The 57671-nt window shown below is 40.8% G+C and carries 51 protein-coding genes and 1 pseudogene (2 of these 52 cut by a window edge); 21 read left to right on the top strand and 31 right to left on the bottom strand.

From position 1 onward, the window contains the following. Positions 1 to 1352: the 3' portion of a Ppx/GppA phosphatase family protein gene (locus BP621_RS08450; protein WP_292389130.1), read on the top strand. It extends 298 nt beyond the left edge of the window; the window shows 1352 of its 1650 coding nt (coding positions 299-1650); its start codon lies off the left edge, out of view; the stop codon is at positions 1350 to 1352. Between the two features lie 146 nt (positions 1353 to 1498). Here BP621_RS08450 and BP621_RS08445 read toward each other — a convergent pair whose 3' ends face one another. Continuing rightward, a complete protein-coding gene (locus tag BP621_RS08445) occupies positions 1499 to 4090 on the bottom strand; it encodes a CHAD domain-containing protein (protein WP_292389129.1) in 2592 nt (863 codons plus the stop codon). Between the two features lie 831 nt (positions 4091 to 4921). On the opposite strand from BP621_RS08445, the gene BP621_RS08440 reads away from it, so the two are divergent. Then, positions 4922 to 6043 carry an ORC1-type DNA replication protein gene (locus BP621_RS08440; protein ID WP_292389127.1) on the top strand — a complete coding sequence of 374 codons (1122 nt, stop codon included), beginning with the start codon at positions 4922 to 4924 and terminating at the stop codon, positions 6041 to 6043. A gap of 278 nt (positions 6044 to 6321) precedes the next feature. On the opposite strand, the gene thsB is transcribed toward BP621_RS08440, so the two are convergent. The 5 genes from thsB to BP621_RS08415 all read right to left on the bottom strand — a co-directional run bounded on the left by thsB (position 6322) and on the right by BP621_RS08415 (position 12653). After that, entirely contained in the window at positions 6322 to 7992 is a 1671-nt protein-coding gene (gene thsB, locus BP621_RS08435) for a thermosome subunit beta (protein WP_292389126.1), read from the bottom strand. Between the two features lie 426 nt (positions 7993 to 8418). Next, positions 8419 to 9159 (bottom strand): DUF169 domain-containing protein, encoded by a 741-nt coding sequence (locus BP621_RS08430; protein ID WP_292389125.1) that lies wholly within the window; start codon positions 9157 to 9159, stop codon positions 8419 to 8421. 26 nt (positions 9160 to 9185) lie between these two features. Continuing rightward, positions 9186 to 10805 carry an O-phosphoserine--tRNA ligase gene (gene sepS, locus BP621_RS08425; protein ID WP_292389123.1) on the bottom strand — a complete coding sequence of 540 codons (1620 nt, stop codon included), beginning with the start codon at positions 10803 to 10805 and terminating at the stop codon, positions 9186 to 9188. A gap of 299 nt (positions 10806 to 11104) precedes the next feature. Beyond that, entirely contained in the window at positions 11105 to 11740 is a 636-nt protein-coding gene (locus BP621_RS08420) for a haloacid dehalogenase (protein ID WP_292389121.1), read from the bottom strand. Between the two features lie 640 nt (positions 11741 to 12380). Next, positions 12381 to 12653, bottom strand: coding sequence for a UPF0147 family protein (locus BP621_RS08415; protein ID WP_292389119.1), 273 nt, complete (start codon positions 12651 to 12653; stop codon positions 12381 to 12383). Between the two features lie 278 nt (positions 12654 to 12931). On the opposite strand from BP621_RS08415, the gene BP621_RS08410 reads away from it, so the two are divergent. Further along, positions 12932 to 13621: an Sjogren's syndrome/scleroderma autoantigen 1 family protein gene (locus BP621_RS08410; protein ID WP_292389118.1), complete on the top strand. Its 690-nt coding sequence runs from the start codon at positions 12932 to 12934 to the stop codon at positions 13619 to 13621. Positions 13622 to 13863: 242 nt separating this feature from the next. Here BP621_RS08410 and BP621_RS08405 read toward each other — a convergent pair whose 3' ends face one another. Both BP621_RS08405 and glyS read right to left on the bottom strand, forming a co-directional pair. Further along, positions 13864 to 16578, bottom strand: a complete 2715-nt coding sequence (locus BP621_RS08405) for a DEAD/DEAH box helicase (protein WP_292389117.1) — start codon at positions 16576 to 16578, stop codon at positions 13864 to 13866. A 152-nt stretch (positions 16579 to 16730) separates the two neighbouring features. Further along, positions 16731 to 18554: a glycine--tRNA ligase gene (glyS, locus tag BP621_RS08400; RefSeq protein WP_292389116.1), complete on the bottom strand. Its 1824-nt coding sequence runs from the start codon at positions 18552 to 18554 to the stop codon at positions 16731 to 16733. 1204 nt (positions 18555 to 19758) lie between these two features. On the opposite strand from glyS, the gene BP621_RS08395 reads away from it, so the two are divergent. From BP621_RS08395 to surE, 3 genes are all read left to right on the top strand, one after another. After that, entirely contained in the window at positions 19759 to 19947 is a 189-nt protein-coding gene (locus BP621_RS08395) for a hypothetical protein (protein ID WP_292389114.1), read from the top strand. A gap of 1018 nt (positions 19948 to 20965) precedes the next feature. Continuing rightward, positions 20966 to 21454, top strand: a complete 489-nt coding sequence (locus BP621_RS08390) for a DUF1269 domain-containing protein (protein ID WP_292389112.1) — start codon at positions 20966 to 20968, stop codon at positions 21452 to 21454. A gap of 424 nt (positions 21455 to 21878) precedes the next feature. Further along, a complete protein-coding gene (surE, locus tag BP621_RS08385) occupies positions 21879 to 22682 on the top strand; it encodes a 5'/3'-nucleotidase SurE (protein ID WP_292389111.1) in 804 nt (267 codons plus the stop codon). A gap of 204 nt (positions 22683 to 22886) precedes the next feature. Here surE and BP621_RS08380 read toward each other — a convergent pair whose 3' ends face one another. The 3 genes from BP621_RS08380 to BP621_RS08370 form a co-directional block, all read right to left on the bottom strand. Beyond that, a complete protein-coding gene (locus tag BP621_RS08380) occupies positions 22887 to 23051 on the bottom strand; it encodes a hypothetical protein (protein WP_292389109.1) in 165 nt (54 codons plus the stop codon). 51 nt (positions 23052 to 23102) lie between these two features. Beyond that, entirely contained in the window at positions 23103 to 24101 is a 999-nt protein-coding gene (gene moaA / locus BP621_RS08375) for a GTP 3',8-cyclase MoaA (RefSeq protein ID WP_292389108.1), read from the bottom strand. Positions 24102 to 25016: 915 nt separating this feature from the next. Beyond that, positions 25017 to 25610: a hypothetical protein gene (locus BP621_RS08370; protein ID WP_292389107.1), complete on the bottom strand. Its 594-nt coding sequence runs from the start codon at positions 25608 to 25610 to the stop codon at positions 25017 to 25019. Positions 25611 to 26049: 439 nt separating this feature from the next. Here BP621_RS08370 and BP621_RS08365 point away from each other — a divergent pair, with 439 nt between their 5' ends. Then, on the top strand, positions 26050 to 27369 hold the full coding sequence (locus tag BP621_RS08365; RefSeq protein ID WP_292389106.1) for a cobyrinate a,c-diamide synthase: 1320 nt from the start codon (positions 26050 to 26052) through the stop codon (positions 27367 to 27369). A 485-nt stretch (positions 27370 to 27854) separates the two neighbouring features. Here the strand turns inward: BP621_RS08365 and BP621_RS08360 are convergent, their stop codons facing one another. Further along, positions 27855 to 29636, bottom strand: a complete 1782-nt coding sequence (locus tag BP621_RS08360) for a PKD domain-containing protein (RefSeq protein WP_292389208.1) — start codon at positions 29634 to 29636, stop codon at positions 27855 to 27857. A gap of 942 nt (positions 29637 to 30578) precedes the next feature. Between BP621_RS08360 and BP621_RS08355 the strand changes: the two genes are divergently transcribed. Further along, entirely contained in the window at positions 30579 to 31043 is a 465-nt protein-coding gene (locus BP621_RS08355) for a VOC family protein (RefSeq protein WP_292389104.1), read from the top strand. Between the two features lie 423 nt (positions 31044 to 31466). Continuing rightward, the gene (locus BP621_RS08350) at positions 31467 to 32900 is read left to right on the top strand and encodes a methanogenesis marker 14 protein (protein WP_292389103.1); all 1434 of its coding nucleotides are present in this window, start codon (positions 31467 to 31469) and stop codon (positions 32898 to 32900) included. Positions 32901 to 33031: 131 nt separating this feature from the next. Here BP621_RS08350 and BP621_RS08345 read toward each other — a convergent pair whose 3' ends face one another. After that, positions 33032 to 33358: a DUF2098 domain-containing protein gene (locus BP621_RS08345; RefSeq protein WP_292389102.1), complete on the bottom strand. Its 327-nt coding sequence runs from the start codon at positions 33356 to 33358 to the stop codon at positions 33032 to 33034. A 284-nt stretch (positions 33359 to 33642) separates the two neighbouring features. Next, a complete protein-coding gene (gene mptA, locus BP621_RS08340; RefSeq protein WP_292389101.1) occupies positions 33643 to 34602 on the bottom strand; it encodes a GTP cyclohydrolase MptA in 960 nt (319 codons plus the stop codon). 404 nt (positions 34603 to 35006) lie between these two features. On the opposite strand from mptA, the gene BP621_RS08335 reads away from it, so the two are divergent. From BP621_RS08335 to BP621_RS08325, 3 genes are all read left to right on the top strand, one after another. Beyond that, positions 35007 to 35291 (top strand): non-histone chromosomal MC1 family protein, encoded by a 285-nt coding sequence (locus BP621_RS08335; protein ID WP_292389100.1) that lies wholly within the window; start codon positions 35007 to 35009, stop codon positions 35289 to 35291. Between the two features lie 236 nt (positions 35292 to 35527). Further along, entirely contained in the window at positions 35528 to 36427 is a 900-nt protein-coding gene (gene argB, locus BP621_RS08330) for an acetylglutamate kinase (protein ID WP_292389099.1), read from the top strand. A 124-nt stretch (positions 36428 to 36551) separates the two neighbouring features. Next, complete coding sequence (locus tag BP621_RS08325; RefSeq protein ID WP_292389098.1) at positions 36552 to 36812, top strand: GNAT family N-acetyltransferase; 261 nt, start codon at positions 36552 to 36554, stop codon at positions 36810 to 36812. A gap of 227 nt (positions 36813 to 37039) precedes the next feature. Here BP621_RS08325 and BP621_RS08320 read toward each other — a convergent pair whose 3' ends face one another. Both BP621_RS08320 and guaA read right to left on the bottom strand, forming a co-directional pair. Then, the gene (locus BP621_RS08320; RefSeq protein ID WP_292389096.1) at positions 37040 to 38080 is read right to left on the bottom strand and encodes an archaeosine biosynthesis radical SAM protein RaSEA; all 1041 of its coding nucleotides are present in this window, start codon (positions 38078 to 38080) and stop codon (positions 37040 to 37042) included. A gap of 174 nt (positions 38081 to 38254) precedes the next feature. Continuing rightward, positions 38255 to 39172: a glutamine-hydrolyzing GMP synthase gene (guaA, locus tag BP621_RS08315; RefSeq protein ID WP_292389095.1), complete on the bottom strand. Its 918-nt coding sequence runs from the start codon at positions 39170 to 39172 to the stop codon at positions 38255 to 38257. 497 nt (positions 39173 to 39669) lie between these two features. Between guaA and BP621_RS08310 the strand changes: the two genes are divergently transcribed. Together BP621_RS08310 and recQ are read left to right on the top strand one after the other, a co-directional pair. Next, positions 39670 to 39813 carry a hypothetical protein gene (locus BP621_RS08310; RefSeq protein ID WP_292389093.1) on the top strand — a complete coding sequence of 48 codons (144 nt, stop codon included), beginning with the start codon at positions 39670 to 39672 and terminating at the stop codon, positions 39811 to 39813. A 678-nt stretch (positions 39814 to 40491) separates the two neighbouring features. Then, positions 40492 to 43098 (top strand): DNA helicase RecQ, encoded by a 2607-nt coding sequence (gene recQ / locus BP621_RS08305; RefSeq protein WP_292389206.1) that lies wholly within the window; start codon positions 40492 to 40494, stop codon positions 43096 to 43098. Positions 43099 to 43228: 130 nt separating this feature from the next. Here recQ and hxlA read toward each other — a convergent pair whose 3' ends face one another. Beyond that, complete coding sequence (hxlA, locus tag BP621_RS08300; protein ID WP_292389205.1) at positions 43229 to 44509, bottom strand: 3-hexulose-6-phosphate synthase; 1281 nt, start codon at positions 44507 to 44509, stop codon at positions 43229 to 43231. Between the two features lie 295 nt (positions 44510 to 44804). On the opposite strand from hxlA, the gene BP621_RS08295 reads away from it, so the two are divergent. The 4 genes from BP621_RS08295 (at position 44805) to BP621_RS08280 (ending at position 47412) form a co-directional block, all read left to right on the top strand. Continuing rightward, positions 44805 to 45281 carry a DUF5788 family protein gene (locus BP621_RS08295; RefSeq protein WP_292389092.1) on the top strand — a complete coding sequence of 159 codons (477 nt, stop codon included), beginning with the start codon at positions 44805 to 44807 and terminating at the stop codon, positions 45279 to 45281. A 103-nt stretch (positions 45282 to 45384) separates the two neighbouring features. Next, positions 45385 to 46311 (top strand): aspartate carbamoyltransferase, encoded by a 927-nt coding sequence (gene pyrB / locus BP621_RS08290; RefSeq protein WP_292389091.1) that lies wholly within the window; start codon positions 45385 to 45387, stop codon positions 46309 to 46311. Then, positions 46308 to 46778 (top strand): aspartate carbamoyltransferase regulatory subunit, encoded by a 471-nt coding sequence (pyrI, locus tag BP621_RS08285; protein ID WP_292389090.1) that lies wholly within the window; start codon positions 46308 to 46310, stop codon positions 46776 to 46778. The genes pyrB and pyrI overlap by 4 nt, the downstream gene beginning before the upstream one ends. A gap of 160 nt (positions 46779 to 46938) precedes the next feature. Further along, positions 46939 to 47412, top strand: a complete 474-nt coding sequence (locus BP621_RS08280; protein WP_292389089.1) for a DUF5788 family protein — start codon at positions 46939 to 46941, stop codon at positions 47410 to 47412. Between the two features lie 51 nt (positions 47413 to 47463). Here BP621_RS08280 and BP621_RS08275 read toward each other — a convergent pair whose 3' ends face one another. After that, on the bottom strand, positions 47464 to 47718 hold the full coding sequence (locus tag BP621_RS08275; protein WP_292389088.1) for a hypothetical protein: 255 nt from the start codon (positions 47716 to 47718) through the stop codon (positions 47464 to 47466). Between the two features lie 37 nt (positions 47719 to 47755). Between BP621_RS08275 and BP621_RS08270 the strand changes: the two genes are divergently transcribed. Further along, a complete protein-coding gene (locus BP621_RS08270; RefSeq protein WP_292389087.1) occupies positions 47756 to 47878 on the top strand; it encodes a hypothetical protein in 123 nt (40 codons plus the stop codon). A 397-nt stretch (positions 47879 to 48275) separates the two neighbouring features. On the opposite strand, the gene BP621_RS08265 is transcribed toward BP621_RS08270, so the two are convergent. From BP621_RS08265 to BP621_RS08230, 8 genes and pseudogenes are all read right to left on the bottom strand, one after another. Then, positions 48276 to 49043: a DUF1673 family protein gene (locus BP621_RS08265; RefSeq protein ID WP_292389086.1), complete on the bottom strand. Its 768-nt coding sequence runs from the start codon at positions 49041 to 49043 to the stop codon at positions 48276 to 48278. Then, on the bottom strand, positions 49040 to 49669 hold the full coding sequence (locus BP621_RS08260; RefSeq protein ID WP_292389085.1) for a DUF1673 domain-containing protein: 630 nt from the start codon (positions 49667 to 49669) through the stop codon (positions 49040 to 49042). The genes BP621_RS08265 and BP621_RS08260 overlap by 4 nt, the downstream gene beginning before the upstream one ends. Before the next feature lie 17 nt (positions 49670 to 49686). Further along, a pseudogene (locus tag BP621_RS08255) lies at positions 49687 to 50237 on the bottom strand (DUF1673 domain-containing protein). A gap of 29 nt (positions 50238 to 50266) precedes the next feature. Then, the gene (locus tag BP621_RS08250) at positions 50267 to 50878 is read right to left on the bottom strand and encodes a DUF1673 domain-containing protein (RefSeq protein ID WP_292389083.1); all 612 of its coding nucleotides are present in this window, start codon (positions 50876 to 50878) and stop codon (positions 50267 to 50269) included. Positions 50879 to 50883: 5 nt separating this feature from the next. Beyond that, complete coding sequence (locus tag BP621_RS08245) at positions 50884 to 51612, bottom strand: DUF1673 domain-containing protein (RefSeq protein ID WP_292389082.1); 729 nt, start codon at positions 51610 to 51612, stop codon at positions 50884 to 50886. Between the two features lie 107 nt (positions 51613 to 51719). Then, complete coding sequence (locus BP621_RS08240) at positions 51720 to 52019, bottom strand: DUF1673 family protein (RefSeq protein WP_292389080.1); 300 nt, start codon at positions 52017 to 52019, stop codon at positions 51720 to 51722. Between the two features lie 5 nt (positions 52020 to 52024). Next, a complete protein-coding gene (locus BP621_RS08235) occupies positions 52025 to 52648 on the bottom strand; it encodes a DUF1673 family protein (RefSeq protein WP_394339293.1) in 624 nt (207 codons plus the stop codon). A gap of 30 nt (positions 52649 to 52678) precedes the next feature. After that, entirely contained in the window at positions 52679 to 53128 is a 450-nt protein-coding gene (locus BP621_RS08230; protein WP_292389078.1) for a hypothetical protein, read from the bottom strand. 292 nt (positions 53129 to 53420) lie between these two features. On the opposite strand from BP621_RS08230, the gene BP621_RS08225 reads away from it, so the two are divergent. Beyond that, positions 53421 to 53615: a hypothetical protein gene (locus BP621_RS08225; RefSeq protein ID WP_292389077.1), complete on the top strand. Its 195-nt coding sequence runs from the start codon at positions 53421 to 53423 to the stop codon at positions 53613 to 53615. 137 nt (positions 53616 to 53752) lie between these two features. Then, on the top strand, positions 53753 to 54277 hold the full coding sequence (locus tag BP621_RS08220) for a hypothetical protein (protein ID WP_292389076.1): 525 nt from the start codon (positions 53753 to 53755) through the stop codon (positions 54275 to 54277). Between the two features lie 462 nt (positions 54278 to 54739). Here BP621_RS08220 and dapB read toward each other — a convergent pair whose 3' ends face one another. From dapB to BP621_RS08195, 5 genes are all read right to left on the bottom strand, one after another. Beyond that, positions 54740 to 55531: a 4-hydroxy-tetrahydrodipicolinate reductase gene (gene dapB / locus BP621_RS08215; RefSeq protein WP_292389075.1), complete on the bottom strand. Its 792-nt coding sequence runs from the start codon at positions 55529 to 55531 to the stop codon at positions 54740 to 54742. After that, positions 55528 to 56403 (bottom strand): 4-hydroxy-tetrahydrodipicolinate synthase, encoded by an 876-nt coding sequence (dapA, locus tag BP621_RS08210; RefSeq protein ID WP_292389074.1) that lies wholly within the window; start codon positions 56401 to 56403, stop codon positions 55528 to 55530. The genes dapB and dapA overlap by 4 nt, the downstream gene beginning before the upstream one ends. A 40-nt stretch (positions 56404 to 56443) precedes the next feature. After that, entirely contained in the window at positions 56444 to 56638 is a 195-nt protein-coding gene (locus BP621_RS08205; RefSeq protein WP_292389073.1) for a 30S ribosomal protein S17e, read from the bottom strand. 442 nt (positions 56639 to 57080) lie between these two features. After that, positions 57081 to 57380, bottom strand: coding sequence for a hypothetical protein (locus tag BP621_RS08200; protein WP_292389204.1), 300 nt, complete (start codon positions 57378 to 57380; stop codon positions 57081 to 57083). Between the two features lie 290 nt (positions 57381 to 57670). Next, position 57671, bottom strand: a 1-nt sliver of a protein-coding gene (locus BP621_RS08195; protein ID WP_292389072.1) for a heparan-alpha-glucosaminide N-acetyltransferase. 764 nt of this gene lie beyond the right edge of the window; just 1 of its 765 coding nucleotides falls inside the window; its start codon lies off the right edge, out of view — the gene reads right to left on this strand; only part of the stop codon is in view: it crosses the right edge, with 1 base visible at position 57671.

Genomic DNA, 57671 nt, shown 5'->3' with positions numbered 1-57671 from the left:
AGCTTCTCGAGATGCTGAAAAGGGAGGCAAACCTGGAAGTTTGTACAATTTCCGGAACCGAAGAGGCTCGCCTCATTTACCTTGGGGTTTCAAGCGGGCTTAGGCTTGGGAATTTAAAAGCTCTGTTCATAGATATCGGGGGCGGAAGCACCGAAGTATCGGTAGGGGACCAGACTCAGTGTTATTTTCTTCACTCCCTTAACCTTGGAGCGGTCAGGCTGACAAACATGTTTCTACCGGACGAAACAGGGCCTGTTTCCGAGGAACAGTATGAGCAGATTAAAGCCCATATTCGGCACAAGCTTACGGATATAACAAAAGACCTTTCAGAGTACGATATAAGCTGTTCAATTGGAAGCTCAGGAACAATTGAAAATCTTGCCAGGATTGCTTTTGTCTATCTGCGCAAAACAGCTCGCGAGAGTTTTGAGAAACTAGAGTATGAAGACCTGAAGAAAATAGTCAGGGCAATGTGCTCCATATCCCTCGAAGAGAGGCGCAAGTTCCCAGGAATCAACGCACAAAGAGCAGATATTATCATCTCAGGGGCTGCAATTATTGAGACCTTTATGGAAGAACTGGGGCTTTCCGAAATCAGGATAAGTAAACGCGGGCTTCGAGAGGGGCTGCTTGTAGACTATATCTCAAAGAGTGAATTCTCCTACATGATTACGCAGATGTCGGTAAGAAAACGCAGCATCATGCAGCTTGGGCTTACCTGCAATTTCGATGAAGAACATGCCCATACCGTTACCAGACTTGCCCTTGAACTCTTTGACAGTATTCAGGCACTTGGGATTTATAAGTTCAGAGAAGGGGAAAGGGAACTTCTTGAGTATGGTTCCACCCTGCACGACATAGGGACATTTTTATCATATGATACTCATCAGGCCCACGCTTATCATCTGATACGAGAAAGCAGTCTTCCGGGCTTCCAGCCTGAAGAAATAGAGATCATAGCGAATCTTGCTTATTTCCACAGGAAAAACACGCCTAAAAAGAAACATCCCAATCTCGTCGGGCTTAATAAAGACATAGTAAAAAGTATAAAAGTTCTCAGTGCACTTATCCGCATTGCCGAAGGTCTGGACCGTTCTCACAATGGAATTATTTCTCATGTCCGGTTTTACATAGCTTCTACAGATAGCCTGGTGCTTGAAATGCATGCTCAACGTGAGTGCCAACTTGAAATCTGGGAGGTCGAGAAGCAGAAAAAATTCTTCAAGAAAATATTTGGATACGATCTTCAATCTAAAGTCCTTATAAAGCAGGATGCTGGGGTTCCCTTAGTCCTTGAAGGAGGTGCTGAGCTTGAGGAACTTCCAGAGGTCGAAATGTCCCCTAAAAATTAAGTTAACAATTTATTTATATGAAATAGATTTACAAAAAACTTGAAGGAAATTTGCTCAGAAAGCTTATTTAAATCCAATTAAAACTTATTTAGATTCTTTATTCATAATACGTGTCTCTAAAGAAATTTATAAAGCAGTTTACTGCATTAGTACAGTTTTTTCACTGCCTTTTCAATCTTTTCCCTGAAATTCCCATTGCATATCTTTCCCCAAGCATTGGGAAAGGCATTGAAGAGAGTCTGGAGTTCTTCTTCTCTGTATGCGAGATACGCTTCGATTCCTTCTGCACCCTCGGAAAATTTCTTTTTCCCGGAAGCCTTTTCACTCTCGGTAGAACCCCATTCCCCGGTTCTCAGGTAAGAACCCAGCAGGTCAAGTGCAATTACAGTATCGTGGAGGTTTCCAAGCAGGTCCTGGAAGGTTTTAAGTTCTTTGATCAGGGTTTCTGCATCTTCTCCAAGTACGTTCTCAAAGAATTCAAGGGTATAACGCAATCCTTTGGCTGCAATCCTGAGCCTGTGCAGGCGTTCAACAGGAAGATAAGGCCCTTCCACCCATTCGGAGTAAGCTCTGATATCTGCTAAACGTGCATAGAGGATTGAAGGAAGCACTTCCCTTACCCTATGGGGCAAAGCATCATGTTTTCTGTTAGTTGCAGGAAGAATCAGAGTTTCAGGAGAGGCAAGTGCGTCTGAAAAATTTCTTTTGAAAGCTCTGTATTTTTCACTGTCCAGATAATCAAGCATATTTTTCCTGGCTTTTTCTCGCTCTTCCGTAAGCACTGCAAAAAGTGGGTCCAGATCATGCTCATGTCCAGGAGGCAGGGCTTTCAGGTATTTTTCGGCTTTTTCGCGGAAAACGTCCAGATCCCTTATTTCCCCAAGTGAACCAAGCGTTCTCTTGAGACCTTTGAGGTAAGGCTCAAACTGTTCGGAATCAAGATAAGCCTCAAAAACCTTTGCTGCTGCTCTCATTCTGCTGACTGCAACCCTCATGTCATGGAGTTCTTCTATCTCTTTTCCTTTTAAGGTTCCTTCTTCATGGGAGAGCATACAGGAAAATTGATAGGAAAATATCCTGCAGGCAGCCCAGGTCATAGAGTCCGTCGGTTTGACAGCTACCTTTCCACGCAGCCTGCATTTCTTTTTTTCTGGTTTTTTCTCCTCTCCGGCCTGTTTCTTTGTTTCTGTTTCCTTTGTTTCGGATTTCTCCTCGATTAGAGCTTTTTCTTCCTCAGAAGCCTGAGAAAACAGGAGTTTGCTTCCGGAGAGATATTTCCAGAGTTTACTTTGTGCCTCAAACTTTTTTGCAGCTTTTTCAGTTACAGACCCTGTTATTTCTATCTCCAGAGAGTTTTCAAGTTGCTTTGCCTTTCTTGGTCGGATTTCGAGAGATTGGAAAAGGTCCGCAATTGACATAATGGCTGCAAGCATCAGGGCTTTGTTCTGTAGACCGGGAGGCAGCTTCGTATGGAAATCTTTCAAAGTTGAGATTAAATTTTTTTGGCTTACACAAGGGCTTACAAAAAGATCCTGAAGTTCAATGATAAGGGCGAGCGTTAAAATTTCGTGAAGCTTAAGTCCTTTCAAGGGATGAGTCAGAAGAATTTCCCTGCTCATACGTGCGCTTTCGACAGGAAAAATAGAGTTTCCGATATCCTTCACGAAGGCGGCAAGTTCAAGGAGTTTTCTCTCTTCCTGTCCCAATCCGTGGCATACAGACAGCTCATCAAAAAGCGTAAGAGCATATTCCCTGCTTTTTTCGGCCTGGTTTTTATTTGTTCCATAATACTCAAGCAGGCTTTCAAGGTCCCATTGCTTAAATTCTAACACTTTCTTTTCCTTTTTTAAAATACAGTTTTTTCCGAACTGAAGGTAGAATTTAGTATCTTTTTCTTTATAGGTTGTAAAAGGAAAAATCGAAAGCCTTTTCTCTTTAAATTCTGTGCGCAGGGCTCTTATCTCGGGTTGAGAAACTTTCAGAAATAGGCTAAGCTCTTCACAGCTCTTTCCTTTATCAATTTCCATCAATATCTGAGCCTGTTTTCCATATACGTTTTTCTGGTCTGCAAGCTGTGCACAAAAAGCTCTTTCTCTTAGGCTAAGGAAGGCTTTCTCAGGAAGATTTTCCATGAAGAGAAAGGCTCTTTCGAATTTGGAAAAAGGGCTTTCTGTTAGGTTGTAATGCTTGAGCAGGAAAAATCGGATAGTCTCCAGATCTTCCGAGCTTCCTTTGCTTTTAAGCTCAACTTCAAACTCATTATAGTGCTTTTCCCTGCCTTTACTTTTCAGGTTTACGCGGTCCAGGTAAGTCTCAGCTATAAGCTTTTCTCCCATCTTCACCTGGCGAATCACTCTTTTCTGTTTGAGGGATAGTAGCGGAAAGAGGTCAAGCCCTGCCGTAAATTCAAAAATCAGGTTTCTAATACGGGGATCAGGACATTCGATCACTGGGGTTTCCTCAGGAAGGAAACTTACATACTCTTCTCGCCTGTGAGTTCCGCCTTCGAAACCTCCCAGGCTTTTAATGGTTACCCAGCTCCCGTCTTCCCCATACGCTTTCCTGACCCTCAGGTAGTAGCCCGAAGCCATAATAGCCCGGTTTTCAGTATCAAAGAAAATATCCTCATTTAACTGGATTTTCGCTTCCGAAAGAGAGTATGAAGCAAGCTTTAAAAGGCTTTCAAGGGCCTGAAAATCCGTCTCTTCCATTACCAGAAATTTAGATTCTATTTCCATACTCTCTTTCCAGCCTATCGTTATTTCCTATAATTAAAGGATTACTATTGAATTAATGTGTAAATTTATGTTTAAAACTGCACTTAATTAATTAAGATGCTATAAATAATTGGATTTCGACAGAGTTATTTTTTTAAACTATTTTTCTTAGTTGCTTTTACATAATTACTGCTCAAATATTTATAAATAAATCTAATATTATTATTTTTATCTGTTATAATTAATCAATATGTGTTGTTTTCAAATTAATCATATTCGAATCTCCTTATTGAGTCATTTTTGATATTTATACTAAAAATGACTAATTCATTAAACAAAATATCTGGGAAACTAGCCTTTTCCATATTCCTGCTTGGTATAGTTGAATCGTATCACTGGTTCTTGTTACTGATTTTTGCCATTATTCTTATTATTAGATCGAATTATTAACTCGAATTAATAACTTGAATTAATATCTCTTTATTTTTGGCTGAAATAATTCTATTGAGTAACAATTCAAAAAAGCTAAATGCAGTAAAACATATCTACTAAAAATTTAGAAAAAACATTTGGGGATACTCAAATCCGGTTTATCAGAAATTTAGTTATTAATACTGGATCTGAATCTCTCTTACTAAGTAAAGTTTATTCATGTGAAATTTTGCTTGGTTGCTTAGATATTGCTTATTTCAGAATGTGGAAATGCCTTATTCCTATCTTTGTAGATCGGAAAGCTAGGTTCCAGCCAAAAACACTTTCATAGCCCCTAACTTTCATATTACTGAGCTTTCAATATTACTGAGCTTTCAATTATTAGTAATAACAGATTAATAACCTCTGGAGTAACTTCCTTTGACAGGTAATGACATACTACTTTGGGATGAGACCCTATTTAAGGACCCGTCGGTGCTTGAGCCTGATTATCTCCCTGAATATTTCCCCCATAGGGAGTCACAATTGAATGGGCTCAGATTTGCACTCAAGCCAGCCCTGCGCGGTATGCGGCCTTTGAATTGTTTGCTTGTAGGTCCTCCTGGAACAGGAAAGACCAGTGCAGTTATGAAGGTATTCGGGGAAGTTGAAGCCCATGCAACTGGTGTCGTTACCGTCAAAGTCAACTGCCAGATTGATTCTACACGCTTTGCGGTAATGTCCAGGATTTACAGAAAGCTTTTTGGAATTTCTCCTCCCAATTCGGGAATTGCGTTCAGGAAAATCTTTGAAACCGTTGTTAATTTTCTTGTCTCTTCCGAGAAGGTTCTGCTTGTTGCTCTGGATGACCTCAATTATCTCTGCTATGAAGGGCATGCCAATGAGGTAATGTACTCGCTTTTAAGGGCGCATGAGCAGTACCCCGGAACAAAGATAGGGGTAATCGGGATCGTAAATGATGCCTCGGACCTTTACTGCCTGGATTCCAGGGTGAATTCGGTCTTCCTCCCTGAAGATATTCCTTTCCCGATATACGGCAGTACCGAAATTCTTGATATTCTTAAAGACCGCGTAAAATACGGCTTTTATCCGAAGGTAATTTCTGACGAGTTACTTGAACTTGTGGTCTCGTATGTAGAAAGGACCGGAGATCTCAGGGTTGGAATTGACCTTCTAAAACGTTCCGGTTTTAACGCCGAACGCAGGGGCAGCCGTACAATATCTTCTGAAGATGTGGAAAAAGCTTACGAAGCATCCAAACTGCTTCATCTCTGTAGGGGTATAAGCCTCCTGCCAGGTCCTGAAAAACACCTGCTTGAGCTAATAGCAAAAAGAGGAGAAATCCAGGCAGGTGAACTTTACAAGTCCTTCCATGAATTAACCCAGCTTGGATATACTCGCTTTTATGGGATTGTCAACAAGCTCCAGGTGCTTAACTACGTAGATGCAGACTTTACCGGAAAGGGTCAGAGAGGCAGGACGAGAATTATAAAAACAAAATTCAGAGCTGAGGATATTCTTAATTGTCTTGAAAAGAAGTGAGTACAAAGTCTGTAAAGTGAGGTGAGTACAAAATCCTCTAAAAGCTAGGTAAGGAGCTCTGTGTTTCTGAATTCTAAAAACCTAAATAGCCTAAATAACCTTGAAAAAGCCTGAAAAAGTCTGAAAAAAGTAGATTTACGTGGAGATTCACATGGATTTCCGGTGAAAGACCGGAACAGAGTTTTTCAGACTTCAATTTTAAAGGCTAAAAGGAGGGCATGGTTTGAAAACCGTGCCTTTTCCTGTTTATCCCAAAATGGTTTTGTTACTTCTCCGGATTACATCATTCCTGGAGGCATTCCACCCATTCCTGGAGGCATTCCACCCATTCCTGGAGGCATTCCGCCTGGCATTCCGCCCATTTCTTCTGGGCCTGGGGCTGTACGGGTAGAAGCTATAATATCGTCGATCCTGAGGATCATAACTGCAGATTCTGTAGCTGCATTAATAACCTGGGTTTTGACTCTGAGAGGCTCAACTACGAAGTTTTCCCACATGTCAACAACTTTGCCTTCGAAAACATCGAGTCCTGCTGTCTTTACGCCCTTTTCATGCTGGGAACGAAGTTCCATGAGCATGTCAATGGGGTCAAGCCCTGCATTCTCTGCAAGAGTTCTCGGAATAACTTCGAGAGCTTCGGCATAGGCCTTGACTGCAAGCTGTTCTCTGCCTTCAAGGGTTGCTGCGTATTCCTGGAGCCTGAGTGCAACTTCAACTTCAGGGGAACCGCCGCCTGCAACAAGCTTTCCGTCCTCGATTGCAACTCCAACCACACGCAGGGCATCTTCAAGAGCACTGGTGATACTGTCAACTACATGCTCTGTGCCGCCGCGCAGCAGGATTGTTACAGCCTTCGGGTTGTTGCAGCCTGTGACAAAGGTCATGTTGTCGCCGCCAACCTTTTTCTCTTCCACGAGTCCTGCGTATCCGAGGTCTTCGGGAGCGATTTCGTCCATGTTGGTAATGAGTTTGCCGCCTGTTGCTCTTGCGAGTTTTTCCATGTCGCTCTTCTTAACTCTGCGGACAGCAAAGATACCTGCTTTTGCAAGGTAGTGCTGGGCAAGCTCTTCAATTCCCTTCTGGCAGAAGACAACATTTGCTCCACTGCCGATAACTTTCTGGACGATCTTCTTCAGCATCTGCTCTTCCTGGTCAAGGAAGGACTGGAGCTGGTCAGGAGAGGTTATAGAGATTTCTGCATCTACTTCGGTGTCCTTGAGTTCGATTGCACTGTTGAGAAGAATGATTTTTGCGTCCTTAACTTTTTCAGGCATGTTGGGGTGGATTCTTTCCTTATCAATGATCATGCCCCGAATAAGCTCGGAATCCTCTACCTTACCGCCGACTTTCTTAACAACGTTGATATTATCTCTGTCAACACTGTTTTTTCCGTTTGTGTCTACAACACTTGTTACAGCATCTACGGCAATTCCTGAGAGGAGCTTTTTGGAGGACTCTGCACCTTTTCCAGTCATTGCGGTTTCAGCAATGCTGACAAGCAGGTCACGGTTGGACAGTTCTACTGTCATTGCAAGGGAGTTCAGGACTTCTACGGCTTTTTCGGCTGCAAGCCTGTACCCTGATGCGATAATTGTCGGGTGGATCTCCTGCTCGATTAAGTCCTCTGCTTTCTTTAAGAGTTCCCCTGCGACTACAGCTGCACTGGTGGTTCCATCGCCGACTTCTTCATCCTGAGTCTTGGCTACTTCCACTACCATCTTTGCTGCAGGGTGTTCGATGTCCATTTCTTTGAGGATGGTTGCCCCGTCGTTTGTAATAACCACATCGCCCATGGAGTCCACGAGCATTTTGTCCATGCCCTTGGGACCAAGGGTTGTTCTGACTGCTTCAGCTACTGCTTTTGCAGCCATGATATTGTTACTCTGGGCATCCCTGCCTCTGGTTCGTTTACTTCCTTCTTTTAAAATGAATATTGGCTGTCCTGCCATGATTTAATCCTCCATTAGTGTAAGTTTGAAATAGCTCTGCAATTAAAATCGCATTTTACATGTTTGTACTTCTATATAAATTCATCCCACTGGTAGCTCTGGATAATAGGGATTTTACTTATTTGCTTCTCTTAAATAAGAGCCGGATAAATCAATTTCGTGCCGGTTTTTAATGGAGATAAACACATGCATCCTGTTGCAGATTTTTCAAAAAAATCGAACATGAAATTCTCCGAATAACGAGCACAAATAAGTGAAAGTACTTGAAAGCACTTTCATACTAAACGAGTTCTAAAAGAGTAGGTTGCTTATCCATTCTGGAATGCGGCTTCTTCCTAATTTCTGGAAGATTGGCCACTATAAAAGGAAATAATTTCAAGGTTCTTTACTCTTTCTCGGAAACCAGAAATACTTGCATTATGTTTCTTACTCCCGTGTTTCCGGAAGTGTTGAAAGCGCCTCTTCTATTTCGGCTGTTTTCTCAAAAGAAAGCCCAAGCGGAACTTCAAAATCTTCATATCCGCTATGCTTTCTCGATCCCTTGCACCCGAAAGATAGGCCCATACCTTGCTTGTATGCAAGTACGGTACAGTCTCCGCAGATTGAAGCTGCGCCCATTGTATCCAGTACTGTTCTTTTCCCTTTGGAATAAGCACTGGCCTGAACAATACGCATAGCCTTTTCGGGCTTCAGGAAAAGAATCAGCACATCAAAACTACCTTTATTCAGGGACAAGGGCTCTACTCTTATAACGCAAAACTTTTTTTTCAATCTCGGGAGCGATAATGCTGCATTTTCTGCAGCCTGCGAGTCTTTATATCTGCCGGAATTCTGGTAGTATGCAGCAGGGCTCTTTTCAGAAAAGCCAAGCACATAATCTCCCGGAGAGCAGCTCTGTCCCGAAATTAGGAACTCTTCTCCCATACGGGCTTTCTGCACAAGTTCACAAAAAAGAAAACGGGATTTTTCAGGAAACCTTTCGTCTCCTATATTAGCTACTCTTTCCTCAGCTTCTCCCTCGATATTCTTTTCAATTTCATGCCCGGCTTTACTCCCGACTTTACGCCCAATTTCGTGCTCTGTTTCGAAGGTCACACACACAGGCTCGCCGGTCTCCATCAGCCGGCTGAGTTCTGGATACTTTGAAAAAGGGCTTTGATCGTGCATATAGTGTGCTCCTGTTTTTCTGGTCTTCACACGAATTCCGCTTTTACAGATGTGAAAACTGGGCCCCTCATATCTATTTTTTTATTTTTGCCCGTAATATAACGCTGGGCAACAGAGCCTATTCTCAGGTTAACTTCCGAGGGAACTTTGGTAATTCTTACCCTGACTATATGCTCAGTTGCTCCTGACAGGGCAGCTTCTTCAATTTCCCTAGCAGCCTGGGCTGCAAATGCTTCTATAAAACGAATTCCTGCCCTTGCAGAATGGTTCTCAAAGGCTTTTTGCCATTTCTTGATGTTTGGAATTCCCATTATATCTCCCTGATAAGCTACAACCTCATTAAAAGCTGCAGGTCCGCAAAGCTTTGTATTTTCTTCAGGCTCGATTACGGAAACTTTTACTTTCCTCCCGCAAACTTCTCCTTCCCAGGCAGGAAATTCACAAGGACTTGGTTCTTCTCCATGCAACTCGCACTGGGAAACGATGGCGGCTGCAATTGCGAGCCCTTCTGGAGTCTCAGGCATCTTGTCTACGAAAACCTGTTTTGCAAGTTCACCATCTGACATTTCCCATTCGGTATACTGAGGAATCTGCGGGTAGGTAAGGGAGCGGACATCTGGAGCATCGTGAAGGATCATCGCCAGCCTTTCTACTCCAAGCCCGAGATTCATTACAGGATATGGAATATCGTACTGTGCCAGGGCTGTTGGAGAATAAATTCCAAAAGTTGCAACCTCGATCCAACCATCCGAATACTTTGAGTTAGAGCCCACAAGTTTCGGGTGGAAGGCAAATACCTCGGTCTGAGTGTCAGGAATGTAGTATTTGCTGCGTTTCTCATCTGGCCTGAAAATGAATTTTTCAAAGCCAAACTGGGAAAGGAGCCCTTCTGCAACGGCTTTACCGTGGTCAACAGTCACGTTTTCGTCCATAATTACGCAGGAAGCCGAATAATAGGTCATGAGTCTTGAGGCATCCTCCTGCTGTTCTCGCCTGAAGCAGCGGTCTACAGAGAAGAAGTGGAATGGAGGCTCTTGTCTTTCAAGGAGGGCACCGAGAGAAATGAACCATCCGCTGGTCATGTGGCTGCGGAGTGTCTTTGTGCTTGCCTGGGGTACAAGCTCTTTAAATTCCGGGAAAACCTTGTCAAGCATATCGGCAACAAGAGCGTCCGAAACGCCAAGCACTGCTGAAATCTCGGGTACAAGGTCGTCTCCTTCTATCTTTCCTTTTTTATACGAATGGAGAACCTGTCTTATCTTTTCTACCCCATCGTCGCCTATATCTCCGAGAATCTCTTTTACCTCTGCGGTGCGCTCATCGGAAATTCCAACGTTTGGCCTTGGCAGACCTGCAAGATAGAAACAGCGATCCAGGACTGCAAGAGCTTCGCTTCCGAACTGTTTGTGTACCTCTTTATCATCCACTATCAGAGGGTTCATCATCTCTTCAAAGCCCATTCTTAAATAGGCTTCTCTGAGTTTCTGGATAGTATCGTAAACGGGATGGGCTTTTCCATATCTCAGAGTAGTCCTGGGATAACGTTCGTTCAGGGTAGATGTCTTGACCAGCTTTTTGCCCTCGTTCCAGGTAAGGTCGAAGTTCTCTTTAGCGTCCCTTTTTATTTTTTCCGGATCAAATTTCATACGTATCCTCTTATAATAGATTATTGGAATTCTAAATCTGTCTTATTGGAATTCTAAATCTTAACTGTAATTATAAGCTGTCAACTGTAATCCTAAATTGATTAACTTGGAAATTCTAAATTACAAAGTTTAAACAGTTAATCTACCGGACGGCTAGATAATTGTTAAAATAATCAACGATTTAACAGTTATCGGGTGAGCTGTATATCAGTAGATTGCGTTTTAAGACTAACTTTAACTTTTGCGGTTCAAAAGCGCTGATTTGCTTGATGTTTAAGCATTCTTTTATCCAAGGCTATCTAAAGTTTGGACTCCAGATTTCGCATCGCAGTCTCAAGCTTTTTCTGACCAATTGCATTAACAACATCACCGCGCGTCTTTTCTATTAAGGAGCGGGATACGTCGGTTTTTCGCCTCAGTCCTCCGGTTATGGCATCAGGGTAGTCAAAGTCCATAAGCACTGCATGGATATTTTCCATGATACCTAAAAACACTTCGGCTTTCTCAAAGGATTCTTTCCTTATAAGGTCCAGAACATGCCTTCTAAGCTCTCCGACAACGTCCCCAAGCCCGTTAAGATAGGCTGCATATTCGACTCTTAACTCTTCAGGGGAAGGAATATTTTCTCCTTCTTCCTTCAGCAGGCTGCTGAGGACTGAAACCTCCGAATATTCCTGCTGGGCATGTTCTACAAAGCCTGCATAATAAATGTCAGCATGCCCTTCGAAAAGAACCTCAAGTTTCTCAAGCGCTTGTTTCGCGGTTTTGATACATCGATCTGCCTTTTTAAAGTCCTGGCTGTGCAGAGCAAATGATGCTGTCCTGCATTCCCTGACAACTTCCCGGGAAGTCTTCAATCCCTCTTCCCTTATACTGTCCTTGGCTTCAAAATTTTCTCCTATCCGGGCAGAAATTTCTTCAAGCACGATTTTCATACCCCCTTTAATGCTTCTCAGCCTTTACACGATTGACTTTTCTGCCTAAAAACTAATTTCTGGCTTAAAATTAAAATAATTATTAATTTTTATATATTTTCCAGAGTTCTAAAATTTCGTCTGAGAAATTCTCTTCAAATATCTGGTGTCTATAAATAAATTTTTTTTCCCTGTATAGACTGAATTTAGAATCCCTTAAATTTTCCTCTTTTATAGTCCGATTATAGTCCGAGTTACATCTAGGTTTGAAATTCTTTAAATTTTTACCTTTTCTCTATCATTTTTCCATTCTATCTTTTTCCACTCTTTTCTATTCATTTATCTTATATCTTGAGTCAACTTATAATCCGATTTTAAGATCCAGAGGTCTAGTCCAGTTCCTGAGAAAAGATATAAAAAAGAAGGAAAAAGGTTTTTTCCTTGTCGATATCCTCTAACTTCCTGAAGACAATTCCAAAATCAGCTAGAGGTAGCTAATAGAATAGTAAGGTTGTTACCTTTCGGTTCTTTTTTTAGAATTAGTCAGAGTTCGGGATTTTTTAACAGGATCATCTCAAGAGATGTTTTCTCGGAGCTTATCGATTATCAGCCTGTGCTCCCGCATAAATTTTGTTTTATATTTTAAGAATCTATGTCTGTATTATTCATCTACAGGAATGGTCTCGAGCTGGCTTGAGAGGTTCCATATCAAAGTTCTTGTGTGTAGAGGAAGGTTAGGATCATTGCTTACATCTTCGAGAATGGAAATACTTGATGCTGCTCTAAGAAAGAGAGGTTCGGACTCGTTGTTCAGTATGTCCATAATTTCATTCACGGAACGCCTGATATTTCTAGGAACTGAAGAATCACTGGTTATATTTTCTAGGACCTGAAGACATTGTTTTATAACTTCTGCTGATTCATTTGATGACATTCGAATCACCTTCGCAGTCAATTATGATATAAAAATTAGAGCTAATATAGATTAGTCTAAGACAGGCATGTTATATAAAATATTATCGGTGATTTTTAAAGTCGTCAGCTTTAGGGGTCTTCCCATTGTGATTCTGTGTTTGCTTCATTTTTCTGAGTTTCATTTTTCTGATTTACACAAGATAAATTAGTCTCATATAAAGCGAGCTACAGGAAAAATTTTATAAAATAAGTGAGAAGCAAATGCATAAGAAGCTGTGAACAAAGGAAGTCAGATCTATGGATTCTGAAAAAGATAAAAAAGTAAAGCGAATAGCACGTTTCCTTGAACTGGGGGGCACTATGCTTGCTGAACATTGTAAAGTCTGCGGGGCTCCAAAATTTCGTTATCAGGGTAGAGTAATCTGCCCTATATGTGATGTCCAGGAAGAGAGAGAAGCTCCGGAATCAGCCGCAGAAGTCCAGGCTCCTGAGCCTGGGCCGTCTACAGAAAAAGACAAGTCTTCTCTTGAGACTAAAAAGAGAGTACAGGCGCATAGACAAAAACCGAGATTCGGGTTGAGAACCTCTGAAACTGCCGACGAAGAGGAAAAAGTTATCGAGCCTATTGAAGAGGAAGTTCCCGTATCACCTTCTGAAGAGGCAGGAAGGAAAGCCTCTACAGTTCCCAGGGCTCCTGCAGTTCCTAGAGCCTCTACAGTTCCTAGAATTTCTGCAGTTTCTTCCCCTAGAGGTCCTGCAGTTCCTGTGACCCAGGCCGCACCTTCAGAGAGAGCAGAAAAACTAGCTGCAGTATCAAAGGTAGCCGGAGTCCATAGAGACCGGAAATTACTGGAAGACCTTCTCTTCAGAAAGATAGTCAATATTGCAGATTCCCTTCAGGATGAAACAGACCCGCGTAGGATTGCTGAAGATTTAGAACTAATTGGAAAAGGGCTTGGGCTTATAGAGCGCCTGAAGCAGTTATAAAAGTAAGTATAAAAAGAAAAGAAAGAGAAGAGGGAAAAAATCAAAAGGTAACGAAAAAAGAGGAAAAAAGGAACAAGGTGATGGAGAAAAAGGAGACAAAGAAAAAATGATGAAAAAGGGAAAAGAAGTCAAAAAATAACGAAAATAAGGAAAAACAAAAAATAAAGAGAGAAAAGAACAATCAAGGGAAGAAAAGGAGAAGTCTAGAGAATTTTGACTTTTTTCATTGCTTTTCCCATCACTTATCCTTTATAGGGAGCTTCGAGGAGCTCTCTAATTTTTGTTGCTCTTTTTGGCCCTATTAATTTTACCTCCTTGAGTTCTTTGGCATCAGCTTTCATAACAGCCTCTACTGAACCAAAGTGCAAAAGAAGGTTTCTTGCGGCTTTCGGCCCGATGTCTGCGATCGAAGAGACCAGATATTCTTGCTGTTCAATAAGGGTGCTGGTTGACTTTTTTCCGTGAGGATTGACTTCACGTTTATTTTCCATCTGCTCACGCTTTGCAAGCACTTTTAAAATTGCAGCGGTCTCTTCCTCGTCTCTTGAATATAGCAGTGAAACTCCAAAATCGATAGCAATGGATACCAGGGAGCCGTAAATGGCATTAGGATTAATTTGCCTGGAAGTGAAAAGTTCTGCTCCTTCAATGATAAGAACAGGCTTTGCATATACTCTTGTAAGATTCGATAATTGCGCAAAGAGATTACGCTTTCCATCAATAAGAGAATTTACAAAGTCGTCTGTGCGCTTTCTCTCCACTGCGAGGCGGTCGCTTACAACGTAATCACCAATTTCAAGCGTAGTAAAAATAACTTCTACTCCAAGCTTATCAAGAACATTTGCAACCCCGCTTTTTGCTTCCCTAAAATCAACTACCATTTTCAGGGAATCGGGTTTGATTCCTGTTTCGGATACCTCTGAGGCAGTTTCAGGTCCAAGTTCAGGTTTCTTTCCAGAAAGAGTTTCAAAATAAACAAAGGTTTTTTGTCTTTCTTTTAGGTTTTCTTCTCTTCTCTTCTCTTCATTCGTTTGTTCTTTCCCATCCTCACTTTCTTTCCCGCTTCTGTCTTCTTTCCTTCCTTCTTTCCCAATCCCACAGTTGTCTTCATTAATTTCTTCATTTGCCCTGTTGCAGTCTGAGCCTGCAGCCATATCCCTGCTGTCTACAGTTAAACCAGCGCTGTCTAAAGTTAAATCTTTGGTATTTGCAGCCTTATCTCTGCTATTTGAAAAATCGCTGAAATTTACAGCCCGATCACTGCTTTCCTGCATTACATCTGCATTTTCTAATCTGTTTCCTATTTTAATATCATTTTCAGCTTCATTTCCTATATAATTCGGAATAAAAGCTTTGGACTCAAAGTCTGAAAGTTTCAAACCCTGCTTTGAGTTTTTAGGGTCCAAAAGGGCTTCGAGCCCGTGCATGCTGTTTAGCATCCTTTTTTCCTTGCTCTTACTGCTCCAGTAATAGGCTTCGTCGCGTGTCCCCTTTGTCACCAATATAATGACTCTGCCTTTATGCTGTCTGCCTGTCCTGCCTTTACGCTGGATGCTCCGAATTTCCGAAGGAATGGGTTCGTAGAATAATACAAGGTCCGTAGAAGGGATATCAAGTCCTTCTTCAGCAACTGAGGTAGCTACAAGTACATTGTATTCGCCTGCCCTGAATTTGTCGAGAATTTCTACCTGTTGTTTTTGCGTAAGTCCTTTATCCTTACGGCGCGAAGCCTGTCCAACAAACCGGGTAGGGGCAATCCCTGGAACTTCTGAAAGGGCATTTACCACTATCTCTGCAGTGTCCCTGTAATTCGTAAAAACAATTACCCTGGAATCAGGACTTCCTTTTAGCTGTTCGGATACGAGTTTCCGCGCAAGCTCGAGTTTAGGATGTTCAACCTCGCATTCCTTTACTCTGTAAAGGGCTTTTCTCATGTAGAGATCGTCCATCAGTCTTTTTGAAGCCTTGCTTGCACTGCTTGAAGAGGCTTCAGCATCCAGTTTCTCCAGGTACTTCCTGAGAGGCTCAAGTCCCTGGGTCTCAACCATTTCCACAGCATGGTTCACCTTTAACATTTCGGCAAGTACAGACATGGCAGTAAAAACCGCAGGGTCACCTCCTACCCGGATTTCCCCCTGCAATTTCTTCTGGAGAAGCAAAAGATCTTTTTTGGAGACGTATTTCCCGCTGCCTGGAGAAAAACCCAGCTCTCTTATATTTCTGAGCCGATCATCAAAGATTTTTTCCAAATAGCCCCGGATTTCAGCCATTTCTAAAGGAAGCTGGACCTGAAACCATTCTATCTCTTTTTCCTGCACATAAGGGCGGACATCTCTGTCTTTTTCAGTTTTTACGGAGACATTTTCAACATGTAAAGCCTGGCAGACCTCAGAGATTTTTTCGTCCGAGCTTCCAGGACTTGCAGTAATTCCGAGCACATGGGGATTTTTTGCGCTCTCAAAGTACTTTTCCGCAATAAAAGTATAAGCGTAATTTCCGACTGCCCTGTGGGCTTCATCAAAGGTTATGTGGCTTACATTCTCAAGGTTGATTCTTTTTGTAAGAAGATCATTCTCAATCACCTGAGGTGTGGAGATTATGACCTTCCCCTGAGCCCAGAGCTTTTCCCGTTCTGCGGGCGCAATGCTGCCCGTAAAAGCCAGAATCTTTTCTTCGGGAAGAGCCATTACATTTTTGAAAAAAGCCGCATGCTGCTCTACAAGCGGTTTTGTTGGAGACAGAATCAGGGCTTTTCCTCCAAAGCGCTGAAGCCTGGAGACAATTACAAAAAGAGCTATAATGGTTTTTCCAAGCCCTGTAGGAAGCACAACGAGGCTTGAGCCTTCGAGGGCTTTTCCTGCAAGATTCAACTGATATAGCCTCTGCTCAACTGTATCGGGTTTTATCAGCGGGTGCTTCATGAACCCAGGTTTCTCAGGAAAAAGACTCTCGTTCATTCTGCTTCAGGATCGTTCATTTCAGATAAATCGATTTCAGATTTTCAGATTTATTTATCTAATATTTCAGGCAATTGTAATAAACATAAAAAACCAAAAACTTTGCTGCAGACTTTTTAGCCCACAGCTCAGGAACTACCATTTTTTAAATCTTAGAAGTTAAAGGGTTTGCCTGCGAATTCGAAAGCCCGGCCTCTGTAAATAAGTTCATAGAGCACGTTTTCGATCCCTTTGACCGGAGCCCGGATCTGGCGCATGGAGTCTCTGTCCCTGATAGTTACAGTCCCGTCTTCGAGGGTATCATAATCTACAGTAACGCAGTAAGGCGTTCCGATTTCATCGTTTCTCCTGTAGCGGCGCCCGATGGTTCCGGAATCATCATAATTGACAAGCAGGGTCTTTTCCCTGAGTTTTACAATAATATTCTTTGCAGGATCTGAAAGCTCTTTACGGGTCAGGAGCGGGAGGACTGCAACCTGTACCGGGGCAACCGCGCTTGCGAAGTGCATGACAAGGCGAGCTTCCTCTTCTCCCTCAGTTTCACCTTCGTTCTTTCCGGCCTCGGCTTCCTTTTCAGCTTCTTCTGAGCCTTTAAGCCCGGATTCGGCAACCTTCTGAGCTACATTTTCTTCATCATAGGCGTGCTCCATGATACCGTAGAAGATCCTGTCGATTCCATAGGAAGGTTCGATTACGTGAGGGATGACATTTTCTCCACTGACTTTAACAGTTTCTTCTGCAAAGCCAACTGCATCCGAACTGACTGTCAACTCTTCTCCGTCCACAGTAACTTTGATCTCGTCCTTTGAGAGCTCTTCTTCGGACAGATGTTTTAAGGCATCTGCAACGGCTTTTGCTTTGCCCTTAAAGACAGGGCCGAGCTTGCCCATGTTCGGCTTTACAACAAAGCGAGTTACCATTTTCGGCTCGTCGTATTCGACATACACGTAAAGTTCGGTCTTGCTAACCCGTGCGTGAGCTTTAAGGTCGTAGTCCGTTCTGTCGGCAATTCCCACGATCTCGACCCAGCCAAACCGATCGGTCTCGATCTCGGCATCCCAGCAGTCGATTGCGTAATGCGCCATCTCGTCTTTCAGATGCTGCCTAAACCTGAGTTTTGCAGGATCAATTCCAACCTTTGTCAGGAACTCGTTGGTAAGTGCAATATTGTAACCCAAGACTTCGTGTGCAATAACTCCAGCTTTTACAGCTTCCCGCACAGTCATCCTGAACGATTCGCCTTTCTCCTGTCCCTTCTGGGAATAGAGTACAAGTTCTTTGTCTGCAAAACGCTCGAAGTTGGGATGTTTCTTGTTGCGCGGGTCAACAAAAATCTCACACTCGGCCTGCGTGAATTCCCTGAGCCTTATTACACCTTGTCTGGGTGCGATTTCATTTCTGTAGGACTTTCCTATCTGCACTGCCCCAAAAGGCAGCTTATCCCTATAGAATCGAGACAGCCTCTGGAAATCTACAAACATACCCTGCGCCGTTTCCGGCCTGAGGTACCCCTGCCTTCCAGTACCGGGCCCGATTGTGGTTTTGAACATCAAGTTAAATTCGTAGGCGTCCCCGAATTCTCCACCACATTCCGGGCATCGGATATCGTTTTCCTTTATAACCTTGGTGAGGTCTTCTGCACTCAGGGTTCCTGCAGCTTCCATTACGTTTTCTACAAGGTGGTCGGCCCGGAATGCTTCTTTACAGTTCATACACTCGCACAGAGGATCAGAAAAGCCTCCCACGTGTCCAGATGCGATAAAGACATCTTCAATCCCAATTGTCGGGCACTCAATTTCCATAAACCCTTCCTGGATAACGTAAAACTCTCTCCAGGTCTGTTCAATTCGCCTCTTCAGCGTGCTCCCAAGAGGCCCATAATCATAAAATCCTCGGCTTCCGCCATACAGCTCAAAAGAGTTCCACAAGAACCCCCGGCGTTTAGCCAACTCGAATACTTTTTCGTATTTGTCCATATTATAAATCCTCGTGAAATTGATTGGGGGATATCAGATAATTGTAAAGCCTTGATTCATCCGAAATAATAGATGGATAACGGCATTCATTATATTAAATTTGCACTGCTCGAAGTCAGTTGAAGAGATTTTGGATTTATATATGTGATTGTAAAGTGTAGATGAAAAAATCAATAGAATAGTTGTGTTCTATGCCATGAGAGATTTGTTCGTTGTTTTCCAAGTTCTTCTTCAGATGGGTTCTAAACCGGAGTTAAAGCAGTCTGAGACTAACATTACATTCAAGTATTGAAAACCTTTAAATGAATAGTAGATAAGCAGTCTTTCTCCGATCTATCAAAAAAGCATTCAGGATCTGAAATCCCTCGTTTTTGAAACTTTAAAAGAAGAAAATGTCACTGTCATACTCTTTGGTTCTAGGGCAAGGGGGATTTTAATCGGGGTTCGGATATAGATGTTAGGATCCTTCCCGGATAAAATTTTGACCGGAGAAAATTGATTTTCTTAAAAGAAAAAATGAGGACCTTAATATTTCCTATACGGTTGATGTTGTAGACCTTTCCAGGGTTTCGGAAGTTTTTAAAGAAAAGGGTGAGGTTTGCAGTCGGACAGTTTAAAAAGTTGAATCGGATTTTCGGGGGCAGCAGGCAGAAAAATAAAAATGAAGTTGTAAAAACTGGCTGAAATCAGCTTCGGTTCTGAAAAGGTACCGCTGAGTTCTTTTTCCCTTTTTCAGGATTTCTATGCGTTTTTTGTCTTGCAGGGCACAGGAAACTAACTGACGAATACTTTTTATTGCCTTATTTTCTCAATCTCTGGCTTATATAATCTAGTCTGAATTTATAGCTTGTTTCTTTTTACTATCAATGTTCAAACTTTTTTTCGTACCCATAGACTAAGGCGTTAATCAGGGCATCTGACTATTATCTACGCACTCATATAAAATTATCTTATGCAATGTCAACAACTTTTAATATCACAAGCTTCTAAAGCTAGAGTCGGTGGGGTAAATAATGCATTTTCAATATGAAGATGCCTCTTTGAGATCACGTCGGATAGTGTATGCTATGCAAGGTACTTTCGAACATAAAGTGCCTGTTTGAGATCTCGTTGGATTTTATAGGGTACGTATTCAGAGCACTTTCTAACAGGGAATGCTTTGAGACAATACAAGATAGATACATTATGAGTGGGGTTTAACAAAATGCTATCAAATAATTTAAAAAAAATCGTAAGATTCGCAAAGGAAAAAAGAATTTTACATTCGGAAAAGCTTATAGAAACGACTCACTGGCTCCATAATCTGGAGTTTCTGGTCGTAAGACTGATGATGTTTACCATAGGTGTTCACCACCTCTATGTGTACACCATAAAAACTGTGTTCGGCGTTTGATATCTTAACTCAGCTGCACAGGTAGGCTAATTCCTTTCGGATAAGAAAAACTGCTTGCCACCAGAAAAACGATTTCCGGGTCAAAGTTGGGGAGACCCAGGTGGGGAGGTGGCAATGATTAGCTAAAATTAGGAGGAAGATTGCCATTGCCTAACATGATCGGGATTCATGCAACTCAACAAAGAAAGCGCAAGCCTGAAGCCCCAGATCTCAAAAGCGCAACACTTTTCCGAGTTTGGGTTATTAGGCTTTGCTTCTTATTGCATAAGATGTATCCTGAAAGAAGGAGGATTGGTATTAACCATCTAAATCCTCTAGCTACATTCAAACATCTGATGACTTACTCAGTGCCCTTATTTGATGCCTCACCGGTTCAAATGTCATCGGGTTAAAGAATTGCTTTCAGGTCAAAGAATCGCTATTAGGTCATAAAGAACCTATCAGGTCATAAAAACCCTTTAAAATATCGTCTCTGGACTAATAACACTTCTCTGAACCAGTAATCTGGTTTGAAGAGTAGCGAAAACTAATAATTCCCTCTCCAGAAGATTTTAAAGGTGATTCTCCTCAATAAAAGATGGGGCTTGATTATACCAGAGTATAGCCCCTAAATTAACTCTCCTTTTTTGTGGCATTTTTTCTTTATTTTTTGCCATTTTATTTTAGCCTTTTCCTAAATTATTTATTAAGTGCATAAAACATATATAATATAGTGGAATTGTTATATTCTAACTTCTGTGATAACCAAACAGGGGAAACCACACTTTCAGAACGAAGGATATGTGTCTGTGAACCTAGGGTTATCCAGGGTTGTAAGTAGAAATGACAAAGTCCTTAGATCTGAGTTTATGTTATCATTAGCGGATTCAAAACTTCATAGAACGTGATCGAGGCTTTTGTTTCCCTCGGTGAGTTGTTTTCTGTTGGATCTAAGAATGATAATATATTGCTCTTAAACTAAGGCTATCGAGCTCATATTTTTTGCATAAATTGAAAATTAAAAGGAGATTCTCGAATTATGAGTGAGCTAATAGTTTTTGCATTTCCGAACGAGAAAGGTGCATCTGAGATGGATGAAGCCATTAAACGGCTTAAAAAAGAGCAACTAATCACCCTCGATGATGCCGCAGTTGTCGTTCGCAGCCATGACGGCAAGGTCAAAGTAAAGCAAGCTGTAAATCTTGTAGGTACAGGTACCGTAGGTGGAGCCTTCTGGGGTATGTTGATCGGACTGCTTTTCTGGATGCCCTGGCTTGGAATGGCAGTTGGCGCCATCACAGGGGCAATTACAGGGAAATTGTCAGATTACGGAATAAACGATGACTTCATCCATGAAGTTGCTCAAACCATAGAACCAGGAGGATCTGCTCTCTTCCTGTTGATTTCAAAGTGGACTGAAGACAAGGTTCTTGATCAGCTAACTGCGTTCAATCCAAAGGTCGTGCGCACTTCCCTTTCCAAAGAAGAAGAACACAAACTTAAAGCTGCCTTTGGTGCTGGAGAATAATTGAAAATTGTATCCAAAAAATGATCTGTTAATATTATAGGCGGTCTGAAATAAAATATTCTAATCTCTTTAGTGGAAGTTTCTGTGGGAATTGGTTGCTGAAATTACAAGTAAAATAGTATCTTTTAAATTTGATAAGATAAACTGAATATATATGCTTTATCAGGTTTAATTGGCAAATTCCCACAATCCATTTTTCCGTTTAGTATTCATTTATTCCCGCAATCCATTTTTCCATTCAGTATTTGTTTAGTTCTTTACTCTTTCTTCATATTGGAGCAGCCGCCTTTCTGTATGCATAACTCAGTACTCTCCCAAGTATACATGGCTGAAAGGCACGATGATGTCAGCATAGCCGGCAATGAAGAGCCTGGCGCACGAAAATTCCTAGTTTTCCCATTAATTTTAAATTATCCGGCAACTTATGGGAAAACTCATGGTTCCAAAAATTCTTGTTACTAATGATGATGGTGTATACTCCACAGGTCTGAAAGCCGCTTTTGATAGCGTTTCGGACCTCGGGGAAGTTACGATTTCGGCTCCTGCTGTCCAGCAGAGCGGAGTCGGGCGTTCGATTTCTATCTTTGAGCCCCTTCGAATCACGAAAACGAATGCCGGAGGTATACCTGCTTACTCAGTTGGAGGAACTCCTACGGATGCTGTAATTCTGGGCATCTTTACGATCCTCAAGGAAATGCCTGATCTGGTGCTTTCCGGCTTTAACATTGGAGAGAATATAAGCACAGATACTATCACTACCTCAGGGACAATAGGAGGAGCCCTTGAAGCTGCAAGCTACGGCGTGCCTGCCATTGCTGCCTCCATGCAGGTGCTTGATGAAGGACAGAAATTCGATGATCCCAGGAACTATCATAGAGACCGTTTCGAAGTCGGAATAAAAGTAGTAAACGGAGTTGCTCGAAAGGTCCTGAAGTACGGCATGCCTGAAAACGTGGATCTTCTGAACATCAATATTCCTTATCATGCTGAAGAGGGTACTCCCATAGAGATAACCCGCCTTGCACGAAAAATCTTTAAAACGGATGTCGAGGAGAGGCGTGACCCAAGGGGCAGGCCCTATTACTGGATTGCAGGCGACCTTATCCGGGAAGAAGAAGAAGGGACGGATGTGCACGCCATCATGCAGAAGGGACACATCTCAATAACCCCGATTTCCCTGGATTCGACTGCCAGGATAGAGTTTTCGGAAATAGAAAAGTACCTCTAAGTATCTCCAGATATCTCTTGGTTGCAAATCACTCCTATTTGGAGAATTGCTTTGAATTTCAAGGCTACTGAAAATTTCAAAAGTCAATCGTAATTGCAAAATGACAGAGAACTAAAAAATTACCTGAAACAAAAAATGAAAAGAGGAAATTTCGTGTCTGAGAGATGCCGACTCTCTTTTTTTGTCCAAAAAGCTCTTTTGTTTTTATTCTTTCAAATCATCTTTTTTGATATGAATAGAAATCTCCTTCCATCCACTGTCGACATCATGTAAAGTTTCTACCATTGCTTTTATAACATTTAATACAATTTTCTGGACGAAATCATTCATCGGGATTTTTCTCTCATCTATTAAAAGTTCAATCTTCATTTTTTTCTCTCTTTGTTGTTATATTCGTTTCTGGATCTGCTGATTTTCTCTTTAAGCCTTTTCTCTTTGTTCAAGAATGCTGACAGGCATGCAATATGGTTTCCTTCGGCTTACTGCAAGCTTGAGCAGCTTTTCGATCTCTTCAGAGCTTTTTGCTTCCCTGACATCCACAAGGTTGTCATTTACCAGCAAGCAGGGTTTGAGCTTCCCATCTGCTGTGACCCTGAGCCTGCTACAGTAGGCACAAAATTCCGAGTTGTCCATAGGACGAACGAATTCAACCTCTACCCCATCGATAACATACTTTCTTCGATGATGCAAGTGCCGCACTTTGACTTCACTTGCCCTTTCAGCCAGACTTTTTTCGAGAGCTTTCGAGTCAATCATATACTTCGAAAGCCTGGGGTCAATGTCCATAAGCTCGATGAGTTGCAGGATAACCATTCCTTTATATGGCCGGATAAAGTCCATCATAGAATCGATTTCGTTATCGTTCACACCTTTCAGGAGTACCATATTCAGCTTCACAGGAGTCAGCCCAGCTTCAACTGCACTGTCAATTCCTCTAATAACTTTTTCAAGCGAGCCAGGAGGCGCTCCGGTAATCTTTTCATATTTTTCAGGAACTAGAGAGTCCAGGCTTACGTTTACTCTATCAAGGCCCGCAGCTTTAAGGGCTCTTGCGCGTTTTTCAAGCAGGATGCCGTTAGTGGTCGCAGAGACCTCTTTTAACGAAGGAAGGCAGGAAAGGATTTCTTCAAAATCCTTTCGGAAAAGCGGTTCGCCTCCAGAAAATTTTACTTTATTGACCCCGAATTTTGCAGCCTCCCTGACAATCCCGCAGATTAACTCGGGTTTCATTTCGTGCCCTACCGGGCTGCAGGTACAGCAATCTGCACCTTCATTATGGCAGTACATGCATGAAAGGTTACACTTATCAGTTATTGATATCCTGAGCCCTGTTACCCTTCGCCCGTAAGGATCCTCAAGAATCTTTTTTGAATCTTCTTCTGCAACATCAGGTGCTTTTCCTAGATTTTTCTTCTTCATGGCTGGTTAAAATCCCCTCTTAAATATTTGGCATGTAATTCTTTATCAACTGACTGCCGGTCCTAGTTATTTTGCGTTGCTTGCGGGACAAAAATTTCATCTTAGAAACGATCTATGAAACGATCTATGAACTGGTCTGTTCATAGTAACCTTGATTTTAAATAAATTGGCATTTTTGAGAAAGGACCCGGAATGTCTTACTGATTTTAAATTGAATAAAGACACTACATTGATTGAATAAGTATACTGATACGGACTGGATGCCTATGGTTAGTATGAAATGAATATACACTGATATGAGTATGTGATAACTGGAATCAGGAACTAATTATTTAATTTTATCTATATAAATGAATACTATAATTATATAATGAGCTTATTCAACTTATAAAGTCAAAGCCTCCTTTCTCGATATTTTCCGGAATCGAACTGTTCTTACCTTAGAGTAGATATAACCTTTTACTTAAGACTGATGTGCACAACTAATGTACACGGATGCAAATATAAGGACTTCCGGATTTCCAAAAAAGTAATCATTCAGCGTGAATGATATTACTCGCCTAGACTGCTTGATTTTTTTACGTAACTCGTTTTTCCTGAAAACAACTTTAAAGTGCTTAAAGTAGCTGGATAGCAAGTTTAATATATTTTATCGGTAGCAGTACTCCTTAGACTATAAAAGGAATACTTGTTACAAAAATTAACGTTATTGCGGGAAATAAAACAGGAACAAGAAATTGGTTTGTGTATAAACATATTTGGGATATTTACAAGAACAAATAAGGATTAGCAAAGATTAAAAATCCATCTGATGGATATCTGATGGATAGTTGCATTAACATTTCATTCTAACACTTTGTGTAGAGAGTTGGGTATACTCTCCATCACACATGGTTATATTTTCCTGGCCTTAGTTTATTTACATTCTTCTGCTGAGTTATCTACAGCTTTCTCACATGTCTTTTCTTTTGCTGGAGTCTCTACAGCTTTCTCACATGTCTTTTCTTTTGCTGGAGTCTCTATAGCTTTCTCACATGTCTTTTCTTTTGCTGAGTTCTCTACAGCTTTCTCACATGTTTTTTCTTCTGCCTTGGAGTTATCTTCTTCACAGTCTACAATGGATTCGCAGTTGCATGATTTACAGTCACATTTTGCCTTGTCGCATTCCACAATAGATTTGCAGTTGCATGAATCACATTTTCCTCCATTGCAGTTTGCAAGATCTTTAGAACTCTCCTGTTTAGAATTGTCCTGTTCACCATTTACAATAGAAGCGCAGTCGCATAATCCACAGTTACAATTTGCTTGCTCACAGTCTGTAACAGATTCGCAAGTACATGAGGTACACTCCTTGTTACAATTTGCATGGGTATCACAGGAAGTTGCAGGGTCTTCTGCAGACTTTACAATATTATCACAGGCAACTGCCCCTGCAGTAATTAAAGTTGAGATCATTAATATAACAAAAAAAGATCCCAATATTTTTGCAATTGATTTTCTATTATTCATTTTTATTCCTCTAATTCCTCTAATTCATTTGATCTTACTCATCTAATTTGAGAAGACCTGAAAAACTAAAAATCATCCATTCAATTATCTGTATAACAATACTTACATTAAGAAATTTAAATAAAAATATTAAAAATGTTTCTAACACTTTATAACCCCTATTAACCCAGTAAAAATAAATTTAAAGCTTTATAATGCTTTATTCGTCTTTATAATTATTTATAAAGTACTAAAACAAATATTAATTAATTTGTATTAGTTTTAATATTATTCATTCTGTTTTAACCATGCTCGCTCTTAAAATTCTAACATTTTATTATTTGTTTTAATTTTTTAAAATTTTTCTTTTACATCCCTTTTTCTTGAAAACAGCTATAACCTGCTTAAAATAGCTGGATTAATAGCTTTAATATATTTTAACGGCAACAATATCCAGCAGATGACAAAAGGAATACTTATTGCAGGAACCCATAGTGGGGTCGGAAAAACGACAGTCTCCATGGGTATCATGGCCGCCCTTAAACACAGGCAGCTAAAGGTTCAGCCTTACAAGGTAGGGCCTGACTATATCGATCCTTCTCATCACACTGCAATTTGCGGGCGCCCCTCAAGGAATCTGGACACATACATAATGGGCACTGATGGAGTTGGGCAGACTGTATCCCGGACTGCTGCAGATGCGGATATTGTGGTAGTAGAAGGAGTTATGGGACTCTTTGATGGAATTGACTCTACAGAAATTGCAAGTTCCGCACATATTGCAAAAACCCTTAACATCCCGGTAATTCTGGTAATCAATGTTCATGGGATGTCCAGAAGCACTGCTGCCCTCCTTAAAGGGTATTCTGAGTTCGATCCTGAGGTCAGGGTTTCAGGCGTTATCCTGAATCAGGTAGGCAGCCCAAGGCATGCGGAACTTGTAAAAAACTCTCTTCCGGGTAACATTCCTATTGTAGGTATGATCCCAAGAAGGAAAGATATCGAGGTTCCTTCCAGACATCTCGGGCTGTACATGGCCCATGAAAAGGACTACAATACTGAGGAAATGGCAGCTTTTATTGAGGAAAACGTTGACCTTGACGCAGTGCTCGAACTTGCCGAGCCCATTTCAGTTCCTGAAGTCAGGGATATCCAGAGACCCGAAGCAGATCTCAGGATAGGAATTGCCAGGGACCCGGCTTTTTGTTTCTATTATCAGGATATGTTCGACGCCTTCAGGGATTATGGAGCTGATGTCGAATTTTTCAGCCCGATGGCAGGAGAGCTTCCGGACGTGGACGGGATTTACCTTGGAGGCGGTTACCCTGAACTTTACGCAGAAACCCTTGAGAAGTCAGAAACGACCCGAAAACTTAAGGGCCTTACAGCTGACGGTTTGCCTATTTATGCAGAATGCGGGGGCCTGCTTTATCTCTGTGGGACCTATGAGATAGATAACAGAACATATAAACTCGCAGATGTCGTGCCTGCAAACACACGCATGACAAACCGGCTTAAAGCCCTCGGGTATACCGAAGCCCGCCCTCTGGACAAAAACTTCTCTTCTCACAATATCAGAGGCCACGAATTCCACTACTCTGTCACAGAATGCGATCGCGATGCAAAGTTCGCATATGAAATGCTGCGGGGAAAAGGTATACAGGATGGTTTTGACGGCCTTGTCGAGCACAATACTCTGGCAGGCTATATGCATTCTCACCCTGCTACCTTCCCGGTAGAAAAATTTGTGGAAAAATGCAGGGAATACAGAAGAAAGTAAATAATTTTTGAAGTGAATATTTTTTTAGAATAAGGTCTCGATTCAGGATCAGTGTAGTTGCTTGCTTTGCGAGCAACTTTTAATTTTCATATTTTTACCAGGGTATGTTCTGGAGTTTTAACTTCGTCTGGACTTCTTTTAAAGCCTGTGCTATTGTGTGATAGGTTGACTTCTTGGAAATTTCTTAAATCTCTCTTTTAATGTGCGGGAGTTGCCCAGCTATGTCAAAGGCGATAGGTTGAGGGCCTATTTTCGTAGGTATTCGGGGGTTCGAATCCATCCATCGCACTAATTTTCAACAACAAATATTTCTAAATTTTAGATATACTTTACCATCTAGGAGATGAATAGAAGTTATCCACTCGAAACAGCGAAGAGCCACATTTATATTTATAAATGAGTCGGGAGTCAGGAAACAACTGAAAAATCATAAATAAGATGAGAGGATTAACTTTTTTCCACATCGGACTTCGAATTTTGCCGTTTTACTCTAATTTATATAGTAACAGTGCCAAATATAGGAGCAGTGCAAACAGGCTAACTATTCCGTAATATCTTGCAAAGCCTGGTTTACCCTGAATGTTTTTTTGTTCAGTTTGTGGTTCTTCAGGTTCTTTATTTACTGTATTGTTTTTATTAATTGTTCCAGTATTTGATTTAGTCTGTATTTCTGTTACAGTTTCTTCAGATGATTTTTCCACTGTGCCCGTTACTGCAAATGAAGAGAATCCTGAAATTTTGGCTGTAAAATACAGGAATTTGTCATCTTCTCCTGACAGGCTTATTGGTAATTGCTTCCATTTCTTGTCGCTATACCTTTTGAGAGTGATTGAAGCCTGATTAATTTTTTTATCCTGCACCCAGGCTTTTTCAACCTTGAAACAAATGACTGGGTTTTCTATGTTCTTTGAGGTTACAATCCCGCCGTTTCCGACCCAGATGTTGAAGGATTTGTATACCTCTCCAGAAGGCAGTTCGGAAACCAGAGAGGATTTTCCTTTTAGCATCTCGGCAATGGTTGTGGTTTTGCCGAAAGTCCTCTTTGCATCAAAGCTCACATATACGACGCAGGTTGCGTTCTTTGTGAAATCAAACTGTACATTTTTTCCGCTTGTAATGAACGCCTGTGAAAGTTCCTTTACTTCAACGTTTTTTGCAGGCTCGGGAGAACCTCCTCCACCTCCACCACTGCTTCCGCTGCGGTGGCTGCTTCCTCCACTACTGCCACCATTTGAGCTGCTTTGTTGTGTAACAGTTATTGTAGTAGTTTTTGTTGGGGAAGTGCCGTTTTCATTTATCGCGGTTAAGCTAACCGTATAAGTTCCTGTTGCAGAGTAAATATACGTTGGATTCTGCTCGGTTGAAGTACTTCCATCTCCAAAGTCCCAGTTCCATTTTGTTGCGTATTGCGACATGTCAGTAAACTGGACAGCAAGAGGAGCATAGCCGCTCGTAGGATTGGCGTTAAAATTTGCAACCGGGGGGATTACTGTTGGTACAGGTAGTACTGGATCTAATACTGTTATTGTAGCAGGTTTTGAATCTGTACCATTTGCATTGATTGCTGTCAGGTTAACAGTGTAGTTTCCTGCTGCAGAATATGTATGTTTTGGATTCTGATCATTTGAAGTATTTCCATCTCCAAAGTCCCATTTCCATTTTGTTGCGTATTGCGACATGTCAGTAAACTGGACGGAAAGAGGAGCATAGCCGCTCTTAGGATTGGCGTTAAAGTTTGCAACCGGGATTACTGTTGGTACAGGTAGTACTGGATCTAATACTGTTATTGTAGCAAGTTTTGAATCTGTATCATTTGCATTGATCGCTGTCAGGTTAATAGTGTAGTTTCCTGCTGCATAGTAAGTATACTTTGGATTCTGATCAGTTGAAGTATTTCCATCTCCAAAGTCCCAGTTCCATTTTGTTGCATTTTGCGACATGTCAGTAAACTGGACGGAAAGAGGAGCATAGCCGCTCGTAGGATTGGCGTTAAAATTTGCAACCGGGATTACTGTTGGTACAGGTAGTACTGGATCTAATACTGTTATTGTAGCAGGTTTTGAATCTGTACCATTTGCATTGATCGCTGTCAGGTTAACAGTATAGTTTCCTGCTGTATAGTAAGTATGCTTTGGATTCTGATCATTTGAAGTATTTTCATCTCCAAAGTCCCAGTTCCATTCTGTTGCATTTTGCGACATGTCAGTAAACTGGACAGCAAGAGGCGCATAGCCGCTCGTAGGATTGGCGTTAAAGTTTGCAACAATATCAGCCGCTGCCCCGATTCCGGAGCTTAATGTAAATATTAAAAAAGTTAATAATAAACGTTTTATTCTGTTTATGTCTTATTCCTCCGTACATAAAGAATTTACAGTCGCACTGCCTAAGATAATTTATAAATTCTAAGCGAATCTTTATAAATTTATTGATCCAGTAACAGTTATACAAAAGAAGCTCTTAAAACAGCAAATCAAAATCCAGTTAATAATACCTCTAAAAATCAAACTTATGTTCTAAAATAGGAATTACGCGATTGAACTGAGAAATCAATAGCATTAAGCCTTCAACTGTCTAAAACACCAATCCAATCACAAAGCCGATTGTATTCGATTTTGTGCCTCAAGTGCTCAAATCCTAAATATTTTAAAAAATCAATTTTTTATACACTATGTTATCGATTTTGGAATAAATTTAGTCCCAAATTTCAAACAGTAAAATTAAAAACGATACCTTGTTCCAACTCACATCAATGAGTATCATGGTGCTTTTTTTCTTAACTCTCAGACAAGCGTTTTAACCCCCTTTTATCATTAATTGGGATAAGCGGAGGTTTAATAGATAAACACCAGAGGAGGATTTTCTGTCGTCCTAAATAAATTTTGTGCTTTTTAATTGAGTAAAATTAGTTTTTAGACAAAAATGTGGTGTATTTCTAATGGGGGAATTAAAATTAATCCTTTTTTCCAAGAATAAAGCGTTTAAATAACTAGTTATCTCAAACAATTTTTAAGGTCCCTAGAGAAAAATACTTTCAGCCTATTAGGCTATGATTAATAACGGTCGAAGTAGTTTACAAGTTCCAGAGTAATTTTTGGAATGAAGGAAATAAACTAGAGGAGGATATACCAGAAGAGAATACACTTAAAGAGAACCCAGTACAAGAGAATGCCCTATAGAGATATCATATTATTTACAAAAGGAGAACTAAAATGAGATTTATATGTCCACTTATTGTTGTAAATGATATAGAGACTTCCAGAAGTTTTTATGAAAACGTCCTTAATCAAAAGGTACAGTGCGATTTCGGTGAGAACGTCTCATTCGAGGGCGGCTTTGCTATACACTTGAAATCACATTTTTCAAATTTAGTAAATATAAACAAAAATGATATCGTTCAAAAATCAAATAATTCTGAGCTCTATTTTGAAGAAGACGATTTAGATAGTTTCCTTAAAAAGCTGAAAGGTGTGGATTCCATTGAGTACGTACACGAATTAAGAGAGCAGCCCTGGGGACAGCGGGTTATCAGATTTTACGATCCTGATATGCACATCATTGAGGTTGGTGAACCCATGGAAAGAGTAGTAAAAAGATTCTTAAATGAAGGCTTATCAATTGAAGAAACCGTAAAACGCACCTTAATGCCAGAGGAATTTGTCAGACAATATTTATAGACAAGATGAGATTCTATAGAGACTTAATTCTATAGAGACTTAATAGAGACTCAATAAATACTTGGTTTAATCTAACTTTCCATCATCTTCTCGGAGTTCAGGCGACAGATAACTCTATTGGAAGCTATTATTCAAACAGCCTAAATTTAGCAAAAGTTATTATAGGTTTTGATGAATACCTTCTTTAAACCTTTAATAATCCATTCCTGTTAATCTTTTTACAATATTGGAGAAGTAGTACTTTTCCCGGTTAATCTGAATTCAAATACTAGCTTTCGAAATATTAAAAACATAAGTTTATCCTGACTGACTTTAATTAGGTTTGAATAATCTTCAAATAAGTCTGTATTGTTTTCAGATTAAGTTCGCACAATAATTTGTACTAATTGAGTTTATTCACAGGTTTTTAGGAAGGAATTAAAAATGGCTCTGAAACCCAGAATTACAGAATCCCCTCAGGTTCGTTTGATTGACCTTAAGTCAAAGCCTTTCTTTATTGTAGCTTCTGTAGAGGTCGGAAATACCACAACCAAATGTATTCTTACAGCTACCAGTATGGAGACTGGAAGGACCCACATTATAAATAAAGTCGTGCGGATGACAAGAGATGTCCGCCCTCCTAAACCCGGAGAAGAAGTATTTGGAAAGACCCTTACGGGTGTGGAACTTACTCGTGAATCCGTTGCAGACCTGGTACGTGGCACCCTGACCGAATCAATGGAAAAAGCAAATCTAAACATAAAAACCGATCTGGACTTCGTGGTTCGTTCCACTGGTGTTGTTGCAGGTTTTGAATCTCCGGAAGAAGTGGGTGAATTTATCAAAGCTCTCGCAGATGGCTGCCTTATGGCAGGAGTTCCCCCAAAGAATATGACGCCCCCTATGTCTATTTCAAATATACCCCAAAAATTCCAGAAGTACAGTAAACTTGAAAAGGTAATTTTTGATGGGGCTGTAGCCGGAGTATTGCCTCCTATAGGTTCTTCTGGCGTTGAGGTCGTTGCAAACGAAATGGAAGGGGAGCTTGCAACCGCAGGGATTAAGGAAGCAGCCAAATTTACAGATGTTGATTTCAGAAATCCCTGTATTTCAATTGATTTCGGGACAACCCTTGATGGCAGGATAACAAATTCAGATCAGCCGTATGCAAAAACAGTGGGTAACTTCTGCGGCTATGCTGGGGCAATTCCTGATGCAATTATCCGGGGTTCGAAAATCGTAGACCCAAAAGTAGGAACTGCCCTTGAAGTTTTTGAAAAAGAGAAACCTCCTTCTTTTCTTACTTTAAAGATGAAGGCTAAAGCGATTGAGGCGTATAAAAAACGCATTCATGAACTTATTATTATAGAACAGGTTCCAAGGGACAGAAAGAGATACGGAAGCGTGCCTGTAAGACCTGATGCAGCTGAGCAGATAGGCGTAACACTTATAGGTTGCGACGTAGGAGTAAACGGTTCCGATATGGGCAAGCTTAGTGCTATAGGCATGGAAATCTGTAAGACTCACGGACTTCAGGTTGTTTATGCTGTCATTGATGAGGTTATGGCGGGTGTGGTTTGCAGGTTAATCAAGGTTGCAACAGAATCGGGGCTCGTTTTTGAGGATACAACTATAGGAATCACTGGAAGGGCAGGAATTACAGGGAACAAACCTAAATTGATCCTGAAATGCTTGGAAGAGCTGAATCTTGCTCCAAAAATCGATGAAAGAGTAGTCTTTGTAGATGATGGACTTGCCAGAGGCGCAGCCGTGATGGCTCGGTGTATGAATTCTCTGGGCTCGCCGCAAAACCCTCTAGGCGGCAGGCACGGTGGAAAATGTATTCTTGCACACAGGATAAAATTACAGGAAAAGTGACCTCAATAGAGGGAAATGATCTCAAATTACGGGAAAAATGATCTCAAAATGCCGGTAATTCCAAAAATATCTATAACGTGGAAAAAATCGAAATATTAAAAGAGAAGGCTTTTAAAATGCAGGAAGAGGAATTAACCTCCTGCTCCTCCTCCACCGGCTTTTTCTAGGTTGAAGCCCTGCATCGTTTCTCTCTCTTTTCTGAATCTTTCTTCCAGTTCCTCGGCTGTGAATTCCCTTTCTTCTTTCTTTTCTTTAGCTTTAAGCTCAGTTGGTTCCAGGGTTTCTTCCCTGTACCAGAGCTCTGTACTTTCGAGCAGAACCCATATCTTTCCTTGCTCGTCCTTTTTGATCTCAGTTACGCGGCTGACCGTATCACTGTTTACGTATTTGACGGTATCTCCCGCTTTGATGGGTTTCTTATTTCGTCCTACTGCTGTGATTACTTCAGCATCAGCCATGCTCTCACCTCGAAGGCTTCCAGGACGCTGGCACTTCAGGCCCTGCAAAAGTCCCTTTTATATTTAACTACTTATAGGTTGTTCAGGCCCTCTAATAAAGTTTATGTGGGTTGAGCTTTTTGGAGGCTCTGGTATAATTTTTTAGAAAAAGATTTTTATTAAAAAGCGACGTGGAAACTGTTTTGGATTGAACCTTTGGAGGCCTCTGTGGAGCAGAATTTTTTCCAGAGACTTCCAGAGTTCGAAAAAGTATAAAATTAGTCTATTTATATTCTTCTAGCTATTTAACTATGATTAATTTCCGACCTGAGATCTCCCATCAGGGCAACTCTTTCGGCATAAGCATTGTGCCTGTGAATGCTTTCCTCATTGGTTTGCTTGATGGTGATCACTGCATTATCAGGGAGGTTCGGAAACTCTTTTACTATATTATCTGCCATGGTTCTTACACAGTCTTCCACAAATTTCGGATTTCTATGCGCAGTTTCCACAACTACTTTTTCGTCTGAGCGTTTCAGGACCTCATATACGCTGGAACTCATGGAGTGATCAATAATGCTGATGATGCTTTCGAGGGAAACATCAAAATCATGTGCTACCTTGATTGATATAACTCCTCTTCCTCGCTGGTTATGGGTAGCCATGGGAACTCTTTCTAGGAATTTTATTATCGTGTCCCTCTCAACTCCAAGTTCGGCAAGCTCATTTGCAGCTTTATCTCGCATAATTTCCTGAGCACATGGGCAGGCTGTCATTCCTACAACTTCGGCACCTATTAGTTTCTTTACATCAAAATAGTCATCATTGCCCTGTCCCCTTACAGCCGATGCTTCAGCAAATATATTTACGACCTCCTGGCATTTGATTCCGGTGGCAGGGGAAGCACGCCTGATCATATATTCGCTTGTCATCCGGACTTCTGCCTGGTTGGCATATTCATGTCTGCCAAGCAAGTTATGTGCAATATCGCTGCAAAGCTGCTCAATCTCGTATACGGGCATACTGAGTATTTTTTCCAGCACCTCGTCTACAGCTTCAAAATTTCGGGAGAGGTTCGCTCCCTTCCGATCGGAGGGTAAGTCAACAAAAACGTCAAAAGTTGATATCAGCACGATAGGACGTTTGTCTTTTCGCTTGATTTCAACAAGTTTTTTCACATTTGTTACCCCGACACGGGTAAGGTTTATAGCTATGCTTGGTTTGCTGGCCTGGACGTCCGGGAGGTTGAAAGTGCAATGTTCCATAATTAACCAGATCCGTGAAAAGATGAGTGTTTGATTTTGTGAAATGAGTCCTGATAAATAAGTAATTTTATTCCATTTGGAAAAATATAATGATCATAAGGAGTTATAGCATGTAAAGTTTGTGCTTTTCAGCTTCTTTTTCCAAAAGTACAACAAGACTCACGTTTCCAAAATTGTCCAAAACCCATTTCCTGAAACTTATTTTGGACTACATTTTTAACAAGATATAATTATTTAAATATTTCCCAATTTACTAACAAGATGGAAAAATTTAGTTTATATATCCTTTGCAAATTGAGGCTAATTTTTCATAAACCAATAACTATAGGCAACATCCTGAAGAAAGATTTTATATACTTTAAAACGTAATCAGTGTCTAGCAATACATTTGCGAGGTGACCTTTATGTCCAACACAAGAAATTTTGTTTTACGAGACGAAGAAGGCAATGAGCACGGAGTTTTCACTGGAAAACAGCCTCGGCAGGCTGCCCTGAAAGCTGCAAACCGGGGCGCCGGGACTAAATCCAAACCGGATATCATCCGCCTCAGAGAACGCGGGACAAAGAAGGTGCACGTTTTCAAGGCATGGAAGGAGCTTGTCGAAGCCCCTAAAAACAGGCCTAACTGGATGCCTGAGAAAATCAGCAAGCCCTTTGTCAAGAAAGAAAAAATAGAAAAAATTGAATAAACCTGATAAACTAATTTCTCTCACATGCCCTGAAAATAGGGTTCTTTCTTTTTCTTTAATATCCAGATAAGGAATTAGCCTGGGTTGGTCTTTGATTTTTATTACTATCCGGGCTGGCTTATTTCCAACACTTTCTCAAAATTAATAATTTCATCTTTATTTTTTATATGCCTCCTCTATTTTTCAACAGAGTCTTTAACGATAAGTTTAAAAATAGATTCTCTGATTCCTACATCATGGAACTGAAGAGAGAGAACGTGCTCATTGAAGCCCTGCCCTATATGCAGGAGTTCTATGACTCAATTATGGTTATAAAAGTGGGCGGAAATGCAATGGTTAGCGCCCAGATCATGGAGGATATTATAAAAGATGTTGTGCTCCTGCGCTATGTGGGAATCAAACCCGTTATTGTACACGGGGGTGGACCTGAGATTACGGAAAAAATGGAGCGGATGGGCAAGAAAGCTGAGTTTTTCCAGGGCTTACGTATTACAGACGACGAGACAATGGAGATTGCCAGGATGGTGCTTGTCGGGAATATCAATACCAAAATTGTATCCCTTATCGGAGTTTGTGGAGGAAAAGGTATTGGACTTACCGGTCACGACGGAAGAATGATCCTTGGTCATAAGCAGGCTGCAAAGAAGGTAGTAGTTAACGGTATTGAGACTGAAGTTGATATTGGCTGGGTTGGGGAGTGTGAGGTAATTAATCCTGATGTTCTCCATATCGTGCTTGAAAATGGATACATTCCGGTCATTTCCCCTATTGCTGTAGATGCGAAAGGCAATGCCCTGAATATTAATGCCGATATAGTGGCAGGCGACATTGCTTCAGCTGTGCATGCTAAAAAGCTTATTCTGATGACTGATGTATCAGGGTTGCTTAGAGATATAAATGATCCCGGTAGCCATATATCCCGTGTAACTCTGGACGAAATGGATAATCTTATCGATGAAGGCGTTATACAGGGAGGTATGATCCCAAAACTCAAAGGCGCAGCAGTTGCAGTAAAAAACGGGGTTGAAAGGGCTCATATAATAAATGGAAGCGTTTCTCACTCCATGCTTCTTGAACTCTTTACTGATCAAGGAATCGGAACCATGGTCTGCAAGCTGGAAAAATCAAAAGATTAATAATAAACGGCCCTGGAGCTTTATAACTAACCCTAATTTTTGGTTAATTTTTATTAAGATGGTTTAAGAGGTATTTATGAATCTATTTATCAGGCCTGTTAGGTAAGTGATGCTCAGGACATCAATGAGATGCGAAGGCAAAAAGAGTGGGCACACCCTTTCCCTTCCTACCGAAAAGATTGACTTTACAGAAGGATTCCTGGGGAGTATGGGCGGCGATGACCATGTACTTGTGTCTGAACTGGAAGGAAAAGTTGTCGGAATGGTAGAGTTACATTTTTTAAAGAGCGCCAGGCAGAAACATTCAGCATTCCTTGGAATTATGGTAAGGACTGAATATCAGGGCCAGGGTATTGGGAAGAACTTAATGAAAAAAACATTCTAGACCCTGCAGATAACTGGCTTATGCTGGTAAGAATTGAGCTTGATGTTACTGCAGGCAATAAAAAAGCTATCAAGTCTTTACCAGTCTTTTGGTTTTGAGATCGAAGGGACGAAGAGGTACGCAATAATGGAAGGATTGGGAATATGCCGACCTTCTCATGATGGCCAGGTACAACATCCCACTTAGTTCAAATAAAAAGTTCAAATAAAAAGAGTTTTTTACGGTTTTCAATCTAAAATAGGTGTTCCGTAGGTAAAGTCTTCAAGTTCCAGGACTTTCCTCCAGAGTTCTTTGCATTCACAGTCTATTCTACTGAGATCTTCCGGGTTCTGAGTGAGTGAAAAAGTCCTGAGAGAGTCTGCAACGTCTGAGCTGCAGATTTTACAATTGTGAGGGCCGCGTTTTGAGCCTGCACCGACCGGGTCTGACATAAGAGGGAGGTCTGGATGAGCAGCTTTTGCCCTTTGCAGGATTTCTACAATACTCCAGAGCCATGGAGGGCGGTATTGTCCTTTTTCCCAGAGAGCTTCGACAAGAGTACCTTTCTGGACATTACAGAGATTGATCGAGATTGTATCAGCGTAAGGGGCTGCATCATCTATGGAACGGATGATATCCTCAAGGGCCTGGCGTTCGGAGAGAAAGAGAGGTTTTAGCATCAGGTAGGCTTTAACAGTTGTCCCGTTTTTTCTTGCGATTTCTGAAGCACGGACAAAATCTCTGAAGGTAAAACCTTTATTAATAGAGTCCCTACGGATCCTGTCCGAGCTTGTTTCCAGCCCGAAAGCCAGCTCAAAGGGCTTATTTTTCAGGATCTTGAGACACTCCTGCACATTCTCTTCGGTTACGAAGTTAGGGCGGGTTTCTGCAAGTACCTTAACTACCCTGGGATCGTCTGCGAGAGTTTTAAGGATTACATCTCTTGCCTCAGAAGGGACTTCCAGCTCGTCAAGAAAACTGCCTGAGGTGAAAATTTTTACCATAAACTCAGGGAATTTTTCAGCTTTCTTCATTGCTCTTGCAAGCTGGGCCTTGTAATCCTCCAGAGTTGGGGGTTCACTTGCGCAGTCATATACATAACCGCACATAGTACACCCTCCGGCTTTTCCCCAGCGGCACCCTGCGCTCTTGAAGATTACAGTTAAAGTCTTTACCTGATTTCCATTTACTAGATCAACTCCTGTCCAGCTTGCTGCAGGTTCATTGGTAGGAGAAGGTCTAACTTTAATCCGCTGCCGGATTTCCATTACTGCTTTATTCAGGGTCATGGGCGTAAAAACTCGCTTTGTGGCTTACTTCATAATTTGTAAAAAAGATTTGAAGCTGGAAAACAGCTTCTTATTCGTTCCTTATGTGCTGTACTTTTTCTTGTATTCGTGCTTTATTTCTCTACTCTTTCTTATTATAGTCTATAAACCTTAATTTATTTAAGTGGCCTGTATTCACTCAAACTCGATTGTTGCAGGCGGCTTGGGTGTGATATCATAAACTACCCTAGCTACTTTCGGAATTTCAGAGGTGATTCTGGATTCCAGTTTTTTGAGTACATCCCAGGGAAGCTCGAGCGCTTCTGCAGTCATTCCATCTCTGGAGCCTACAGCCCTTACAGCTATGATCCAGCCGTAAGCCCGGATATCTCCCTTTACGCCTGTCCCCTTGCCAAGCACAGCAGCAAAGGTCTGCCAGGGGCAGAACCTCTCAAGAAGCTCTTCTTCTACTATAAAGTTTGCTTCCCGTACAACCTCAAGTTTCTCCTCTGTAACTTCTCCAAGAATCCGCACAGCCAGGCCAGGTCCGGGGAAAGGCATCCTTTCACAGATTTCGTCAGGTAGCTGGAGCGCCCAGGCAATTTCCCGAACTTCGTCTTTGTAAAGATCCTCAATAGGTTCAACGATCTTCTTAAAGTCCATTACGCTGGGAAGCCCTCCAACATTGTGGTGGGATTTGATTCCGCCTTCGGATTCGATCCTGTCAGGATAAATCGTGCCCTGGATAAGATAATCGGCTGTAAGTTTCCTTGCCTCTTCCTCAAAGACCCGGATGAAAGTCTCACCTATAGCCTTCCTTTTCTCTTCAGGGTCAGTTATACCTTTCAGGGCTGCAAGGAACCTGTCTTTTGCATAAACAATGTCAAGGTTCATGTGGGCGAAAATATGCTTTATTCTCTCGGTTTCTCCTTTTCTCATGAGCCCTGTGTCAATATAGATCGGCTGCAGCCTGTCCCCTATCGCCCTATGAGCCAGCTCCGCACAAACAGAACTGTCCACGCCGCCAGAAAGTGCAATAATTGCTCTTCCGTCTTTTATTTCCTTCCTAATTTTTTCAATTGCTTTTGGAATGAATTTTTCGGTTTTTACCATTGAAATGCTCCTTAAATGATGCTAAACTGAAATCCTTTGAAAAAATGATCGTGATCAGTGAACGCTATCATAATTATCTGAATTTGATTATTTTAGTGCGATATATGAGTTTGTGCATGGGGGTTTTGATATTTAAAGGTATCATAAAAGAAGTCTTCAGATAAATGAAAGTAATTAGTTGTATTAAGATGGGACGAAATATTGAATTTATTTTTTTGCATGTGGAAGCTACAAAAGTGGAAAACAATATTTCTTTAACTTCCCATTCTAAATTTCAATTTCGTATCGTACTGCCCAGTAAACCATTGGCTGGTAAGATCACTTAAACAAAAGCTGAAACTCGCTTAGTAAAGATTTATTGAAAACCAGGTTTGGTAAGAAAAGCGAGGAAACTACACAAATAGAATTTACATACACTTTTTCTAGAAAATTAAAAATTAGAATTATATACAAAGCTTTTCCAAAAATATTCCTAATAAAATCCCGCAGGGGAATTGGTGATAGGAATGGGTAGTGAGAACTATGAGATAATCGATACGCTTGAAAACATTGCAAAGTCCCTGGAAAGCCTGGCAGAATCACAGCAAAAAATAGCTGACACTCTGGAGCGGATGGCAAAAGACAAGAAAGTTGTAGACTGAAACGGGCGAAATTTTTGGAATAAGGAAGGATATGCCCCAGGAATGGGAAAAATGCGGAAAACTGAAAACATAATTGGCTGGCAAAGCAGCATAACTGAAGAGGAAGATAAGAAGTGTCTGGGTGTAGCCACACTCCTTATCTCCCTATCTTTACCTCAAATCGAACATTAATAATGCTGACGCTACAAACCAGTAAACCACTTACTTATTGCCACTCTTCAATCCTTTTCCGACTTTTTTCCTAGTTTAGTGATTTAATCTTCCTTTCTGAATCTTTTTTTAAACTCTACTATTTGGAGAAATCTCTGATTGTATTCAGATCTTACAGCTAATACATCTGAATACTTTCACCTTGCACACCTGCAACTTAAATATGATGAGCTTAAAACATCACAGCATCAGGATTCCATACCTTATACATTTTATACTGATATCTAATTTCTCACTACACGGGAATAATCTACCATAGAGGAATAGTTTTCATAAACATAGAAAAAGTCTATTATAAAAATTGTAATATTGAGGATATGTCTGTGCATGAAATCATATTCATATCCTGATTTCCCTGGATCTTCCGGGGCTTATATTCTGGCGTGAAATTGATTCTACAGGTTAGGGGATTCGAAAACGAGTACTGAGTATGACTTCTTGAGGGCGAGTAAACGTGAGCTTGAGCCTATGCCTTCCCTGTCTGCCAGAATGCATTCAGCCCTGCACCAGTATTTTGGATACACTTCCTTTCGCCCGTTGCAGGAGGAAATTATCAGGGATGTTCTGGAGAGAAAAGACGTTTTTGTGCTCATGCCTACCGGCGGGGGTAAGTCGATATGCTACCAGCTGCCTGCCCTCCTCATGGAAGGGGTTACAATTGTTGTTTCTCCCCTGATTTCCCTGATGAAAGACCAGGTTGACGGGCTTGAAGCAAACGGGATTGCTGCAGCCTGCATGAACAGTGCCCAGAGTGCCAGAGAAAACCGGGATGTGAAGACAGCTTTTCTAGATAATCAGTTAAAAGTCCTTTATATCGCTCCAGAAAGACTAATGATGCCTGGAACCTTTGCCTTTTTAAAAAAGGGGAAGGTCAGTCTCTTTGCAATTGACGAAGCACACTGTATTTCCGAGTGGGGACATGATTTCCGGCCTGAGTACAGGAAACTAAAACTTTTGAGAGATCCTAAAACAGGCTTTCCTGATATCCCAATCATTGCGCTTACGGCAACAGCCACAGAAAGGGTTCGAGAAGACATCGTATCGCAACTCAATCTTCATCTCTCTCCGGAAAAAGGTCCTTACGTAGCCAGTTTTAACCGGAAAAACCTTTATTATGAGGTCAGGCCAAAAAAAGAAACCTTTTCCGAGATTACTGACTACCTGCGCAGGCATAGAGGTGAAGCAGGAATTATCTACTGCCAGAGTAGAAATAGTGTCGAAGCCCTTACAAAAAAGCTGAACCTTGCAGGTTTCAGGGCCCTTCCATACCATGCAGGACTTTCGGATTCAGAGAGAAATCGAAATCAGGAGATGTTCATTAAAGATGACGTGGACATCATAGTAGCTACAATTGCTTTTGGGATGGGGATTGATAAGTCCAATGTACGTTTTGTAATACACTATGACCTTCCCAGAAATCTTGAAAGTTACTATCAGGAGACCGGCAGAGGAGGAAGGGATGGAAGCCCATGCGAATGTATTCTTTTTTTCAGCAGAGGGGACCGCTTTAAGATTGAGTACTTTATTTCACAGAAGACAAATGAGAAAGAGAAGGACATTTCTCTTGTGCAATTAAGGCAAATGGTAGCTTATTGTGAGGGAAATAAATGCAGGCGCCAGACCTTGATGGAGTACTTTGGGGAGGAACTCTCAGAACCCTGCGGGAACTGTGACTGCTGCCTTACTCCGAAAGATACCTTTGACGGCACTGAAGCTACAAAAAAATTGATGACCTGCATCCAGGAACTGAACCAGCGATTTGGCACTAACTATGTTATTGATGTTCTCACAGGCTCAAAGAATAAAAAGATCCGGCAAAACCGTCATGAAAGGTTGAAAAGTCACGGCAGTGGTCGGGAATTTACAAAAGAACAATGGAGGTCATTAGCTTCCGAAATGATAAATACTGGTCTTCTGGACGTAAGCGGGGCACAGTATCCGGTATTGAAGCTGAACGCCATGAGCAGGAAGATACTGAAAGGCCTGGAACAAATAGAGCTTGTCTGCCCTGAAGGTTTTGCTCCTGAAGCTGAAGAAAGCTTGATGCCTTCTACAGCGACCAGTACAAAAGGCAAAAAAGCCGATGATCTAAGTTTCTCTGAGGAAGAGGCTTTTCCAGAAAAATTTTCAGTTGCTTCTGACATCTTGAAAGCTTCAGAGGCGAGAAAAACCGTAAAATCTGGAAAAGAGCCTGATCCGATCCTTTTTGAGCGGTTAAAAGCTCTGAGAAAGGAAATTTCTATAAAGAAAAATCTTCCTCCTTACATTGTTTTCTCTGATACCTCCCTTAAGGAAATGGCTACAAAATTCCCGCATAACTTTGAAGAGTTTCATTCCATTACAGGGGTTGGAGAACATAAACTAAAAAAATACGGGGAAGTTTTTCTCAAGGAGATTGAAAATTATTGCAGAGATTACAGTTTGGTACCCGCTGAAAAATCTGCTGAAAAACCTGAAAAATCAGAGGTTGCTTGTAAAGGCCCAGAACAAGAGGGAATAAGTTCACAAGAAATTTCTCAAACTGATGAGAGTCCAGAAGCCGAGATCGAGATGGCTGGGACTAAAATGCCCGATCCTGAGTCTGACAGCATGAACAGCTTAGAAGCTTGCGGCCTACCTACAAAAAGGGCAAAGTATCTGGATACGAGCATTCAGGACTGGTCAGAGACAACTTCTTCGGCAGAGATCTCGCCTGAGTCAAAGGCCGTAAACGTCACTAAAGCAGATCCTTTTAAATCCGATTCTTTTGAAACGGACTCTCTACAAAGAACTTTTTCCCTTTTTACGAAAGGGCTCGGAATCGATGAGATTGCTGACATCCAGGGTATGAGTATTAGAAGCATTTTCAGGCAACTTGAACAGCTCACTCTTTCTGGAAACGTCAGGGGTATTGAAGGACTTTTATCTCCCAAAAGACAACAGCAGATAAAAGATGCCCTAGAAAGCTTAGAAGTTGAGCTGGATTCCCTGCTTCGGGCAAGGTTGGGTGAGAACTGCCAGGAAGAAGAAATGAAGTTTGTCAGGGCCCTCCTTCTGTCCAGAATCTGCTTTTCCCAGTCTGAAGACGGCGAGTAAAACCATCTACTGCAAATTTAGCTGTTTTTCTTCAATTTTTATGATTTCCTGGCCTTTTTTCTCACTGCTTTTTTATTCCAACTTATTTTTTATTCTTGTTTTTAGTTTGAGTTCCTGAAAATAGGGTCACTCAATGTTTTTCCCACTTCTTCAGATTCATAATCTCAGACAGTGTCCCGCCTCTCTTGATTTCATCGAAGAGTCTTTTTTCGGTTTTATAAACTTCTTTTGCTCTTCTTGCTAGCTCGTATGCCCTCTCTACTGGAATTACCACAACACCGCTTTCATCGCCCACTATATAATCTCCTGGCTTTACGGTCTGGCCACCACAGGTAATCTCAGCATTGATTTCTCCAAAACCTTTAGGATCCCCGGCGTTAGGTACTGTATTGCTTGTATAAATCGGAAGTCCCAGGTTTTCGACTTCGTCAATATCCCTGACAGCACCCTCTATTACCACGCCTGCAATTCCCTTGTTTAAGGAACTCCAGGTTGCAAGTCCTCCCCAACAGGCAATATCCTTGTTTTCGTTGTAAATAACGATTACGTCTCCTTCTTTTGCAATATCAATTGCTTCCACGGGTTTTGCCCAGTCTCCGGGAAAAGTCTGCACGGTAACTGCAGTTCCTACCATTTTTCCTCTTACCAGAGGGTGAATGCCTTTCATTGCGCCTTTCCTGTGCATGGCATCCGAAATGTTTGAAGTGGATACTTCCTTAAGAATTGCCCTGATTTCCTGGTCTACAGTGCCGACACTGAGAATTTCCCCAGCGTCCGGGGAGTCCACACTCTGCCGGATTTTTCTAGCAGCTTCGGTTACGTTGTCAGAATGGGTGATATTCCCTCCGACAATTACAACTCTGGCTCCAGCCCTGACCGCCTGCACTGCAGTATTTGCATCAAGCCCTCCAGCGACTGCAAGCTGTACATTGACTCTCTGTGAAATCTCTCTGAGAAGTGATATGGGGTCTTTTCCCATCATCTGCTGGTCTATACCTATATGTACGTTAACATAGTCCACGCCCAGAGCCTCAAGTTCAATTACTCTTTTTACAGGGTCACTAGCCGAAATGAGGTCTGCCATCAACCTGACTCCATATTTGTGGGCTGAACGGAGTGCGTCAAGTAATGTAGAATCATCTGCGCTCCCTAGCACAATAACGACATCCGCCCCGGCTTTTGCTGCCATCTCGACTTCTATAGCGCCTGTATCTACGGTTTTCATATCTGCCAGAATTGTCCGATCTGGAAAAGCTTTCCTCATGGTGCGGATTGCGTCCATTCCCTCACTTTTGATTAGAGGAGTTCCGATTTCGATCCAGTCCGCTCCCCCTTCTATTGCCTCTTTTGCAATCTCTACCGCGCGATCCAATTCCAGAAGATCAAGTGCAACCTGAATTATGGGAACTATAGTATCACCTCAAACGGGAAACTTTTAATTTATTTTTAATTTAATTTAATTTAATTTTTAATCTATTCTTTTAATTTAATTTTCTTAATTTGATTATCTTAGATTTATTCTTTTATTTTGATTCGAATTACCTAATTTTTATATGTGAGTTTTTTATTACCTATATTTCTTTTTATTTGCGACTGTTTTTGTGTTAATGTTGTTGTTTTATATCTGACGTTCACAGATAAAGAATAAATATTGGCCAATTGTCACATCAATATGATAAATATGCAATATCTCCTAAGAAAGGACGATGAAGAAGAACCTTGGAATATGCGGGAAGAAAGCCCCTGGCAATTATATTACCGATGAGGAACGCAGGCAGCTGCTTTCGGCTCTGCATTCTCGCCTTTTCTGGGTCGGTCAGCATATCCCGGATTATGTTGAATTCGAGGGAGAAACTTATCCTCTGCACAACTATGTATGGGAATTGATTCAAAAAGACAAAATCAGTGTAGCTGAGAAATCCAGGATGGATAAATACATTGAAATTCTTTCAGCAAAGGAAATGAAGGATGAAAAGGAACTTGAAGAGAAGTCCCTTACTTCGGAAGAGGCAAGAAAACTCTATCATGAAACTGCAGGATTATTGCGTGCAATAACAGATCTGAAAGAGATCGAGAGCGGAGTCTTTAAAGAAAATACAAAACGCTTTCAAGAACAGTTCGCTAATCAGAGGGTTAAAGATGCAAGGCTCTGGCTTGAATTTATTAAAAAGGTGTCTAAGTAAAATGCCATAACTGAGATACAGTGACAGGTTTTAACTCCTTCAATACTTTTAGAAATTTCTGGAGCAAAGGTTATATCTCTGGGAACTACTTTATGAAAACAGGATGTCATTTAAGAACAGACACGTCATCTCTATGAAGGACTTTTCGCGGGAAGAAATCGATTACGTTCTAGATACGGCAGAAAAGCTTGAACCTGTAGCCAGAGGTGAAGAGAGGTCCCGGTTGCTGGATGGAAAAATAATAGCTCTTCTTTTTTTTGAACCAAGCACAAGGACGAGGCTGTCTTTTGAGGCTGCTACGCAGAGACTTGGAGGGCAGGTTCTCAACTTGGGTGCTGTGGAGGCAAGTTCAGTAATGAAAGGAGAAAATCTTGCCGATACTATCCGTGTAATCAGCAACTATGCAGACCTTATAGTGTTGCGTCATCCTCTTGACGGATCGGCACGAATGGCTGCGGAATTTGCAAGTGTACCTATAATCAATGGTGGAGACGGCTCTTTACACCATCCTACACAAACTTTCCTTGACCTTTATACTATTCGCAGGGAAAGTCATCTAGAAGGTCTGAAGATCGCTATGGCAGGAGATCTGAAATATGGAAGAACAGTCCATTCCCTATGCCATGCCCTATCTCTGTACGGAGCTGAAATTACTTTAGTTTCGCCTCCTGAACTCAGGATGCCCCAGGAGATTGTTAGGGATCTTCAAAAGAATAAGATCAAGATCAGAGAGACCGATTCTCTTGAAAAAATAATTGGTGATGTTGAAGTTCTTTATATGACAAGGGTTCAAAGGGAACGTTTCCCTGATCCTGAAGAGTATGAGAAGGTCAAAAACAGGTTGAGGGTTACAGGTGACCTGCTGAAAAATGCAGATCCGAGCCTTAAGATTCTTCATCCTCTCCCACGGGTCAACGAGATCTCCCCTGAAGTAGACTCAACGCCGTATGCATGTTATTTCGAGCAGGCTTTCTATGGGGTTCCTACGCGTATGGCACTTCTTGCTCTTGCTACGGGAGTGATTGAATGAAGGAAAAACGGGACCTGAAAATTCAGGCAATTGAAAATGGAACGGTGATCGACCATATAAAGGCTGGAGAGGCCTTGAATGTTCTGCGTATACTTGGAATTTCCAGTGCTTTTCGAGCTACTATCAGTTTTGTTATGAATGCACCTGGTGCCGCAGGCATAAAAGACGTTGTGAAGATTGAAGGCAAGGAACTCAGCGTCGAAGAGCTTAACAGGATTGCCCTTATATCTCCGAAAGCTACTATCAATATTATAAGGGATTTTGAAGTAGTTCAGAAAAATAATGTTGTACTTCCTTCTTATGTTGAAGGCGTTGTACGCTGTATCAATTCAAACTGTATTTCTAACAGCAGCGAACCCATAAAATCCAAATTTTCTGTGCTCCAGTCTGAAGAAGAAGGAGTAACTCTCCGCTGCCTGTATTGTGAACACGTAATTTCGGAAAATATAGCCGAAAATTTGCTGTAAATATATGAATTTCTGTAAGCTAAAATTAATTCTTGCTTTTATCTTGGAGTCTTCTCATAGAACTGAAGTAGCCAGGATATTAGTTTAGTATAATTCCAACATGATCCATTCGAATATGATCCTGCAGTTTTAACTGTATTAGCTTCAGGGGAAATTGCTCATGATAGAAAGAGATAATGACACGGAAGAGGCAGATAAAGAATATCTTGGTTACGAAGAGCGCAATAAGCTCCTCTGGAGTCTAAGGAGTGATTTTGCCTGGGCAGGAAAGAAAATCCCTGAAAGTGTGGAAATTGATGGACAGGAGTATAGACTTAGGGATCTGGTTCGAGAGCTGGGCGAAAAAGAATCACTCGATACCAATAAAGTTTCCGAAATCAGGGCTCTTATCCCAAAACTGAAAGAAAAGTCAAAGGTAGATGAGGAACTGCTGGAAACTGAAGAGCTTACAAAAGCAGAGGCTGAAGCCCTTTATGAAGAAGCAACTGGGCTTTTGCGGGCCTCAATGGAATTAAAAGACAAACTTGAGGGGAAAGGCGGGGAAAAAAGCGTCGATGAGTTTAAACGGATGCTCAATACCCAGAAAGTAATAGATGAAAAACGCTTTCAAGAACTTATTAAAAGTTTAAAGTAATGAGTTTGTTTGTGATTTCTCCAATAACTCCGGCTTCAGGGAATTTCAATTTCAGGATAGTTTTTCTATTTCTTCTTTATTTTCAATTTTCCACTCATTCTTATTTTTGAAGGTCGTCATAATCTCTTCTGGTTCTTCAGTATAGAATTCTAAATTTAAGTTTGAGTGCGTAGTAATTTTAAGGATCTGTTGATAAGGTACTGTGAGTTCGAAGATATAGTAAAGTACAAAGGCAAATGCAACTATCCAGAAATCTACCATAACTGAGCTGAGTATTACTAAAGCTGGAGCTGCTTCCAGCTGCAAATACCTAGTTATACTTTCTACGGTGTGAGGTAGTTGAATGCAAGGGGCAACAAGGATCAACAAACGTAGTGGCCGACGCAAAGAATTGCCTTTGTTCTTAGATGAAGTCTGCACGATATCCTCTTTCCTTAACACGAGAGACCTGAACAGATGCCTGTGAATAATTATTTTTTCAGGAGTTAACAGTACAGTAGTACGATTATAAAGGATTAAGGCCAAAAGAGCAAGATACTAGATGAAGGAGTAAAGGAGATCGAAAACAGGGTCGAGGTTAGAGATCATAGAGATGTATATCATCGCAAATAGGGTAACTAATAAAATTACATTGATTTTTACAATTCCCGCATCCTTAGAAAGGTTTGCATGCGCCTTCAAAATTTTACCTTCCTGTAAATCTAAAGGAAAAGGTGCTGGTTGGCCCTATTTTTCCAGTCCAAAACTAAAACAGCTGCCTTCCCTCCATTCTTTTTTGATTGAATCCTCCATAGGGCACCCCCCATCAATTTTCTAAAATATTTCACCAAAGCCATTTCATAAGCCTTCAAAACGTTTTTATTTCATTTTTCATCTCTTTCGTTTTTGAGGAAACTTGTAAGCTCTTCAGGTTTATCAGTAAAAAACGTAAGTTCCAGTTTTGAGTGCGTAGTGACTTTAAGAGCCCGTTGATAAGGCGTTAAGAGTTCGACGTTGTAAAATAGCACAAGAAAAATTGTTACTGTCGCGAGACGTCCCAGAAATAGACTGAAATCAACATAGTTTGAAAATGATACTTCGATATATTTAATGTATTGCAAGTTCCTTGGTATTCCTAGTATAAAGTCAAGTGGTATTGCAATAACATAAAATAACCGAATCAACCAGCGCAGGGAATGGCCTTCATTCTTTTTTACCGAAATTTGCGTAATATCTTCTTTTTCAACCACAATGGGCTTACGCATAGGTTGTTTAATTATGATTTCTCCAGGCATTACTGTGGCAGCATTAGAGCGAGTAAGAAATAATGTAAGAGGTAGAAGAAATATAATAAGTCCTGAAAATATGATTAAATAAGAGTCTTCAGAACTAAATGTCCATAAAAGCGAGGAAATTATTAATGTGATAGCAGTAACTATTAATAACCTTGACATCCACCACCAGTCAAAGAGACTAGTCTGCACCTTAAGAAATCTGCCTTCCTGCAGATCCGCGGGAGAGGAGCTCAACTGAATATTTCCATTTTCTAATTTAACGTTCGAAAAGCAACCTTCCTGTATTTCATTTTGGAAGGAGTTTTTTGTCGGGCACCATCCCATCAACTTTTTTATGTATCTGGACTCCCGGTTCATGGTTCTCTCCCCTTTTCTCCAAGGACATACAGCTTTTGATGTCCCTTTTCTCTTTTCGTATACATTTTCATATGGTTTTTCCTCTCCCAGTAAATTAGCTGGAAATAGAAGCCCCACATCAGAATCAGCGTTCCTGAAGTGAAAGAATACAATGTCTGATCGTTAAAAAGATAAGCTGCATGAGATGAGATATATGGCAAGAAAGCCATGAGCAAAGTGAAACCCAGAAATAGGAATAAGATCACACCGGCAAGCGTTTTTCTAAATGAAGGAGAAACGACAGGATTTCTTTTCACTGCATTGTACTGATGTATCTGTTTTTTCCAGCCAAGCAAATATATTGGCAAAGAAAGTAAAAGGCCTAGAAGGAAAGCCTCTTTGTTTATACCTTTTTGAAATAGGTTTATATAAACAGGAGTAAAGAAAATTGGTAACAGGAGGAGTTGGGTATCAAGTCTGGAATGCTGGCTAGGAACAGTCGGATTTTTTGCCTTTTCTCCTTCCGATTGATTGTTTGCTTCAAAATTAGCAGAGTTAATTCTGGCTCCGGTTGCAAGTGCTTTTGCATTCGGGCACCAACCCATAAACTTTTTGATCTGATCAAAAACAAAAATCTTAGCTGGCATTTATTTATTCTCCCGAATTATGTATGATTTTTCCACTTTCCGTAACTTTTATCGAAATAAATTCTTTTATGATTTTTTTGCTCCCAGTATAATATTTGGAAATATCCAAGCCAGAAGTAAGCAAGATAACCTCCAAAGAATGAAAGTATTACTTGCAGGGCAAGTCCATAGCCAATTATATAAACACAAACTATTACAAATGAAAAAAGTACATAAGTGAGTATAATGCACAGTCTTTTCAGGTTTGAATTGTCAATTAATCGTTGTTTTTCTAAGGAGTCATATAGCCTCATTTTAGCATTCCAGCTAAATATAAACGAAATCAGGGCAGTAAAAAATCCTGCAAGTAAAAAAATCAGGTTTACACCCAGCTGAATAAGTACCGAGAAATACATAAACGTAAGAAAAATATCAACTAGAAGAGTTCGAGTACTTGCTTTTCGGAACCATCCGGGATTTTTTGATCTCCGCTATCTCCCTTTGCTCTATCCGGAATATCAGATTCGAAACTTTCAAAGTTAGTGCGTTGTCTAGCTTCGTATGCTCTGGTGTTCGGGCACCATCCCATTAGCTTTTTTATGCTTTCGACTTTAAGACTCATAGTTTTCCCTCCTTTTCCTCAATAGCATACATCTTTTGGAACCCCTTTTCATTCTTTATGTAAATTTTCATGTGATTTTTCTTCTCCCATTTAAATAGCTGAAAACAGATTCCCCACATAGTAAGAATCCAAGTCGCTGCAATAAAAGAATATATTGACTGAGAGTTAATAGAAGAAGGCGTATAAGACAAGAAAACCATAGGTGGGAAACTCAAAAACAAAATTAGGGATAAGAAAACAGAGAAGAGTACTATTTTAGAGACATAACGAACAGTGGGTTTTTTTGCTGCGGCATCATACTCACGTACCTGATTTTTCCGGAAAAGTAAATTTATCAGCAAAGAAAACAAAATGCCCAAAAAGAAGAACTCAAAATTTACACCCTTTAGGAACAGCATAATTATGTAGATAGAAGTTAAGAAAAGGGCTGGTAGGAGTAGTCGGATATCAAGCCTGGAAAAACGGCTCAGAGTCATTGGGCTCCTAGCTTTTTCTCCTCGAGACCGATCATATGTTTCAAGATTAATAGGGCTAATTCTATATCCGGTTTCAAGTGTTTTTGCATTGGGGCACCATCCCATAAGTTTCTTGATGTGTTCCAGAGTCATAGTTGTTACTCCACTCCCTTATTTACAATGTAGAGTTCTGGCATGTTACGACCATATATAAGTACAATTTTTTTATTTTTCTTTTCCCAGTATATAGATGAGAGATAGTACAGAAAAGCTGTCAAACAAAAACCGGAAATAAACGTCAATAGGGACAGCCATCCAGACAATGAACCTACGCTAAGAAGTAATATCAAGGAGTTCATTGAATCAAGCTTAAAGTAGTATGTTAGGAACACTAAACAAAAGGCAGAAACAAAAGTTGAAATTAGTCCCCAGCCAAACTGTGAAAGTGAGAGATATAGTAATATAAAGGAAGGTATCGAAATTATGACTCTCCATTTTGGCGACCTACTTTTCATCTGGATTTTCCTACTGAGATTTTTTGTTTTATCTAGGTAGTCTAGGTTATGCCAGTCTGAAACGCAAAGTATCAGGTTAAAAGCGATTCCGATAATCAAACCCCATACGAAAGTCTCCTCCCTGAGGTGCACTCCCAGAAGTCCAATTCCCAGTACAGAAAAAAGAGTTAACACGGAGGATATCATTAATGCTCTATTATGGCGTTTGTTCCACCAACCAGTGGGTAAAACTGGAGGATTTTCATCATCTCTCCCTTTAGCCTGGTCATTCGCCTCAAAATATTCAGAATGAATGGAATGTTGAGTTTCAAGCATTTTTGCATTCCGACACCATCCCATCAGTTTCCTTATATTCTTAATTAATACGTTCATAGTCTATGTTTCCCCCATTCTCAGCTTATTCACACTGGAATCGTGAACAATCACCCTTTCTATCAAGAAACCTCATTCTGTCATGACTTCGATGCATGGAGTCGCTATCATCCTTTAATATAGAGAACGACGCCAATTAAAAATAAAACAGTCCCTATTCCTACCATGATCAATGATACGTTATCCTTTAAATCTAGAGCAAGTGACGAGACTGACACTAAAGAACCTAGACTTGTAAGTAACAATCCAATTTTTCTCATGCGACTTAGATTGTTTCCAGCTTTTTCTCCCCCAGATCTATCATATTCCTCAAAATTTGCAGGAATAATTTGAGATCCTACTTCAGAAGCTTTTGCATTGGGGCACCATCCCATTAGCTTTTTAATGTATTTTGCTTCCCGATTCATAGCTCTCACTCCTTTTCCCCAATAGCATACATCTTTTGGAACCCCTTTTCATTTTTTATATAAATTTTCATATGGTTTTTCCTTTCCCAGTAAATTAACTGAAGATAACTTCCCCACATAAAGATCCAGGCTCCAGCAACTAAGGAATACAGTGACCGAGCGTTGAGAAAAGATGGTATCTGAGATAAGAAAATCATAGGCAAAATTAAAAACAAGATTAGGGTTAAGAAAACCCATAAGAATGTTTTTCTTGAAGAAGAGCCGACAATGGGGTTTTTTACCAGGGCATCGTACTGTAACATCTGCTTTTTCCAACTGAGCAAATAGATAAGTAGAGAAAGTGAAAAACCTAATAAGAATGCTTTTTCATTTATGCCTTTTTGAAATAGCAAGTTTATGTAAACAGGAGTTATGAAAATTGTTGGTAGGAGAATTCTGATATCAAGCCTGGAAAATAGTCTGGAAAAACGACTTGAAATTCCTGGATTCCTGTCCTTTTCTCCTCCAGATTGATCATATGCCTCAAAAGTAATAGGGCTAATTCGAGATCCGGTTTCAAACGTTTTTGCATTCGGGCACCAACCCATCAGTTTCCTTATACTCTTTATGACTATGTTCACTGTTACCATTTCCCCCATTTTACCTGCTTTTTGTCAGGCCTATTCGATCGATTCTTTTAATTTCTCAAACAATTCATCAGCTATTTTTGTGGGATCATTTGTACTCTGAAGTTTGAGCTGCATTTCATCTGCAAAGTCCCAGAGAAGTTCAATACATTCCCTATATCTCTCACAAGATCCGCATTCTCCTTCGTGCTCGTACCAGACCTGCATTCCATGTTTTACCGAGACAAAAATTATTGCATTGGCTTTGAAAGGAACCGATCTTCCAAAGAGTATCCCCTTCTTTGAGTCCAGTTTTTCGACTTCGATCCTGTTTGCTCTGGCCATTTCAAACAGGATTTCTTCGATGCGCTTATCCATACTAAGAAGGGCTCGCGAGACCGCCTGTCTGGAGACTCCGAAACGCTTTGCGATATTGATATTCGGAAGCCCGTTTCGGCGCAAAACCCAGAATTCAAACTGTTTTTCACCTGCCGGTAGGAACATATGTAAACATCTGAACGTTGACTATATATAATTTTCTCTCTCATTAACTTTTTTGAGTCCCTTTAATGAAAATTTTTGTCAGATAGGGAAATCCTGAAGTTTTGTTAAGAATAGTTTAAAGATCTGGCCATAAGAAATATATGGAATAAGGTAAAAATTTATTTACAAATGTGACTATTTATTTAATGGTATTACATTTAAATCAGACTCCCTGACATCATAAGCTAGAAGCTGAGTATGTATTGAGGTTTTGATGTACTGAAGAGGATTATTCAGAAAAAATTTAGAAATCTTGTTTCTTTCGGAAGGTTCCCGAAGACTGGTGCTGACTTTCTTCGATGTAAACTCTCTAAAAATCCTGCAGCTCCTGGAAATTAAAGATATGTCAGCAGGTGAGCTTGCAGAAAAGCTCGGTTTGGGGCTAAGTACTCTCAAATGCAATCTTGATTCCTTATTGGATGCAGATATGTATGGGTTTCTGAGGTAAAATGGAGTCAGAGGGGCAGAAAAATAAAGATCGATGAACCTGTTGAAAAAATTATGATCCTTGTCCCTGGAATTGTCGAGGAAGGGTCTTCCTGCCTTCTGAAATAAAAGCAAAGAACTAAGTTTAAAGAGGGATGAATGTTGACTAGAATATCGAGTTCTCTCGTTATCGGAATAGTTGTAGTACTTATTGTGGGAGCCATACTTTTTTATTCATATTCCGTAGGCCAGCTCCTCTGGGGCATTATAGCTGCGGGAATGATTATTCTGATTGCAGGTATGCTACTTTTTTTGCCGCTTATTACAGATCCTTTTAACTCATCCGGTTACAGGGAAAATGAGAAATCCGAATCTTTTGGCGTTGAATCTACATGTCTAGGCGATTCCATAGTTTATGAAAGACCATTTTTCTTCATCGGCGTGCCTTTCATTATAATTGCTCTCGGAGGTATATTTTCTAAATACGAGAGTATGTTTTCCATAGCATATGAGAGTGGAACAACACTGGTTCTGTATCATGGAGTCTGTTTTGTTTCGAAAGACGACAAACTTAGCATTAGGGGTAAATGGTACAGGGGAAAAAAGCTCGGAATACAGGGAAATGTCGTTGTTGCGGACAGGATTGAAAATTTGAGTTCTGGACTTGTCTTCAGTAGTGAATGACTTTACATGGCAATTATTTTATCAGGTTTGCGCCTATCGGGTTGTGCCGATCAGTATTAGCATTTATCAAGATTCACGTCTATCCGAATCCACGTGGATTTGCTTTCGACTTCGACCTTTTTATCCACGCTTGCAGTTTTTCTTAAAACAGTTTTAATGGAATAATGCTTGCAAGCAAGTATCCCTATTGTTGTGGGATGATAGACGTTTTTGAGATTTCAGGGCTATATACCTGCAAGCAAGCAGTATCCTATTTCCTATCCAATCTTATTTATAGTTTGCCAATATCCTGCTAATATAATATCCAAAAAATAAATCTGCTTGACTTAAGTTAAAAAGATTAGAAAAAAGAAAGTAAATAACTTTGTTTCTAAATGAAAAAAGGGTAGGCCTGATCAGGAAACTCAGAGCCCATACTTATTATTCTAATTTTCTTTTTAATTGCTGATCTAAGAAACTGTCTTATAAACCAAGCACATCGTTCATGGAATAAATTCCTGGTTCTTGCCTGCAGACCCATTCGGCTGCAAGGACTGCACCTTTGGCAAAAATCTGGCGGGAGTGAGCCATGTGCTTGATCTCAATTCTTTCGGAATTCCCTGCAAAAAGGACAGTATGGTCGCCTGTGATATCACCGGCGCGAACTCCATGAATTCCAATTTCTTTTCCGCGCGGGGCAATACCCTCTCTGCCATAGACGTATTCCTTTCCACCGAGAGCCTCACTGATAATATCGGCTGCCCTAAGGGCAGTTCCGCTCGGGGCATCTTTCTTCTGATTGTGGTGAGCTTCAATAATCTCGATATCATAATCTGCAAGGTATCTTGCAGCCTCCCTGATTATCTTGAAAAAGACGTTAACGCCTACAGAATAATTCGGGGAGATAACGGCACTTACCTGACCTTCCTGAATAGCCTCATCAATTACTGCTCGCTGCTCCGCAGTCAGTCCTGTAGTTCCTATTATGAGATTTACTCCGGCTCTAGCTGCTACTGGAGCATTGACTATGGTTGCGCCAGCTGCAGTGAAGTCTATAAGTACGTTAGCTTTACTCTCTTTCAGGACAGATTCAAGATCTTTTACGTCCGAGATCTTGACTCCTAGATTCCCAACGTGGGCAAATTCTCCTGCATCCCTTCCGAAATTGTTGATGTCAAAAGCAGCAGCAAGCTGCATATCCGTTGAGTTGGTAATGTTCTCCACAATTAAAGAGCCCATTCTGCCGCAGGCTCCAAGTACTGCTACATTAATCATTCTATAACCCCCAATTTCCTTAGTTCATCTGCAACCTTCTGAGTATTTGTCTCACTAAGGGGAGCAAGTGGAAGTCTCAGGTGTCCGCTTGCAAGTCCTGCAAGTTCTGCAGCTTTTTTAATCGGAATTGGGTTCGTTTCCAGGAAAAGGGCACGAATCAGAGGAGCAATCTCAAAATGAATCTTCCTTGCGGTTTCGTAGTCTCCGGCAAGAGCTGAATTTACCATTCTGGACATTCTTTCTGGCACTATGTTTGCAGCAACAGAAATGACTCCGCTGCCTCCTACAGAGAGAATCGGAAGAGTCAAACCATCCTCTCCTGAAATAACTACGAAGTCTTCATCTGCAGTCTTTTCCAGGATCTGGGACACTTTCTCAACTTTCCCACTAGCTTCCTTAATTCCAACGATATTTTCAACTTTTGCAAGTTCTGCAATGACTTCTAGTGGCATATCCTGTCCTGTACGGGAGGGGATATTGTACATAATCATAGGAACATCGACGGCCTCTGCGATTTTCTTGAAGTGAGCAAGCAGGCCTGCAGGATTTGGCTTGTTATAATAGGGAGAAATCAGAAGTACACCGTCGACACCCGCGTCTGCAGCATGTTTTGTAAACTGAAGGGCTTCTCCTGTGTTATTTGAGCCTGTTCCTGCAATCACAGGAACTTTTGAACATTCCATTGCAATATCTATAACTTCTTCATGCTCACGTGCGGAAAGAGTTGCGGATTCTCCGGTAGTTCCACAGGGCACAATTCCTGAAACTCCTCCCTCTTCAACAAATTCAATATTCCTTTTTAAGCCTTCCCTGTCAATCCTGTCATCCTTAGTAAAAGGAGTTATCAGGGCAGGCATTGTTCCTTCAAACATTTTAGATATCCCCACCTTTGTCCAGAAGTAAATCTTCTGCTCAGTATACTTTCATGCGTGCAACTTTTCTTGTGACGTAACCTGCAACCCTGTTCCTTATAACTTTGCTTTCAATGGTTGTATACTTTGTCACAAGAGTCTTGTTAGTTTCAAAATCTTTTGTGAAGACATCTCCGTAGTTCTCAATCAGTCTGAATGCAATTCTTTTTATGTTTGTCTGTCTTATATTTCCCATCGTATCTCCTCTTAGATGTTTTTGCTGCTTTTTAGTCCAGTTATTCAATTCTACTTCTAGTTTATCTCACACATTTTCCTGTGAATTCTGGTTAACGTGAAGCTCGAGATAGAAAATAGTTCTTCGATGTCTATTTTCCTCTCTCAAATTGATAGGTTTAGCGAAAACTGGATGCAATAATTTGATTGATCATGATTTTGTCGACTAATAGGTCACTTGAGATTTATAAGTTTTGGGGTCGACACTCCAGTCTTAAGATGAGAGGCTTATTATTCTTTTTCTCAATTAATTAAATGTGTAATAGATGCTGGCAATTCTCCTTCAAATATACACTTTTTGCAGCATCGGTCCAACAGCTATAGTTAGATTCTGGGTACAATTTCTTTATGTGACGTTCGGAATATTCTACTTAAATATATTCTGTATCCTTCTGTATTCCCTCTTATTTTCTCTTTACATAATCTGTTTTACCAAGAAAACGGTCAAGAGTTCCTGCACTAGTAAAAACACGCTCTCTTATTCCTTTATGGTTAATAAAGAGTCCTATTAATACGATAAGCAGCCCAAGATTCGGTTTTGCCTCGACAGCAATTGCCCCTACCAATACAACAGAAGAAGCTACAAGTCCCTTCATGGCTCCTTTCCTGTAAGAACGATAACCTGTTCTTTTAAAAATCCGGACATCCCGAAGTGTCAGGAAAAGAACTACAAAATAAGCAAACATCGCAATTTCCAGATACATTCTTTTCTCCATATTCTGTTTTTGATTTTGCACTTCCGCTTCTTTATCGGATTCAAAATATAAATCTGATCTCTTCTTGACCTTTTATCCTGGTTATACCTTATACCCTGACTGTTTTTCAGCGAGCAGGCGAAAGTGATCAGTATATCAGTGCAAGCAAACAGGTATGCAAATTACGTATGTTAGATAATATAAAACCAGCAGGTTTTGGATTTACCGGCAATTTATAATTGTAACGAAAATTAGGAGAATACATTTCTTAGGTATTTTCAGGCTTATTTTTAATGTGTT

It is taken from the genome of Methanosarcina sp. UBA5, assembly GCF_002505485.1.
Lineage (GTDB): Archaea > Halobacteriota > Methanosarcinia > Methanosarcinales > Methanosarcinaceae > Methanosarcina.
Note: the sequence above shows the minus strand (reverse complement) of the source record. Positions and strands in the feature narration are given on the sequence as shown.

Coding starts and splice junctions, on each gene's coding strand:
- BP621_RS08445 (WP_292389129.1), bottom strand. CDS start 4,090: ATGGAAATAGAATCTAAATTTCTGGTAATGGAAGAGACGGATTTTCAG.
- thsB (WP_292389126.1), bottom strand. CDS start 7,992: ATGGCAGGACAGCCAATATTCATTTTAAAAGAAGGAAGTAAACGAACC.
- BP621_RS08430 (WP_292389125.1), bottom strand. CDS start 9,159: ATGCACGATCAAAGCCCTTTTTCAAAGTATCCAGAACTCAGCCGGCTG.
- sepS (WP_292389123.1), bottom strand. CDS start 10,805: ATGAAATTTGATCCGGAAAAAATAAAAAGGGACGCTAAAGAGAACTTC.
- BP621_RS08420 (WP_292389121.1), bottom strand. CDS start 11,740: ATGAAAATCGTGCTTGAAGAAATTTCTGCCCGGATAGGAGAAAATTTT.
- BP621_RS08415 (WP_292389119.1), bottom strand. CDS start 12,653: ATGTCATCAAATGAATCAGCAGAAGTTATAAAACAATGTCTTCAGGTC.
- BP621_RS08410 (WP_292389118.1), top strand. CDS start 12,932: ATGGATTCTGAAAAAGATAAAAAAGTAAAGCGAATAGCACGTTTCCTT.
- BP621_RS08405 (WP_292389117.1), bottom strand. CDS start 16,578: ATGAACGAGAGTCTTTTTCCTGAGAAACCTGGGTTCATGAAGCACCCG.
- glyS (WP_292389116.1), bottom strand. CDS start 18,554: ATGGACAAATACGAAAAAGTATTCGAGTTGGCTAAACGCCGGGGGTTC.
- BP621_RS08395 (WP_292389114.1), top strand. CDS start 19,759: ATGCTATCAAATAATTTAAAAAAAATCGTAAGATTCGCAAAGGAAAAA.
- BP621_RS08390 (WP_292389112.1), top strand. CDS start 20,966: ATGAGTGAGCTAATAGTTTTTGCATTTCCGAACGAGAAAGGTGCATCT.
- surE (WP_292389111.1), top strand. CDS start 21,879: ATGGGAAAACTCATGGTTCCAAAAATTCTTGTTACTAATGATGATGGT.
- BP621_RS08380 (WP_292389109.1), bottom strand. CDS start 23,051: ATGAAGATTGAACTTTTAATAGATGAGAGAAAAATCCCGATGAATGAT.
- moaA (WP_292389108.1), bottom strand. CDS start 24,101: ATGAAGAAGAAAAATCTAGGAAAAGCACCTGATGTTGCAGAAGAAGAT.
- BP621_RS08370 (WP_292389107.1), bottom strand. CDS start 25,610: ATGAATAATAGAAAATCAATTGCAAAAATATTGGGATCTTTTTTTGTT.
- BP621_RS08365 (WP_292389106.1), top strand. CDS start 26,050: ATGACAAAAGGAATACTTATTGCAGGAACCCATAGTGGGGTCGGAAAA.
- BP621_RS08355 (WP_292389104.1), top strand. CDS start 30,579: ATGAGATTTATATGTCCACTTATTGTTGTAAATGATATAGAGACTTCC.
- BP621_RS08350 (WP_292389103.1), top strand. CDS start 31,467: ATGGCTCTGAAACCCAGAATTACAGAATCCCCTCAGGTTCGTTTGATT.
- BP621_RS08345 (WP_292389102.1), bottom strand. CDS start 33,358: ATGGCTGATGCTGAAGTAATCACAGCAGTAGGACGAAATAAGAAACCC.
- mptA (WP_292389101.1), bottom strand. CDS start 34,602: ATGGAACATTGCACTTTCAACCTCCCGGACGTCCAGGCCAGCAAACCA.
- BP621_RS08335 (WP_292389100.1), top strand. CDS start 35,007: ATGTCCAACACAAGAAATTTTGTTTTACGAGACGAAGAAGGCAATGAG.
- argB (WP_292389099.1), top strand. CDS start 35,528: ATGGAACTGAAGAGAGAGAACGTGCTCATTGAAGCCCTGCCCTATATG.
- BP621_RS08325 (WP_292389098.1), top strand. CDS start 36,552: ATGAGATGCGAAGGCAAAAAGAGTGGGCACACCCTTTCCCTTCCTACC.
- BP621_RS08320 (WP_292389096.1), bottom strand. CDS start 38,080: ATGACCCTGAATAAAGCAGTAATGGAAATCCGGCAGCGGATTAAAGTT.
- guaA (WP_292389095.1), bottom strand. CDS start 39,172: ATGGTAAAAACCGAAAAATTCATTCCAAAAGCAATTGAAAAAATTAGG.
- recQ (WP_292389206.1), top strand. CDS start 40,492: ATGCCTTCCCTGTCTGCCAGAATGCATTCAGCCCTGCACCAGTATTTT.
- BP621_RS08295 (WP_292389092.1), top strand. CDS start 44,805: ATGAAGAAGAACCTTGGAATATGCGGGAAGAAAGCCCCTGGCAATTAT.
- pyrB (WP_292389091.1), top strand. CDS start 45,385: ATGTCATTTAAGAACAGACACGTCATCTCTATGAAGGACTTTTCGCGG.
- pyrI (WP_292389090.1), top strand. CDS start 46,308: ATGAAGGAAAAACGGGACCTGAAAATTCAGGCAATTGAAAATGGAACG.
- BP621_RS08280 (WP_292389089.1), top strand. CDS start 46,939: ATGATAGAAAGAGATAATGACACGGAAGAGGCAGATAAAGAATATCTT.
- BP621_RS08270 (WP_292389087.1), top strand. CDS start 47,756: ATGCAAGGGGCAACAAGGATCAACAAACGTAGTGGCCGACGCAAAGAA.
- BP621_RS08265 (WP_292389086.1), bottom strand. CDS start 49,043: ATGAACCGGGAGTCCAGATACATAAAAAAGTTGATGGGATGGTGCCCG.
- BP621_RS08260 (WP_292389085.1), bottom strand. CDS start 49,669: ATGCCAGCTAAGATTTTTGTTTTTGATCAGATCAAAAAGTTTATGGGT.
- BP621_RS08250 (WP_292389083.1), bottom strand. CDS start 50,878: ATGACTCTGGAACACATCAAGAAACTTATGGGATGGTGCCCCAATGCA.
- BP621_RS08245 (WP_292389082.1), bottom strand. CDS start 51,612: ATGAACGTATTAATTAAGAATATAAGGAAACTGATGGGATGGTGTCGG.
- BP621_RS08240 (WP_292389080.1), bottom strand. CDS start 52,019: ATGAATCGGGAAGCAAAATACATTAAAAAGCTAATGGGATGGTGCCCC.
- BP621_RS08235 (WP_394339293.1), bottom strand. CDS start 52,648: ATGGTAACAGTGAACATAGTCATAAAGAGTATAAGGAAACTGATGGGT.
- BP621_RS08230 (WP_292389078.1), bottom strand. CDS start 53,128: ATGTTCCTACCGGCAGGTGAAAAACAGTTTGAATTCTGGGTTTTGCGC.
- BP621_RS08220 (WP_292389076.1), top strand. CDS start 53,753: ATGTTGACTAGAATATCGAGTTCTCTCGTTATCGGAATAGTTGTAGTA.
- dapB (WP_292389075.1), bottom strand. CDS start 55,531: ATGATTAATGTAGCAGTACTTGGAGCCTGCGGCAGAATGGGCTCTTTA.
- dapA (WP_292389074.1), bottom strand. CDS start 56,403: ATGTTTGAAGGAACAATGCCTGCCCTGATAACTCCTTTTACTAAGGAT.
- BP621_RS08205 (WP_292389073.1), bottom strand. CDS start 56,638: ATGGGAAATATAAGACAGACAAACATAAAAAGAATTGCATTCAGACTG.
- BP621_RS08200 (WP_292389204.1), bottom strand. CDS start 57,380: ATGTATCTGGAAATTGCGATGTTTGCTTATTTTGTAGTTCTTTTCCTG.